The organism is Streptomyces sp. NPDC088785 (assembly GCF_044750685.1).
Lineage (GTDB): Bacteria > Actinomycetota > Actinomycetes > Streptomycetales > Streptomycetaceae > Streptomyces.
This window is the reverse complement of sequence record NZ_JBIVKH010000001.1, coordinates 1,139,219-1,192,930: the sequence shown is the minus strand read 5'-3', so window position 1 is coordinate 1,192,930 and position 53,712 is coordinate 1,139,219. Positions and strand designations below refer to the sequence as shown.

At 72.1% G+C, this 53,712-nt stretch carries 61 protein-coding genes (2 of these 61 only partly in view); 41 read left to right on the top strand and 20 right to left on the bottom strand.

Annotated elements, in window-relative coordinates; translation table 11 throughout:
• The 5 genes from ACIP5K_RS05495 to ACIP5K_RS05475 form a co-directional block, all read right to left on the bottom strand.
• Positions 1-724, bottom strand: partial view of a response regulator transcription factor gene (locus ACIP5K_RS05495; RefSeq protein WP_401405128.1) — the 5' portion only. Its footprint begins 11 nt before the window's first position; 724 of the gene's 735 nt are visible here — the first part of the coding sequence; its start codon is at positions 722-724; its stop codon lies beyond the left edge, outside the window.
• A 45-nt stretch (positions 725-769) separates the two neighbouring features.
• On the bottom strand, positions 770-943 hold the full coding sequence (locus ACIP5K_RS05490; RefSeq protein WP_401405126.1) for a hypothetical protein: 174 nt from the start codon (positions 941-943) through the stop codon (positions 770-772).
• Positions 944-988: 45 nt separating this feature from the next.
• Positions 989-2,041 (bottom strand): S1C family serine protease, encoded by a 1,053-nt coding sequence (locus ACIP5K_RS05485; RefSeq protein ID WP_401405124.1) that lies wholly within the window; start codon positions 2,039-2,041, stop codon positions 989-991.
• 382 nt (positions 2,042-2,423) lie between these two features.
• Entirely contained in the window at positions 2,424-3,446 is a 1,023-nt protein-coding gene (locus ACIP5K_RS05480) for a LacI family DNA-binding transcriptional regulator (RefSeq protein WP_401405122.1), read from the bottom strand.
• Positions 3,447-3,499: 53 nt separating this feature from the next.
• The gene (locus ACIP5K_RS05475) at positions 3,500-4,339 is read right to left on the bottom strand and encodes a response regulator transcription factor (RefSeq protein WP_401405120.1); all 840 of its coding nucleotides are present in this window, start codon (positions 4,337-4,339) and stop codon (positions 3,500-3,502) included.
• A gap of 276 nt (positions 4,340-4,615) precedes the next feature.
• On the opposite strand from ACIP5K_RS05475, the gene ACIP5K_RS05470 reads away from it, so the two are divergent.
• From ACIP5K_RS05470 to ACIP5K_RS05405, 14 genes are all read left to right on the top strand, one after another.
• Positions 4,616-5,440 carry an alpha/beta hydrolase gene (locus ACIP5K_RS05470; protein ID WP_401405118.1) on the top strand — a complete coding sequence of 275 codons (825 nt, stop codon included), beginning with the start codon at positions 4,616-4,618 and terminating at the stop codon, positions 5,438-5,440.
• Between the two features lie 48 nt (positions 5,441-5,488).
• A complete protein-coding gene (locus ACIP5K_RS05465) occupies positions 5,489-5,743 on the top strand; it encodes a MoaD/ThiS family protein (protein ID WP_401405116.1) in 255 nt (84 codons plus the stop codon).
• A gap of 5 nt (positions 5,744-5,748) precedes the next feature.
• On the top strand, positions 5,749-6,993 hold the full coding sequence (locus ACIP5K_RS05460; RefSeq protein WP_401405114.1) for a hypothetical protein: 1,245 nt from the start codon (positions 5,749-5,751) through the stop codon (positions 6,991-6,993).
• Positions 6,994-7,093: 100 nt separating this feature from the next.
• Entirely contained in the window at positions 7,094-7,822 is a 729-nt protein-coding gene (locus tag ACIP5K_RS05455; RefSeq protein WP_401405112.1) for a DUF2993 domain-containing protein, read from the top strand.
• Between the two features lie 216 nt (positions 7,823-8,038).
• A complete protein-coding gene (locus ACIP5K_RS05450) occupies positions 8,039-8,119 on the top strand; it encodes a putative leader peptide (protein WP_351257108.1) in 81 nt (26 codons plus the stop codon).
• 141 nt (positions 8,120-8,260) lie between these two features.
• On the top strand, positions 8,261-9,106 hold the full coding sequence (locus tag ACIP5K_RS05445) for a sulfurtransferase (protein ID WP_401405110.1): 846 nt from the start codon (positions 8,261-8,263) through the stop codon (positions 9,104-9,106).
• Positions 9,107-9,151: 45 nt separating this feature from the next.
• Positions 9,152-9,439: a DUF1416 domain-containing protein gene (locus ACIP5K_RS05440; protein ID WP_401405108.1), complete on the top strand. Its 288-nt coding sequence runs from the start codon at positions 9,152-9,154 to the stop codon at positions 9,437-9,439.
• 113 nt (positions 9,440-9,552) lie between these two features.
• A complete protein-coding gene (locus ACIP5K_RS05435; RefSeq protein WP_401405106.1) occupies positions 9,553-9,849 on the top strand; it encodes a DUF3099 domain-containing protein in 297 nt (98 codons plus the stop codon).
• Positions 9,850-9,982: 133 nt separating this feature from the next.
• Positions 9,983-10,744, top strand: coding sequence for a hypothetical protein (locus ACIP5K_RS05430; protein WP_401405105.1), 762 nt, complete (start codon positions 9,983-9,985; stop codon positions 10,742-10,744).
• The gene (locus ACIP5K_RS05425) at positions 10,741-11,550 is read left to right on the top strand and encodes a hypothetical protein (protein ID WP_401405103.1); all 810 of its coding nucleotides are present in this window, start codon (positions 10,741-10,743) and stop codon (positions 11,548-11,550) included. The genes ACIP5K_RS05430 and ACIP5K_RS05425 overlap by 4 nt, the downstream gene beginning before the upstream one ends.
• Positions 11,547-12,470: a hypothetical protein gene (locus tag ACIP5K_RS05420; protein WP_401405101.1), complete on the top strand. Its 924-nt coding sequence runs from the start codon at positions 11,547-11,549 to the stop codon at positions 12,468-12,470. Before ACIP5K_RS05425 ends, ACIP5K_RS05420 begins: the two co-directional genes overlap by 4 nt.
• A 212-nt stretch (positions 12,471-12,682) precedes the next feature.
• On the top strand, positions 12,683-13,255 hold the full coding sequence (locus tag ACIP5K_RS05415; protein ID WP_401405099.1) for an FABP family protein: 573 nt from the start codon (positions 12,683-12,685) through the stop codon (positions 13,253-13,255).
• A gap of 36 nt (positions 13,256-13,291) precedes the next feature.
• Positions 13,292-13,729, top strand: coding sequence for a Fur family transcriptional regulator (locus tag ACIP5K_RS05410; RefSeq protein WP_401405097.1), 438 nt, complete (start codon positions 13,292-13,294; stop codon positions 13,727-13,729).
• Between the two features lie 34 nt (positions 13,730-13,763).
• Complete coding sequence (locus ACIP5K_RS05405; RefSeq protein WP_401405095.1) at positions 13,764-14,744, top strand: YgfZ/GcvT domain-containing protein; 981 nt, start codon at positions 13,764-13,766, stop codon at positions 14,742-14,744.
• 40 nt (positions 14,745-14,784) lie between these two features.
• On the opposite strand, the gene dtd is transcribed toward ACIP5K_RS05405, so the two are convergent.
• Positions 14,785-15,210 (bottom strand): D-aminoacyl-tRNA deacylase, encoded by a 426-nt coding sequence (gene dtd / locus ACIP5K_RS05400; RefSeq protein WP_401405093.1) that lies wholly within the window; start codon positions 15,208-15,210, stop codon positions 14,785-14,787.
• Between the two features lie 179 nt (positions 15,211-15,389).
• Between dtd and ACIP5K_RS05395 the strand changes: the two genes are divergently transcribed.
• Positions 15,390-15,983 (top strand): ABC transporter substrate-binding protein, encoded by a 594-nt coding sequence (locus tag ACIP5K_RS05395; protein WP_401405091.1) that lies wholly within the window; start codon positions 15,390-15,392, stop codon positions 15,981-15,983.
• Positions 15,984-16,186: 203 nt separating this feature from the next.
• Here ACIP5K_RS05395 and ACIP5K_RS05390 read toward each other — a convergent pair whose 3' ends face one another.
• On the bottom strand, positions 16,187-16,372 hold the full coding sequence (locus ACIP5K_RS05390; RefSeq protein ID WP_401405089.1) for a hypothetical protein: 186 nt from the start codon (positions 16,370-16,372) through the stop codon (positions 16,187-16,189).
• Between the two features lie 213 nt (positions 16,373-16,585).
• On the opposite strand from ACIP5K_RS05390, the gene ACIP5K_RS05385 reads away from it, so the two are divergent.
• Entirely contained in the window at positions 16,586-17,512 is a 927-nt protein-coding gene (locus tag ACIP5K_RS05385; RefSeq protein ID WP_401405087.1) for a winged helix-turn-helix domain-containing protein, read from the top strand.
• A 65-nt stretch (positions 17,513-17,577) separates the two neighbouring features.
• On the opposite strand, the gene ACIP5K_RS05380 is transcribed toward ACIP5K_RS05385, so the two are convergent.
• The gene (locus tag ACIP5K_RS05380) at positions 17,578-17,769 is read right to left on the bottom strand and encodes a hypothetical protein (RefSeq protein ID WP_111665462.1); all 192 of its coding nucleotides are present in this window, start codon (positions 17,767-17,769) and stop codon (positions 17,578-17,580) included.
• A 216-nt stretch (positions 17,770-17,985) separates the two neighbouring features.
• On the opposite strand from ACIP5K_RS05380, the gene ACIP5K_RS05375 reads away from it, so the two are divergent.
• The 7 genes from ACIP5K_RS05375 to ACIP5K_RS05345 all read left to right on the top strand — a co-directional run bounded on the left by ACIP5K_RS05375 (position 17,986) and on the right by ACIP5K_RS05345 (position 26,381).
• The gene (locus ACIP5K_RS05375; protein WP_401405302.1) at positions 17,986-18,870 is read left to right on the top strand and encodes a winged helix-turn-helix domain-containing protein; all 885 of its coding nucleotides are present in this window, start codon (positions 17,986-17,988) and stop codon (positions 18,868-18,870) included.
• Positions 18,819-19,616, top strand: a complete 798-nt coding sequence (locus ACIP5K_RS05370) for an HAD family hydrolase (protein WP_401405085.1) — start codon at positions 18,819-18,821, stop codon at positions 19,614-19,616. Before ACIP5K_RS05375 ends, ACIP5K_RS05370 begins: the two co-directional genes overlap by 52 nt.
• 114 nt (positions 19,617-19,730) lie before the next feature.
• Positions 19,731-20,624 (top strand): FadR/GntR family transcriptional regulator, encoded by an 894-nt coding sequence (locus tag ACIP5K_RS05365; protein WP_401405084.1) that lies wholly within the window; start codon positions 19,731-19,733, stop codon positions 20,622-20,624.
• Between the two features lie 316 nt (positions 20,625-20,940).
• A complete protein-coding gene (locus tag ACIP5K_RS05360) occupies positions 20,941-23,202 on the top strand; it encodes a phosphotransferase (protein ID WP_401405083.1) in 2,262 nt (753 codons plus the stop codon).
• 34 nt (positions 23,203-23,236) lie between these two features.
• Positions 23,237-23,653: a hypothetical protein gene (locus tag ACIP5K_RS05355; protein WP_401405081.1), complete on the top strand. Its 417-nt coding sequence runs from the start codon at positions 23,237-23,239 to the stop codon at positions 23,651-23,653.
• Positions 23,650-24,297 (top strand): TetR/AcrR family transcriptional regulator, encoded by a 648-nt coding sequence (locus ACIP5K_RS05350; RefSeq protein WP_401405079.1) that lies wholly within the window; start codon positions 23,650-23,652, stop codon positions 24,295-24,297. The genes ACIP5K_RS05355 and ACIP5K_RS05350 overlap by 4 nt, the downstream gene beginning before the upstream one ends.
• A 41-nt stretch (positions 24,298-24,338) precedes the next feature.
• Positions 24,339-26,381, top strand: coding sequence for a HelD family protein (locus tag ACIP5K_RS05345; RefSeq protein WP_401405077.1), 2,043 nt, complete (start codon positions 24,339-24,341; stop codon positions 26,379-26,381).
• A 59-nt stretch (positions 26,382-26,440) separates the two neighbouring features.
• On the opposite strand, the gene ACIP5K_RS05340 is transcribed toward ACIP5K_RS05345, so the two are convergent.
• Together ACIP5K_RS05340 and ACIP5K_RS05335 are read right to left on the bottom strand one after the other, a co-directional pair.
• Positions 26,441-28,846 carry an ATP-binding cassette domain-containing protein gene (locus ACIP5K_RS05340; RefSeq protein WP_401405075.1) on the bottom strand — a complete coding sequence of 802 codons (2,406 nt, stop codon included), beginning with the start codon at positions 28,844-28,846 and terminating at the stop codon, positions 26,441-26,443.
• A 43-nt stretch (positions 28,847-28,889) separates the two neighbouring features.
• Positions 28,890-29,237 carry a VOC family protein gene (locus ACIP5K_RS05335; protein ID WP_401405074.1) on the bottom strand — a complete coding sequence of 116 codons (348 nt, stop codon included), beginning with the start codon at positions 29,235-29,237 and terminating at the stop codon, positions 28,890-28,892.
• A 150-nt stretch (positions 29,238-29,387) separates the two neighbouring features.
• Here ACIP5K_RS05335 and ACIP5K_RS05330 point away from each other — a divergent pair, with 150 nt between their 5' ends.
• From ACIP5K_RS05330 to ACIP5K_RS05305, 6 genes are all read left to right on the top strand, one after another.
• Positions 29,388-30,269 (top strand): RNA polymerase sigma-70 factor, encoded by an 882-nt coding sequence (locus ACIP5K_RS05330; RefSeq protein WP_401405072.1) that lies wholly within the window; start codon positions 29,388-29,390, stop codon positions 30,267-30,269.
• 212 nt (positions 30,270-30,481) lie between these two features.
• Positions 30,482-31,474, top strand: a complete 993-nt coding sequence (locus ACIP5K_RS05325; RefSeq protein ID WP_401405300.1) for a VWA domain-containing protein — start codon at positions 30,482-30,484, stop codon at positions 31,472-31,474.
• 443 nt (positions 31,475-31,917) lie between these two features.
• Positions 31,918-32,436: a hypothetical protein gene (locus ACIP5K_RS05320; RefSeq protein ID WP_401405071.1), complete on the top strand. Its 519-nt coding sequence runs from the start codon at positions 31,918-31,920 to the stop codon at positions 32,434-32,436.
• A 140-nt stretch (positions 32,437-32,576) separates the two neighbouring features.
• Positions 32,577-33,005, top strand: a complete 429-nt coding sequence (locus ACIP5K_RS05315) for a helix-turn-helix domain-containing protein (RefSeq protein ID WP_401405069.1) — start codon at positions 32,577-32,579, stop codon at positions 33,003-33,005.
• A gap of 26 nt (positions 33,006-33,031) precedes the next feature.
• Complete coding sequence (locus tag ACIP5K_RS05310; RefSeq protein ID WP_401405067.1) at positions 33,032-33,628, top strand: hypothetical protein; 597 nt, start codon at positions 33,032-33,034, stop codon at positions 33,626-33,628.
• A 112-nt stretch (positions 33,629-33,740) separates the two neighbouring features.
• Positions 33,741-34,085: a DUF2516 family protein gene (locus ACIP5K_RS05305; protein ID WP_401405065.1), complete on the top strand. Its 345-nt coding sequence runs from the start codon at positions 33,741-33,743 to the stop codon at positions 34,083-34,085.
• A 44-nt stretch (positions 34,086-34,129) separates the two neighbouring features.
• Here the strand turns inward: ACIP5K_RS05305 and ACIP5K_RS05300 are convergent, their stop codons facing one another.
• The 3 genes from ACIP5K_RS05300 to ACIP5K_RS05290 all read right to left on the bottom strand — a co-directional run bounded on the left by ACIP5K_RS05300 (position 34,130) and on the right by ACIP5K_RS05290 (position 38,093).
• Entirely contained in the window at positions 34,130-35,617 is a 1,488-nt protein-coding gene (locus ACIP5K_RS05300; protein WP_401405063.1) for a SpoIIE family protein phosphatase, read from the bottom strand.
• A gap of 487 nt (positions 35,618-36,104) precedes the next feature.
• The gene (locus ACIP5K_RS05295; RefSeq protein WP_401405062.1) at positions 36,105-37,193 is read right to left on the bottom strand and encodes an NlpC/P60 family protein; all 1,089 of its coding nucleotides are present in this window, start codon (positions 37,191-37,193) and stop codon (positions 36,105-36,107) included.
• 168 nt (positions 37,194-37,361) lie between these two features.
• Entirely contained in the window at positions 37,362-38,093 is a 732-nt protein-coding gene (locus ACIP5K_RS05290; protein WP_401405299.1) for a class I SAM-dependent methyltransferase, read from the bottom strand.
• Positions 38,094-38,404: 311 nt separating this feature from the next.
• Here ACIP5K_RS05290 and mshA point away from each other — a divergent pair, with 311 nt between their 5' ends.
• The 3 genes from mshA (at position 38,405) to ACIP5K_RS05275 (ending at position 42,078) form a co-directional block, all read left to right on the top strand.
• On the top strand, positions 38,405-39,754 hold the full coding sequence (gene mshA / locus ACIP5K_RS05285; RefSeq protein WP_401405060.1) for a D-inositol-3-phosphate glycosyltransferase: 1,350 nt from the start codon (positions 38,405-38,407) through the stop codon (positions 39,752-39,754).
• Positions 39,747-40,247 carry a YbjN domain-containing protein gene (locus ACIP5K_RS05280; protein ID WP_401405059.1) on the top strand — a complete coding sequence of 167 codons (501 nt, stop codon included), beginning with the start codon at positions 39,747-39,749 and terminating at the stop codon, positions 40,245-40,247. The genes mshA and ACIP5K_RS05280 overlap by 8 nt, the downstream gene beginning before the upstream one ends.
• Positions 40,248-40,407: 160 nt before the next feature.
• Positions 40,408-42,078 (top strand): glycosyl hydrolase family 28-related protein, encoded by a 1,671-nt coding sequence (locus tag ACIP5K_RS05275; RefSeq protein WP_401405057.1) that lies wholly within the window; start codon positions 40,408-40,410, stop codon positions 42,076-42,078.
• Positions 42,079-42,088: 10 nt separating this feature from the next.
• Here ACIP5K_RS05275 and ACIP5K_RS05270 read toward each other — a convergent pair whose 3' ends face one another.
• From ACIP5K_RS05270 to ACIP5K_RS05260, 3 genes are all read right to left on the bottom strand, one after another.
• A complete protein-coding gene (locus ACIP5K_RS05270) occupies positions 42,089-42,280 on the bottom strand; it encodes a hypothetical protein (RefSeq protein ID WP_401405297.1) in 192 nt (63 codons plus the stop codon).
• 68 nt (positions 42,281-42,348) lie between these two features.
• The gene (locus ACIP5K_RS05265; RefSeq protein ID WP_401405055.1) at positions 42,349-42,627 is read right to left on the bottom strand and encodes a hypothetical protein; all 279 of its coding nucleotides are present in this window, start codon (positions 42,625-42,627) and stop codon (positions 42,349-42,351) included.
• Between the two features lie 30 nt (positions 42,628-42,657).
• Positions 42,658-43,950: an MDR family MFS transporter gene (locus ACIP5K_RS05260; RefSeq protein ID WP_401405053.1), complete on the bottom strand. Its 1,293-nt coding sequence runs from the start codon at positions 43,948-43,950 to the stop codon at positions 42,658-42,660.
• 135 nt (positions 43,951-44,085) lie between these two features.
• On the opposite strand from ACIP5K_RS05260, the gene ACIP5K_RS05255 reads away from it, so the two are divergent.
• The 3 genes from ACIP5K_RS05255 to ACIP5K_RS05245 all read left to right on the top strand — a co-directional run bounded on the left by ACIP5K_RS05255 (position 44,086) and on the right by ACIP5K_RS05245 (position 45,970).
• A complete protein-coding gene (locus tag ACIP5K_RS05255; RefSeq protein ID WP_401405051.1) occupies positions 44,086-44,847 on the top strand; it encodes a phosphoglyceromutase in 762 nt (253 codons plus the stop codon).
• 192 nt (positions 44,848-45,039) lie between these two features.
• Entirely contained in the window at positions 45,040-45,345 is a 306-nt protein-coding gene (locus tag ACIP5K_RS05250; RefSeq protein ID WP_401405050.1) for a hypothetical protein, read from the top strand.
• 286 nt (positions 45,346-45,631) lie between these two features.
• Positions 45,632-45,970, top strand: a complete 339-nt coding sequence (locus ACIP5K_RS05245) for a hypothetical protein (RefSeq protein ID WP_401405048.1) — start codon at positions 45,632-45,634, stop codon at positions 45,968-45,970.
• Between the two features lie 118 nt (positions 45,971-46,088).
• On the opposite strand, the gene ACIP5K_RS05240 is transcribed toward ACIP5K_RS05245, so the two are convergent.
• Positions 46,089-46,862, bottom strand: coding sequence for an SDR family NAD(P)-dependent oxidoreductase (locus ACIP5K_RS05240; RefSeq protein WP_401405047.1), 774 nt, complete (start codon positions 46,860-46,862; stop codon positions 46,089-46,091).
• 193 nt (positions 46,863-47,055) lie between these two features.
• On the opposite strand from ACIP5K_RS05240, the gene ACIP5K_RS05235 reads away from it, so the two are divergent.
• Complete coding sequence (locus ACIP5K_RS05235) at positions 47,056-47,652, top strand: TetR/AcrR family transcriptional regulator (RefSeq protein WP_401405045.1); 597 nt, start codon at positions 47,056-47,058, stop codon at positions 47,650-47,652.
• 21 nt (positions 47,653-47,673) lie between these two features.
• On the opposite strand, the gene ACIP5K_RS05230 is transcribed toward ACIP5K_RS05235, so the two are convergent.
• Complete coding sequence (locus tag ACIP5K_RS05230) at positions 47,674-48,093, bottom strand: hypothetical protein (protein WP_401405044.1); 420 nt, start codon at positions 48,091-48,093, stop codon at positions 47,674-47,676.
• Between the two features lie 249 nt (positions 48,094-48,342).
• On the opposite strand from ACIP5K_RS05230, the gene ACIP5K_RS05225 reads away from it, so the two are divergent.
• A complete protein-coding gene (locus ACIP5K_RS05225) occupies positions 48,343-48,507 on the top strand; it encodes a hypothetical protein (RefSeq protein ID WP_401405042.1) in 165 nt (54 codons plus the stop codon).
• A gap of 111 nt (positions 48,508-48,618) precedes the next feature.
• Here the strand turns inward: ACIP5K_RS05225 and phoU are convergent, their stop codons facing one another.
• Positions 48,619-49,299, bottom strand: a complete 681-nt coding sequence (gene phoU / locus ACIP5K_RS05220) for a phosphate signaling complex protein PhoU (RefSeq protein ID WP_401405041.1) — start codon at positions 49,297-49,299, stop codon at positions 48,619-48,621.
• 197 nt (positions 49,300-49,496) lie between these two features.
• On the opposite strand from phoU, the gene ACIP5K_RS05215 reads away from it, so the two are divergent.
• Both ACIP5K_RS05215 and ACIP5K_RS05210 read left to right on the top strand, forming a co-directional pair.
• Complete coding sequence (locus ACIP5K_RS05215) at positions 49,497-50,774, top strand: sensor histidine kinase (protein WP_401405039.1); 1,278 nt, start codon at positions 49,497-49,499, stop codon at positions 50,772-50,774.
• Positions 50,771-51,451, top strand: coding sequence for a response regulator transcription factor (locus ACIP5K_RS05210; protein WP_018527980.1), 681 nt, complete (start codon positions 50,771-50,773; stop codon positions 51,449-51,451). The genes ACIP5K_RS05215 and ACIP5K_RS05210 overlap by 4 nt, the downstream gene beginning before the upstream one ends.
• Before the next feature lie 104 nt (positions 51,452-51,555).
• Here ACIP5K_RS05210 and ACIP5K_RS05205 read toward each other — a convergent pair whose 3' ends face one another.
• On the bottom strand, positions 51,556-52,203 hold the full coding sequence (locus ACIP5K_RS05205) for a DUF461 domain-containing protein (RefSeq protein WP_401405037.1): 648 nt from the start codon (positions 52,201-52,203) through the stop codon (positions 51,556-51,558).
• Positions 52,204-52,826: 623 nt separating this feature from the next.
• On the opposite strand from ACIP5K_RS05205, the gene ACIP5K_RS05200 reads away from it, so the two are divergent.
• Both ACIP5K_RS05200 and ispD read left to right on the top strand, forming a co-directional pair.
• Positions 52,827-53,309, top strand: coding sequence for a CarD family transcriptional regulator (locus ACIP5K_RS05200; RefSeq protein ID WP_003953493.1), 483 nt, complete (start codon positions 52,827-52,829; stop codon positions 53,307-53,309).
• A 265-nt stretch (positions 53,310-53,574) separates the two neighbouring features.
• Positions 53,575-53,712, top strand: the beginning of a protein-coding gene (gene ispD, locus ACIP5K_RS05195; RefSeq protein WP_401405035.1) for a 2-C-methyl-D-erythritol 4-phosphate cytidylyltransferase. It continues 612 nt past the right edge of the window; 138 of the gene's 750 nt are visible here — the first part of the coding sequence; the start codon lies at positions 53,575-53,577; its stop codon lies beyond the right edge, outside the window.

Sequence of the window (53,712 nt, the reverse complement as noted above, 5' to 3'; positions counted from 1 at the left end):
TCCCCGACCGCAGCACGTACCCCACACCCCGCACGGTGTGCACGAGCCGGGGTTCGCCGCCCGCCTCGGTCTTGCGGCGCAGGTACATCACGTACACGTCGAGGGAGTTGGACGACGGCTCGAAGTCGAAGCCCCAGACCGCCTTGAGGATCTGCTCGCGGGTGAGGACCTGGCGCGGGTGGGCCAGGAACATCTCCAGCAGGGTGAACTCGGTACGGGTCAGCTCCACCGTGCGCTCGCCGCGGGTGACCTCCCGGGTCGCCAGGTCCATCCGCAGATCGGCGAAGGACAGCGCGTCGGAGTCGGCGGCCGCGCCCGCCGCCGACGCGTAGGAGCTGCGGCGCAGCAGGGCGCGGACCCGGGCGAACAGCTCGTCGAGCTCGAAGGGCTTGACCAGGTAGTCGTCGGCGCCCGCGTCGAGCCCGGTGACCCGGTCGCCGACCGTGTCGCGGGCGGTGAGCATGAGGATCGGCGTCGTGGACCCGGTGGCGCGCAGCCGGCGGGCGGCGGTCAGGCCGTCCATGCGCGGCATCTGGATGTCGAGGACCACGAGGTCGGGCCGGTGGGCGGCCGCCTTCTCCAGGGCGTCCGCGCCGTCGACGGCGACCTCGGTGCCGTACCCCTCGAAGGCGAGGGAGCGTTGCAGTGCCTCGCGGACGGCGGGCTCGTCGTCCACGATGAGGATGCGGTGCTGGGCTTCGCGGTCGCCTTCGGCGGGGCTCATGGCGTGGGCTTCCTTAGGGGCGTGGGCGGGCACTACGACGGATTATCAGCCTCGCACGGCGGCGCGGCGCCCGCGTGCCGCCCGGCGCGGTGCCGTCGCGGGCGCCACCTCGGGGGCCCGGGCGGCCGGCGCGGAGAGCGTCGGGGCGACGGCGAGGGCGAGTCGCAGGCCGGCGGGGCCCGTGCCGGTCCCCGGGTGGCGGTGCACGGTGATGATCATGAGGTTCTCCCTGGTCGGCGCTGCCCGGCGCGGTGGTGGGCCGGGTCAGTTGTCGGAGCCCCCGGCGCGGAGCGAGTCGAGGTCGGCCTTGACGGTGTTGATCGGGATGGCGAAGCCGAGGCCGACGCTGCCCGCGCTCGACGACGAGGACGACGACTCGGAACTGGCCGAGTACATCGCGGAGTTGATGCCGATGATGTTGCCGTTCATGTCGATCAGGGCGCCGCCGGAGTTGCCGGGGTTGAGGGAGGCGTCGGTCTGGAGGGCCTTGTACGTGGTCGTGGAGGAGCCGGTGTCGCCGTTGAACTCCTGGCCGCCGAACTCGAACGGCCACTGGCCGCTGCCGCCGCCCTGCTGTTGCTGTTGCTGCTGCTGCGAGCCCTCGTCGGTGGAGACGGTGACGTCGCGGTCGAGGGCCGAGACGATGCCGCTGGTCACGGTGCCGGTCAGGCCTTCGGGGGAGCCGATGGCGACGACGTCGTCACCGACCTTGACGCCGGAGGAGTCGCCGAGCGTGGCGGCCTTGAGGCCGGAGGCGTTCTTCAGCTTGATGAGCGCCAGGTCCTTCTTGGCGTCGGTGCCGACGACCTCGGCGGTGTAGGTCTTGCCGTCGCTCGTCCGTACCTTCACGGAGGAGGCGCCGGAGATCACGTGGTTGTTGGTGAGGATCTCGCCGTCGCCGGTGAGGATCACTCCGGAGCCGGTGGAGGAGCCGCCGCTCAGCGTCGCGTTGACCTCGACGATCGAGGGGCTGACCGCCTCCGCGACACCGGAGACGGTGCCCCGCTTGGAGCTGGGCACCACCGTGGTGCTGGTCGAGGAGGACGCCGTGGTGGAGGAGCCGGTCAGCTCCTGGAAGGCGTACGCGGTGCCGCCGCCGACGGCTGCCGCCGCTATGGCCACCGCCGCGAGCAGTCCGAACGGGCCGCGCAGGCGCTTCTTCTTCGCGTGGGGCTGCGGGGGGTACGGGGGGTGGGCGGGCGGGGGCGGCCACGCGCTGTCCACCGGGGTCGTCGGGTTCTGCTGCGGGCTCTCGGAGTACGGGGACTGCTGCGGGCCCTGGGGGTACTCGCCGTCGCGGCGGAAGCTCTCGGTCATGTCTGTAAGCGTGGGCCGCGTTCATGAGAGGCGGCTGAGTGTGCCCTGAGAGTCCCGGCAGAACCCTGTTTGCCCGAAATAAAGCCGCCCGCCCCACCGCGGTGACCGCTCGCGCAGTTCCCCGCGCCCCTGGGTGGCTTTCGGGTGCCCCACCGTGGTGGCTGGTCGCGCAGTTCCCCGCGCCCCTGGGTGGTCTTTCGGGTGCGCCACCGTGGTGGCTTGGCGCGCAGTTCCCCGCGCCCCTGAGGCTCGCGCTTCGCGCGCCTCATCGGGGGCGCGCCTCTTTGATGAGATGGCGCACGAAGTGCGCATCTCAGGGGCGCGGGGAACTGCGCGAGAAGCGGCCACCGGGCCGCGGGTGGGGAACTGTGTGGGCCGGAGGTCAGGCGCAGCCGCAGGACTGGCGGACCACCAGGCGGGACGGGAACTGCTTCAGGCGTTCCCGCCGCGACCCGGCCACCCGCAGCGAATCGTCCAGCACCAGATCGACGGCGGCCCGCGCCATCGCGGGCCGGTCCGAGGCGACCGTGGTGAGCGGCGGATCGGTGAGCCCCGCCTCCTTGACGTCGTCGAACCCGGCCACGGCCAGCTCCCTCGGCACATCGATGCGCAGCTCGCGCGCGGCCCGCAGCACACCGATGGCCTGGTCGTCGGTGGAGCAGAAGATGGCCGGCGGCCGATGCGGCCCGGCGAGCAGCTCCAGCCCCACCTGGTACGCGTCGTAGCGGTTGTACGGCGCCTCGAAGAGCCGCCCCTCCGTGGACCGGCCCGCCTCGTGCATGGCGCGCCGCCAGCCCTCGACGTGGTCCGAGACCGGGTCGCCGACGGACGGGGTGTCGGCGGTGCCGCCCAGACAGGCCACATATGCGTAACCGTGTTCGAGGAGGTGCCGGGTGGCGAGCTGGGCGCCGCCGAGGTCGTCCGTCACGACGGCGACGTCGTCGATGGCCTCGGGCCGCTCGTGCAGCAGCACCACGCGGGCGTCCCACGCCTCGATCTCGGTCGCCGCCAGATCGTTCAGACCGTGGCTGACGAGGATCAGGCCGGACACCCGCATGCCGAGGAACGCGCGCAGATGGTGCACCTCGCGGTCGCCGATGTAGTCGGAGTTGCCGACCAGCACCATCTTTCCGCGCTCGGACGCCGCCTGCTCCACGGCGTGCGCCATCTCCGCGAAGAACGGCTGGCGCGAGTCCGGCACGATCATGCCTATGAGGTCGGTCCGGCGGGAGGCCATCGCCTGGGCCACCCGGTCCGGCCGGTACCCCAGCTCCTTGATGGCGGCGAGCACGCGCTCGCGCGTGGCCGGGGCGACCGGCCGGGGTCCGTTGTTGATCACGTAGGACACGACGGCGGTCGAAGTACCCGCCAGTCGCGCAACGTCGTCCCGAGTCACCTTGGCCACGCGCGGAGTCTACGCGGATGGACCACCCTCTGGGCAGGGCGTAAACCCGCTCGCTAGGAGTCGGCCGAGACCGTCTCGGCGCGCCGGGCGGCCGCCCTGTCCGCTTCGTCACGGTTCGTGGAGGAAGCGGACGTCTCGTTCTTCTCGGCCGCCTTCTCCTTGTCCGCCCGGTCCGCCCGGTCCGCCCGGTCCGCCCGGTCCGCCCGCTCGGCCTTCTCGGGCTTCTCCGGCGTGACGAACCGGTAGCCCACGTTGCGCACGGTCCCGATCAGGGACTCGTGCTCGGGGCCGAGCTTGGCGCGCAACCGGCGTACGTGGACGTCGACGGTCCGGGTGCCGCCGAAGTAGTCGTAGCCCCAGACCTCTTGGAGCAGCTGGGCGCGGGTGAAGACCCGGCCCGGGTGCTGCGCGAGGTACTTCAGGAGCTCGAACTCCTTGAAGGTGAGGTCGAGGACGCGGCCCTTGAGCTTGGCGCTGTACGTCGCCTCGTCCACCGACAGGTCGCCGTTGCGGATCTCCATGGGGGAGTCGTCGGCGACGATCTGCTGCCGGCCCATCGCGAGCCGCAGCCGGGCCTCGACCTCGGCCGGTCCCGCCGTGTCCAGCAGGACGTCGTCGATGCCCCAGTCGGCGGTGACGGCGGCGAGGCCGCCCTCCGTCACGACCAGGACCAGCGGACAGCCGGGCCCGGTGGAGCGGAGCAGCTGACAGAGGCTGCGGACCTGCGGGAGGTCGCGCCGCCCGTCGATCAGGATCACGTCGGCCCCGGGGGTGTCGACGAGGGCGGGGCCCTCCGCCGGCGCCACGCGCACGTTGTGCAGAAGAAGGCCGAGGGCGGGAAGCACCTCCGTCGACGGCTGAAGGGCGTTCGTCAGGAGCAGCAATGAACTCATCGCGCCCCACCTGCCTGGGTCGTCATACGTTCGTGCACGGTTCGCTCGCCCATAACGTCTGGTTCCTCCTCGGTCCCTGCGAGGACGTTTGCGGCACTGCTTCGTGTTGCTCGTACTGCTGTTCTCTGCGTGTGTTCTCTGCGTGCGCGGCCGTGTTCGCGGGCCCGCGCCCCGGGCCCCGCGCCGTCGGGCGCGAGTCGTATACAACGCGCCTGAAAGCACAAAAGGACCCGGGGGCTGCACTGCCCGAGTCCTTCGCCCAGCAGAATAGCCCACATGAGTACGGGTCCGGCAGGTGAAAAACGTGGATCTTCTGTGCGGCCGATCACTGAACGAGCGCGGCGCGTGATGCTGCGGACACAGGACGGGGTCGCGATCGACGCGGCCTACACGCCCGGATCCGGGCCCGCGGACCGGCCCGTGATCGTGCTGGCGCACGGGTTCACCGGCGATCTGGAGCGGCCCCACGTGCGGCGCGCCGCGGAGGTCTTCGCGCAGGGTGCGGCCGTGGTCACGTTCACGTTCCGCGGCCACGGACGCTCGGGCGGGCGCTCCACGGTCGGCGACCGGGAGGTGCTGGATCTCGCGGCGGCCGTCGCCTGGGCGCGGTCCCTCGGGCACGAGCGGGTCGTGACGGTCGGATTTTCGATGGGTGGCTCCGTGGTGCTGCGGCACGCCGCGTCGCACAGAGGGCGCACGGAAGCGCGCACCGACGCGGTCGTCGCCGTGAGTGCCCCGGCCCGCTGGTTCTACCGGGGGACCGCCCCGATGCGGCGGCTGCACTGGGTCGTCACGCGGCGCGCCGGACGGGTGGTGGGCCGTGTCGGCCTGCGCACCCGCATCCACCCCCACGACTGGGACCCGGTCCCGCTCTCCCCGGTCGAGTCGGTGCCGCTGATCGCGCCGACGCCGCTGCTCGTGGTGCACGGCGACCGCGACCCGTACTTCCCCCTCGACCACCCCCGGATGCTCGCCGAGGCCGCCGCGGGCGGCGCCGACCTCTGGCTGGAGGAGGGCATGGGGCACGCCGAGCACGCGGCGAGCGACGCGCTGCTCGCGCGGATCGGGGAGTGGGCCCGCACGGCGGGTACCGCACAATAGGACGCCGGTCGGAGAACCGGACCGTGGAACCGTGGAGAGGAGCGCCCTGTGGCCATCGGCACCCTTCGTTACTGGGCGGCGGCCAAGTCGGCCGCCGGCGTGGCCGAGGAACCGTACGACGCCGACGACCTGGGCGCGGCCCTGGCCGCGGCCCGTGAGCGGCACCCGGGAGAGCTGGTCCGGGTCCTCCAGCGCTGCTCGTTCCTCGTCGACGGCGACCCCGTCGGGACGCGCGTCCATGAGACGGTACGGCTGGCCGAGGGCGGCACGGTCGAGGTGCTCCCGCCGTTCGCAGGAGGGTGACACCGATGAGCAACAACGAGCAGTACCCGTACGACCACCAGCATCAGCAGCACCAGCAGCACCAGCAGTACGAGTACGACCAGCAGCAACAACAACAGCAACAGCAGCAGCAACAACAGCAGTACGGGCACGGTTCGCAGGGACAGTTCGCGCAGCAGTCGTACGAGGGCGAGCCCACCCAGTACTGGCAGGCGCAGACCTGGGACACCCAGGTCCAGCCCGCACCGGTGCAGCACTACCAGCAGCAGCCGTACCAGCAGCAACAGCAGCAGCAACAACAGCAGCAGTCGTATGTGCCGCCGCAGCAGCAGGAGTACGGCTACGGCCACGGTGAGCAGCAGGCCCAGCCGCTGCCCCCGCAGCAGGAGTGGCCGCAGGAGCCGGCGCAGCAGGTCCCCGCTCCGGCGCCCGAGCCCGCGCCCGCACCGGCAGCCGGGCCCGCGGCGGCCGACGGGCCCGGCTACGGCCCGGCCACCGTCACCGGGAACCCCCGGGTCACCGACGCCCAGCGGGCCCGCGCCGAGGGCCGTTCGCCGATCATCGAGCCGGGTATCCAGCCCGCCGGGCTGACCGCGCTGCTCGGGCTGCTCCTCGCGGGCGGCGCCGCCGTCGACGCGTACGCGCTGCTCGTCCCGCTGGTGCTGCTCCAGGCGGTCACGGCCGCCGGCTGGTTCCGGCTCAACGGCATGTGGCCCGCCCGGCAGGGCATCGCCCTCGCCTTCCTGGGCGGCGTCGTCGCGGACGTCGCCCTGCTCGTGGCGGGCCGCGAGCACGGGCCCGCCGCGATCCTCGGCACGCTCGGCGTCTGGGTGCTGCTCACGCTGGTGCTGCAACTGCGCTCGCACGCCTCGCCGGACGAGCGGATGTACGGGCTGATGGCGACCGTCGTCTCGGCGGCGCTCGCGATCGCGGCGGCCGGGCACCTGGCGGCCGACCCCGACGCGGTGACGGTGGGCGCCATCGCCGTGGCCGTCGCCGTCCTGGCCCGCGCGCTGCCGCTGCCGACGCCGGTGTCCGTCGTGGTCGCGCTGCTGGCCGGCGCCGGGGCGGGGATCGCCGCGGGCGGCCTGACCGGCATCGGCTCGGGCGGGGCGCTGCTCGGCGCCGGGGCCGCGGCCGCCGCGCTGATCGGGCACCGCGTCGCCTCGTACGACTACCCGTCGCGGTTCGTCCACATGACGGCGGGCGTCGCCCTGCCGCTCGCCGCCGCCGCGCCGGTCGTGTACGTGCTGGGCCGGGCGATCGGCTGACCGGCGCGCCGCTTTGGGCCGGGAAGGCCGCGGTCGACAACTTCGTGACAACCGGGCCGGCCCGGCCCGCGGCCCCCCGCCCCCGCGTACCCTCCGGACCATGCGCGCACTGCGAATACTGCTGATCCTCGTCGTGATCCTGGGCGGCCTCTTCGTGATCGCCGACCGGGTCGCGGTCCACATCGCCGAGGGCGAGGCCGCCGACCGGATCCGCGAGAGCGAGGGCCTCGCGAGCACGCCGTCCGTGTCGATCGGCGGCTTCCCGTTCCTGACCCAGGTCGCCGACGGCACCCTGGACGACGTCGAGGTCGGCATCGACGACTACGAGGCGAAGAACGCCGACGGCAGCATCCGCATCGCGGACATGGACGCGCACATGCACGGCGTGAAGTTCGCCGGCGACTACAGCTCGGCGACCGCCGCCTCCGCCACCGGCACGGCGACCGTCTCCTACGCCGAACTCCGCAAGGCCGTCCGCAGGGCGGGCCCCGCCCGGGTCGGCCCCGGCATCAGCGCGCAGATCGACGGGCTCGCGTACGCGGGCGACCACAAGATCAGGCTGACGATCGCCTTCCAGACCCCCCTGGGCACCCTGCGCCCCACCGTGACCAGCGCCGTCGGGGTCACCGACGGAAAGCTCACCGCCCGCGCCGACAGCCTGCCGAAGGTCGGCTCGTTCGACCTCGGCGAGTCCACGCTGCGCGGGGTCACCGACTTCCGGCAGGCGATCGACAACCTGCCCGCGGGGATCGAGCTGGACAAGGTCGAGGCGGGCGAGGACGGCGTCGAGATCTCGGTGACGGGTTCGGATCTGCGCCTCGTCGGGTAGGCCACAGCGCGGGGCCGTCCCGCGCCGCCGCCGTCCGAAGGCCGAGACGGCCGCGTCCGTACCGCAGCGGTCCGCGGGCGCCGGCGGGGCACCGGCGCGTCCCGGGACCGGCCGCGGCGGCTCCGTGGGACCATCGATCTCACATTCCGGTCGATCCCGTCTCATTATTCGACACGTCGGTGACACGGCCGCCGGTGCGTCCTTACGATCGGTGTCATGAAGCGACAGGCGGATCTCACGAAGCGGCGGGCAGTAGACCTGTGCCGCGTCGCCGCCATGCTCTGTCGCACCGCCTGAGCGGGGCGGTCGGCCACCGGGCCGCATTCCCGATTCCCGCTTTCCGGGCCCCTTGAGACGCGACACACGACTCGGGGTCACCGTGCGCATCCGCACCCATTCGTTCCGCATGCCTGCCGAAACTGCCCCGGAGGAAACAGCATGAGCCGCAGCGACGTCCTGGTCGACGCCGACTGGGTCGAGGCCAACCTCGACAACGACAGCGTGGCGATCGTCGAGGTGGACGAAGACACGTCCGCGTACGACAAGAACCACATCAAGAACGCCATCCGCATCGACTGGACCAAGGACCTCCAGGACCCGGTCCGCCGTGACTTCATCGACCAGGCCGGTTTCGAGGAGCTGCTGTCGAAGAAGGGCATCGGCAACGACACGACCGTCGTGCTCTACGGCGGCAACAACAACTGGTTCGCCTCGTACGCGTACTGGTACTTCAAGCTCTACGGCCACCAGGACGTCAAGCTCCTCGACGGCGGCCGCAAGAAGTGGGAGCTGGACTCCCGCGACCTGGTCGACGGCTCGCAGGTCCCCAACCGGCCGGCCACGCAGTACAAGGCCAAGCCGCAGGACACCTCGATCCGCGCCTTCCGCGACGACGTCGTGAACGCGATCGGCAGCCAGAACCTGGTCGACGTGCGCTCGCCCGACGAGTTCTCCGGCAAGCTGCTCGCCCCGGCGCACCTCCCGCAGGAGCAGTCGCAGCGTCCGGGCCACGTCCCGTCCGCCCGCAACATCCCGTGGTCGAAGAACGCCAACGACGACGGCACCTTCAAGTCGGACGACGACCTGAAGGCGCTGTACGCCGAGGAGCAGGTCGACCTGGCCAAGGACTCCATCGCCTACTGCCGCATCGGTGAGCGCTCCGCGCTCACCTGGTTCGTGCTGCACGAGCTGCTCGGCGTCGAGAACGTCAAGAACTACGACGGTTCGTGGACCGAGTACGGCTCCCTCGTCGGCGTGCCGATCGAGCTCGGCGCCAACAAGTAACCACCAGCAATCCGACAACCGACCTCTCGTATCTAGGAGTTCAGCATGTGTGGAGCGAAGGCCGGCGGCCCCGACGCCTCGACGATCAAGCCCGGTGAGACCACCATCCAGGGTCAGGTCACCCGCGACGGCGAGCCGGTGACGGGCTACGTCCGTCTGCTCGACTCGACCGGTGAGTTCACCGCCGAGGTCCCGACCTCGGCCACGGGCCAGTTCCGCTTCTACGCGGCCGAGGGCACCTGGACCGTGCGCGCGCTGGTCCCGGGCGGCACGGCGGACCGCACGGTCGTCGCCAGCACGGGCGGGCTCGCGGAGGTCGCGATCGCGGTCTGAGCGAGGCGGCGAGCGACGGCCGGAGGGCCGCATCCCAGGGGGTTGGACGCCACTGGACGGGATGCGGCCCTCCGGCTTGCCCGGAGTCGTCGGTCCGGGCTTACGCTGAAGACATGTACGCGCGGCGGAAGCACGCCTACTTCGCCATGATGGGCGTCTGCATCGCTCTCTTCGTCCTGGCGTGGGGCGTCGTGCGCCTCTGGTCCGTCCCCGCCGCCGTGATCATGTGCGTCGTCGCCATGGTCATCCCGCCCTTCGCCGCCATCGTCGCCAACCGGCGCGGGCCCGACGACCGGTGGTGGGACGACCCCGGCGGCGCACCGCCCGCCGACACCTCCCGCCGTCCCTCCGGCGATCCGACGTCCGACGAGTGGTGGGACGAGCTGGACGGGAAGAAACGCCCGCGCTGACGGCCTTCGCCCGGACCGTCCCGCCCCGGTGATCGTTTCGTGATCAACCGCCGGGCAACCCTCCCCCGCCGCTGTGGGTCTCCTGTGCGCGCGGTGAACGGAATCCGCGCTTCGAGTTCCGTGGGGGGACCCGTTGAGTGACGAACGAACATCAGAACCGGGGAGCACACCGCGGCCACCCGAAGAGGCGCCCCGGCGCGGCCGCGGCCGCACCCCGGCCCTGATCGGCGCGGCCGCCCTGCTCGGCGCCGTCGCCGGGCTGTGCACCGGGTACGTCGTGCAGGCGGGCCGGGCCCCCGACCCGCTGCCGCCGCTCGCCCAGCAGAAGATCGCCCAGGACAGGGACGGCAAGGCCCCCGAGGCCCTGCCGGCGGCCCGGGACCGGCGGGTCAGGACCGACGGCGACCTGCGCGCGCTGCTGGTGGCGCGCCCCTCGGGCACCCAGAAGGCGCCCCGCTCCCCGCAGGGCTGGGTCGACCAGTACGGCGTCGCGACGGACTTCGAGGATCCGGCCACCGCGTTCCGCAGCCTGTCCTCCGACGGCTTCCGGCGGGCCGTGTCCGTCTCCTGGCAGCGCGGCGCGTCCACGACCATGGTCGGCCTCGTCCAGTACCGCGAGACCGAACAGATCGCCACCCAGGACTACGTCGTCGTGCAGAACGGCTACGCCACCGACGCCGCCGGCAACGACGGCGAGCCGATTCCCGGCAGCGCCGAGGGCCGCGTCTACGTCTACGACCGGCCCGAGACCGAGGCCGGCTACCTGCCGCTGTACAAGGCCCACTCGCTGGCGTCCCGCGGCGACGTGGTGATGGAGATCTGGATGTTCGACACCAGACCGATCCCGAAGAAGTCCGCGATGGATCTCGCCGAGCGGCAGTTGGAGCGCCTGTGAGCGACCACTCTCCGCGGCCCGAGGCCCCTGCGGCGGAGCCGCAGCCGGAGCCGCAGCCGCAATCCGAGCAGCAGCCGGAGCAGCCGCAGCCGCGCCGCCGGTCCGCCCTCGCCGTCACCGTCGCCGCTGTCGTCGTGCTCGCCGTGGCGGGCGGCGCCGGATTCACCGTGCTGAAGGTGAACGACGCCGACCGCACTGTCCGCGCCCAGGTGTGGGGCGAGCCCGAGCAGGGCAAGCAGCGCGCGGGCGCCTCCTCCGGCGCGGACCTGATGACGCGGCTGCTGCCGGTGCCCGAGGGCTACACCCCCGGGCCGGACATCGACGAGTTCGGCAACGAGAAGGTGATCACCGGCAGGGAGGCCACGGCCCGCTTCAAGAAGAGCGCCGACAACCTGCCCTCCAGCCAGCGCGAGGCCCAGCACCGGGCCATCGACAAGCTGAAGGTGAAGGGCCTGGCGGTGCGCAGCTACGCCGCGGACTCCGGCGACCTCGTCGTCGAGACGCAGCTCGCCGAGATCCAGAACCGGCAGGCGGGGCGGGGCATCAAGGAGTTCCGGTCCGGGTTCCTGCGGGCCCTCGGCGTCTTCGGCAAGGGCCCGAAGATCAAGGGGCACCGCAACGCGGACTGCTTCCGCGCGCCCCGCGACAAGAAGACCGGGCTCGACCTGCTGACGTGCAGCGCCTACCAGGACGACCTCCTGGTCGCCTTCACCGCGTACGGCCCGGCCGCCATCGACGGCAAGGCCGTCGCCGAGCTCCTGGCCCAGCAGCTCGACCACATCGCGTCACGGGGTGAGCTCATATGACGTCCCAGTCCACGGACCGGCCGATCGACGGCGGGCAGGAGCGGCCCGGGGCCCGGTTCCCGGCCCCGCCGTCGCACCCGCCGACCGTCCCGCCCGCACCCGCACCCGCACCCGAGAACGCGCCCGCGCCCGTACCCGCGCCCGAATCCGTGCCCGCCGCCGTCAAAAAGGACCGGCGCGTGCTGCGGGCCGCCCTGCGCTGGACCGCCGCCGTCGCCGTGTTCGCGGCCGTCGGCGCCGCGGTCGCGTACGGGGTCACCGAGCGGGACCGCGGCGACCTGCCGGGCCTCGCGACGAAGGGCGACGGGCGCTGGGACTACCCGGAGATCGTCCGGCCGCCGCTGCCGAAGGGCGCTCCGGCCGCGTTCGCCGAGGGCAACGCGCGCGAGGAGCACTTCGCCGACCTGCGCGCCCTGCTCCTGCCCGCGCCCGAGGGGGCCCGGGCGGACCGGGCGCTGGCCGGCGAGGACGGCTGGCTGCCCACGGCCACGTACCTGAAGACGTACCGCCGGGACGCGCGGGGCGACCTCGCGCAGGCGCTGAAGGACGGCGGGCTGCGGCACATCGCGGCGCGCGGCTGGAGCATGCCCGACGGCACGCACACCAGCATCTACCTGCTGCGCTTCAACACCAGCGCGTTCGCCCGCGAGTACCGCCGGCAGGTGAACGACAACCTGGCGACCGTGGTCGGGGCCCCGAAGACCGACCAGGACTACTCGCTCGGCGGCAGCGCCTACGCGGTGTCCCACACCCACCTGTACGTCTACGGCGAGCAGAAGCCGTACGGGAAGGAGCGGGTCCGGTACGGCTACGTCGAGGCCGGTGACGTGCTGGCCCTGGTGGTCCAGTCGGACGACGGGCACGGCACCGCCGTCCCCTTCCGGCAGACCCTCGCGCTCCAGAACCAGCTGCTCGGCTGACCTCACCGAGTGCGCCGGGCCCCACCCGACTACAGTGGGGCCCGGCTCTGTTTCCGCATACGTTCCGTTCACCGAGGAGCACCCCGTGCTTGAGGCTTTCTTCTCCGCTCTGCTCGTTCTGGTCTGCGTCGGCGTCCTCGCCTTCGCCGGTCTGACCGTGAAGAAGCTGTACCAGGGCCAGCGCTGACCTACCCGACCTGATTGAGCACTCCATGATCCAGATCCCGTCGGACCTGCACCCCGACCTCGTCCCCCTCGCGTTCCTCCTGGGCAACTGGGCGGGCGCGGGCGTCACCGACTTCCCGGGCGCCGAGAAGGCCAACTTCGGCCAGGAGGTCTCCTTCACCCACGACGGGCGGGACTTCCTGGAGTACCACTCGCACACCTGGATCCTCGACGCCGAGGGCGCCAAGGTGAAGCCGCTGGAGTCGGAGTCCGGCTTCTGGCGCGTCGGCAGGGACCGCAAGGTCGAGGTCGTCATGGTCCGCGACGACGGCGTCGTCGAGGTCTGGTACGGCGAGCTGGCGGACAAGAAGCCGCAGATCGACCTCGCGACGGACGCGGTCGCCCGCACCGCGGCCTCCGGCCCCTACAGCGGCGGCAAGCGGCTGTACGGCTACGTGAAGAGCGACCTGATGTGGGTCGGCGAGAAGCAGACCCCCGAGGTTCCGCTGCGGCCCTACATGTCGGCCCAGCTGAAGAAGGTCGTCTCCCCGGAAGAGGTCGCCGAGATGGCCCGCAACCTCCCGGACATGCCGGACGACGGCATCGCCTTCTTCAAGTAGTCGGCGCTTTTTTCAACTGGTCCTAGACTCGTGGGTGTGGTGAGCACCGACTGGAAGAGCGACCTGAGGCAGCGCGGCTACCGACTGACGCCGCAGCGCCAGCTTGTCCTGGAAGCCGTGGACACCCTGGAGCACGCGACCCCCGACGACATCCTGGGCGAAGTGCGCAGGACGGCGTCGGGGATCAACATCTCGACGGTCTACCGGACCCTGGAGCTCCTGGAGGAGCTCGGGCTCGTCAGCCACGCGCATCTGGGGCACGGCGCACCCACGTACCACCTCGCCGACCGGCACCACCACCTCCATCTGGTGTGCCGGGACTGCACGGACGTGATCGAGGCGGACGTCGACGTGGCCCGCGAGTTCACCGACAAGCTGCGCGCCGAGTTCGGCTTCGACACCGACCTGAAGCACTTCGCGATCTTCGGCCGGTGCGAGAGCTGCACCAAGGACAGGGCGCAGGCGCAGGAATAAGCGCGTCCGTCCACTCGTCGTAGTGTGTGTGACCATGCAGCGACATTCTTCGACCAGCCCCCTGCTGACCCTGCCCGGCGCCGTCCCCGCCGAGGGCGTGGACGAAGGCGTCGCCGCGCACTACGGCGACCTGTTCCGCGAGCAGCGCTCCCTCGCCGACGGATCCGGCGTCGTCGACCTCTCGCACCGCGGGGTCGTCGCCGTCACCGGGGACGACCGGCTGAGCTGGCTGCACCTGCTGCTCACCCAGCACGTCAGCGACCTGCCCGCCGGCCGGGCCACGGAAGCGCTGGTCCTCTCCGCCAACGGACACATCGAGCACGCCCTGTACCTGGTGGACGACGGCGCGACGACCTGGGTGCACGTGGAGCCCGGCACGCAGGAGGCGCTGCTCGCGTACCTGGAGTCCATGAAGTTCTTCTACCGGGTCGAAGTCGCCGACCGGACCGCCGAGTTCGCGGTCGTGCACCTGCCGGCCGGGTCCATCGCCCCGGTGCCCGACGGGGTCGCCGTGCGCGAGACGGCGCACGGCCGCGACCTGTTCCTGCCGCGCGCCGACCTGGAGTCCTACGCGGCCGCGCACGGGCCCGCCGTCGGCCTGCTGGCGTACGAGGCGCTGCGCGTCGAGCAGCACCGCCCGCGCCTCGGCTTCGAGACCGACCACCGCACCATCCCGCACGAGCTGGGCTGGATCGGCAGCGCGGTGCACCTCCAGAAGGGCTGCTACCGCGGGCAGGAGACCGTCGCCCGGGTGCAGAACCTCGGCAAGCCGCCGCGCCGGCTCGTCTTCCTGCACCTCGACGGCAGCGAGGTGCACCTGCCCGGGCACGGCGCCGAGGTGCGGCTGGCCGCCGACGGCCCCGAGGGCCGCAAGATCGGCTTCGTCACCACGTCCGTACGCCACCACGAGCTGGGCCCCATCGCGCTCGCGCTGGTGAAGCGGAACGTGCCGGCCGACGCCGCGCTGCTCGCCGAGACCACGGCGGCGGCCCAGGAAGTCGTCGTCGAACCCTGACGGCCGGGCCCGCTCGCCCGGGCCGGTGCCGCGCCGCGTCCTAGATCTCGACCAGGACCGTGAAGGGGCCGTCGTTCGTCAGCGACACCCGCATCTGCGCCCCGAACCGGCCCGTCGCCACCGTCGCGCCGAGCGCCCGCAGCTGGGCCACCACCTCGTCGACCAGCGGTTCGGCGACGTCGCCGGGCGCCGCCGCGTTCCAGGTGGGGCGGCGCCCCTTGCGGGCGTCGCCGTAGAGCGTGAACTGGCTGATCACCAGCAGCGGGGCGTCGATGTCGCTGCACGACCGCTCCTCGGCCAGCATCCGCACCGACCAGAGCTTGCGGGCCATCCGGGCCGCGTCCTGCGGGGTGTCGTCGTGGGTCACCCCGACCAGGACGCACAACCCCTCGCCCTCGATCGCGCCCACGGTCTCGCCGTCCACGACGACGCTCGCGCCGTCCACCCGCTGTACCACTGCTCGCATACGGCCATCATGCCGTGCCCGCCACCGAGGGCATCCGAACCCCCCATCCGGGGCCGATATGGGGCACTCGTACCCTAAGTGGCCACAGGGAGTGGCACGATGCTCACACGTGGTGCGCCGGAGGCGCGCGGCGGCAGTCCGGTCGAGGGGACGGTAAGCACACCATGGATTCCCATGCCATGAGTCACACAACGAGTACGGGCCCGCCCGGGGAGCCCGACACCGTGTCGCTGACCCATGTGGCGCGGCCGCCGGTGCAGCGCACGGGCAGCCCCGAACTGCCACCCGTTCCCGAGGCCGACCTGACCACGCTGCGGCTGCCCGAACTGCGCGCGCTGCGCCGGGACGCGCAGCAGAACGAGGCGGACCTGAGCTACGTGCGGCGGCTGCTCCAGGGCCGCATCGACATCCTGCGGGCCGAGCTGGGCCGCCGTCGCGACCCGGAGGGGCCGGTCGTGGACCGGCTCTCCGAGATCCTGCGCGACCAGCCCACGCGGTACCGCTCGTCGGCCCGCCACGTCACGCTCGGCACCCCGCGCAGCGAGGAGTTCCGGCGGCTCGCCGCCGACATGCTCTCCGAGGTGGCGCTGTCGGACCTGGGCGCCCGGACCGACGGCGAGCTGCACGCCGGGATGGGGCGGCTGGTCCGCTACGAACAGCAGGTGTCCCGCAGGCGGCAGCAGTTGCAGCGCACCGCCGACGATTGCAGCGCCGAGATCGCCCGCCGGTACCGGGAGGGCGAGGCGCAGGTCGACGACCTGCTCGGGGGATGACCGCGTCGGCGGATGCCGGGTCACCGCCCGTGGCGGCGTGAGGGCGGCGGCGGCGGAGCGGGCGGGCGCCGCGACGCTGGTCGCGGCCCTGTCTCCGTGCGGCGCGACGCCCTTGGTGCTCCGCGGTGGTCCGAGGCCGGGGCCCGCGGTGTCCAGCCGGAAGACCGACCGGGCTCCCGGCTCCCCTCCGGAAGGGAGCCCGGTCAGCCGCTCTGGGCCAGCAGCATGACGAGGGCGACCGCCCCGATGCCGCTGATCATGGTGTTCTTGGCCTTGAGGCCGACGGACAGCAGGATGAAGGCGATGATGCCCACGGGCCCGTACTTCCACTGGATGAGCTGCTCGAATCCGATGGCCAGCGCGGCGACGACGATGGCGAAGACCGGCATGTCCCTACCCCCTTAGGTGGGAGTGGTGACCAACTCTGCTGCCAAAGCGGTGGCGTAGACCAACCTCTGTGGTCGACGCCAACCCCCGTGGTTGTCCGACCATGTCGTCCAAGTTGGTCACCAACTCAATGGTAGTTATCTCCGCTCCACCGCGACTTATAACCATCCTTCCTTCAACTCCCTTGAGATGGCGTGAAGTTGTACCGTTGAACCGTGAGCTTGGAGCATGCCGCCGTCAATGGACGGCCCGTGCCGCCGCGGGCGCAGTGGACGTACCGCGAGGTGGCGGACGAGCTGCGGGCCAGAATCCGCTCGGGGTCGCTGCGCCCGGGCCAACGGATGCCGACGCAGGCGCAGTTGGCCGACGACTTCGGCGTGGAGCGCACGGCGGTGCGCCAGGCGCTGCGCATTCTCCAGTCCGAGCACCTGCTGGCCAATGTCTCGAAGGGCAGCCCGGCCACCGTCGCGGAGGACACCCGGTCCGCGTTCCGCGGGCCCGGCGCACCCCCGCAGCCGACGATGGCCGGGCTCGGCCCGCGGGTCGCCGCCGCCTTCCGGCAGCAGGACGTGGAGATCGACGCCCTGTGCCTGACGTCGGTGTCCCTCACCCTCGCGGTGAACGAGTCGCTGCGGCAGATCCACGCGGGCAGCATGAAACCGGCCAAGGTCCGGGTCCGGGTGCTGATGCCCAGCCGGGACATCGACCTGGCGTTCCCGGCCCCGGCCGCCGACCTGGAGGCCGAGCAGGAGGCGGCCCTGGGCGGGCGGCTGCAACGGCACTGGCTGGCGCACCGCAACGCCCAGGGCCAGGTGCTCAGGCACAACCTGATGGCCCTGCGCGCGACGCACGGCACGGAGGTGCGCGTCGAGTTCCGCGCCCTGCCGTTCACGCCACCGGTCAAGCTCTACCTGCTCAACGGCAACGAGGCGCTCTTCGCCTACTACACACTGAGCAGGCGGGGTGAACAGCTCGACCGCGAGCGGGTCGACGTGTACGACGCGACGGGCGTCCAGCAGATGCTCTTCGCGTTCGAGCAGGGGGCGGGGCCGCGCGACACCACCTTCGTCGAGCAGTCCCACCTGTGGTTCAACAGCATCTGGAACACGATCAGCACGGACCTCACACTGATCGATCCGTGATCCGTGATCCGTGATCCCCGATTGCTGATCCCCGGCCCGGGACCGGGGGCCGGGGGAGCGCGGGGCTAGTGGAGTGCGGGGCCGGCCACCATGATCGCGAGCAGGACGCCACCGATGGAGCTACAGGTGGCGTTCCTCGCCTTGACGCCCACGGCCAGCAGGAGCAGACCGGCGATGCCGGCGGGGCCGTAGTGCCACTGGACGAGCTGCTCGAAGGTGATCACGAAGACGGCGGAGAGGAGGCTCAGGAACGGCATGACGGTTCCTCCTGCATCGGCTTCGGCACGTGCTGGGGCGGGTTGGCCGAGTGCGCGCCATCTGTAACCATCCGGTGCCAAGTTGGCCACCAACCCAAAATTGTTGTCCCCAACTTGCGATGCTGAAAAACAGGTCATCGACAACTCCCGCCAAGTGGAGGGGAGTTGTACCATTTGGTTGTGACCCGGGAGAGCGGGACGGACATGGCGGACACGATGGGCGTCACTCTGAACGGAAACAGGAAGCGCGGAGCCCAGGAGATCGCCGACGATCTGCGCCGCCGCATCAAGGCCGGCGAGCTGCGGGCGGGGGACCGGCTGCCCACGCAGGCGGTGCTGGCCGAGGAGTTCGACGTGGAGCGCGGCACGGTCCGCCAGGCCCTCCAGCTCCTGGAGGTCGACGGCCTGTTGAGCAGCCGGAGCAAGGGCAGCCCGCCGCGCATCGCCTCCGCCGCGACCGCCCCCGACGGGCCGCAGCCCACGATGGTCGCCCTCGCCCCGCGCCTGGTCGAGGCGTTCCAGGCGCCCGAGGTGCGCATCGACGCCGTGTGCATGACCTCCGAGACCCTGATGCTGGCCCTCGGGGAACCGCTGCGGCTGATCCACGAGGGCCGGATGCGCCCGAGCTCCGTCGACGTCCGCATCCTGCTGCCCGGGCGCGACATCGACCTCGCCTTCCCGGTGCCGGTCCCGGACCCCGGCGACGGCACCGACCGCGCCGACGACGTGGCGGTCCACCAGCGCTGGCTGGCCCAGCGCAACGCCCAGGGCCAGGTGCTGCGCCACAACCTCCGCTCGCTGCGCACCTCGCACGGCATCGACGTCCGGGTGACCTTCCGCGCCCTGCCGTTCACGCCCCCCGTCAAGCTCTACCTCCTCAACCACGAGGAGGCCCTGCTGTCCTACTACATGGTCACCAGGCGGGAGGAGGAGATCGACAGCGGCACCAAGCTGGAGATGTACGCGGCGACCGGCACCCAGGCCCTGCTGTTCTCCTTCGAGAAGCGCGCGGGCCACCGGGACCTGGCCTTCGTGGAGGAGTCGCAGAAATGGTTCGACGCGCTCTGGGCAACCATCACGTCGGACCTGACACTCTCCTAGTGACTTCTGATCTGGGGAAGACCGAGCCGGTGGCCGACGCGACAGAATCCCGCGCGGAACTGATCGCCCTGGTGCGGGGAGCGCGGCACGTGCTCTTCGACTTCGACGGGCCGATCTGCCGGCTGTTCGCGGGCCGGCCGGCCCGGAACATCGCGCGCCAGCAGGTGAGCTGGCTGGAGAGGCAGGGGCTCGGCCACGCGCTGACGGACGCGGAGCGCCGGGACCCGGACCCGCACAACGCCCTGCGCAGCCTGGGACAGCAGCGGCCCGCCAGCGACCTGGTCGCGGAGATGGAGAAACGTCTCACGGAGGAGGAGCTGCGCGCCGTCGCCACCGCCTGGCCCACCCCGTTCGCGGACCCGCTGATCCGCACCTGGTCCGCGATGGGCGTCCGGCTGGCCATCGCCACCAACAACTCGCCCGAGGTGGCCCGGCTCTACCTGGAGGGGCGCGGCATCTCCGCCTGCTTCGAACCGCACCTCTACGGGCGCACGCAGGACCTGACCCTCCTCAAGCCCGACCCGTACTGCCTGAACCGCGCGCTGAACGCCCTGGGCGCCTCCCCCGCCACCGCCCTGATGATCGGGGACACCGCCTCGGACCTGCTCGCGGCCCGGGCCGCCGGCGTCGCGTTCCTCGGCTACGCGCGCAACGAAACGAAGCGGGGGGAGCTGGAGGGGGCCGGCGCCGCTCACGTGGTCGGCTCACTCGGAGAGGTGCTGACCATTCTGCTGGAGCGGTGCTGAGCTGCGCGTCCGTCGCACCGGCCGACAAGTCGGTGGAGTTGGCTGCCAACTGGCGTAGAGTTGAAAGGACTTGGTGCAGCGGGGGGTCGGTACTGCGGAGGTGATCGTGTCGTGGTGAACGGCCAGAGGGGACCGTCCCCGCGGACCACTTCCGAGGACATCGCCGACGTACTGCGCGGGCGCATCAGGACCGGCGCGCTCGGGGCCGGCGACCGGCTGCCCACGCAGGCGGCGCTCGCCGAGGAGTTCGGTGTGGAGCGGGGCGCGGTGCGCGGCGCGCTGCAACTGCTGCGGGCGGACGGCCTGCTGACCAATGTGAGCAAGGGCAGTCCGCCGCAGGTGGCCGAGCGGGCCACGACGGTCCTGCCCAGCGGCTCCCGGTCGGCGCGCAGCATCCTCGGCCCGCGGCTGGTCGCCGCCTTCCAGGAGCCGGACGTGCGGCTCGACGCGGTGTGTCTGACGGCGGAGACCCTGATGGTGTCGCTGGGCGAGCCGCTGCGGCAGGTCTTCGAGGGGGTGAGCCGGCCCCGCTCGGTCCATGTGCGCGTCCTGCTCCCGGCGAGCGACCAGCGCCTGGACTATCCCGCGCCGGAGAAGGGGTGGGGCCATGACGACGAGCTCGACGCGGCCCTCCAGCGGCGCAACCGCAATCAGCTCGACGCGCAGCAGCGGGTCCTGGAGCAGAACTTCACGCTGCTGCGCCGGGTGGGCGGGATCGACGTCCGGGCGGAGTTCCGCCGGCTGATGGGCACGCCCATCCGGAAGGTCTACCTGCTCAATCGGCAGGAGGCCCTCATCGGGCACTACATCCCGCAGCGGATCATGCGGGAGGTCGACGACTACGACAACGGCGTTCCGGTGCCGCTGTGCGACGTGCAGGGGTTCGAGACCCCGATGTTCGTCTTCGGCCGGGGCGGCGGCGCCGCGGAGGCGGCCTTCGCGGAGGCCGAGCAGCAGATGTTCGACGGGCTCTGGGAGAACGTGGCGCGGGACTCCGCTCAGGCGTGAGCGCACGCCAGGAGCGCCAGGACCGCGGCGAGGCCCTCCCAGGAGACGGACCGGCCCGCTCCCGGACGCCGGAAGGACACGCGGCAGGCCGGCAGCAGCACGCCCGGGAGGCCGTTCCGGAGCACCTGGCGCACTGAGGGCGCGGAGCCGGGCACGGGACCGGAACCGTTCGGCCGTCGAACGCGGATCTCGGAAGAGTGGCTTTCCCCCGTCGGCGCCGGTCGTTTGCGGCGTACGCCGTGTGCGGCCCTCCGCGGATCGATAGCGTGAGGCGCTTTCCGTCCGCCTTTCCCCGTGGCCATCGCAGGAGACGCCGGTGCCCGCCTCTTCCCCCGCGCATCCGGCCAAGGGTGCGTCGCTGGACGACACCCAATGGGCTGCGCTCATGGACTACGCGCGGAACAAGGGGGCGGTGATGGAGGGCCATCACAACACCAATCGCGTGGTGGACCTGCCGTCCGCCATGGCCGGCTGGTTCGGCGGCGGCCTCGGGGCGCCCGCGCTGGTGACCGTGCGGACCAGGAAGCCGGACGCGCTGCCCGTGGTGATCCGGATGTGGCAGGACGAGGGGCCGGTGCTGGACGCGGTCGGACCGGTGCTGGAGAACGTGCCGCGCTGCCTCGCCCGCCGGGGCGGCGTCGCGGTCCACGACTACGTGCAGGGGGTGCCGCTGTCGCTGACCTGCCCGACCGGCGAGTACCTGGAGCAGGGAATGGTGCGGGCCCTGGCCGGCGAGCTCGCGCGCATGACGCGGGTCCGGGTGGAGGAGCTCCCGCCGCTGCCGCCGCAGTGGGCCGGGCTGAGCCGCGGGCCCGGGCGGAGCGAAGTGTTCCTCAAGTCGCTCGCGCGGGCCGCGGACCGGCAGGTGCGACAGCCCAACTGGGCCGTGTTCAGTGGACTGTTCGCCTCCCTCGGCGTCACCGACCGGGCCCTGGTCCGGTTCGCGGAGCGGGTGCCCGACCTCCACCGCCGCCCCTTCAGCCTGCTCCACGGCGATCTGCACCGCGACAACGTGATCGTCGCGTTCGACCAGCCGAAACGTCCCTTGATCTGTGTGGACTGGGAACTGGCGATGTACGGCGACCCGCTGCACGACCTCGCGACGCATCTGGTGCGGATGCGCTATCCGGCCAAGCAGTGGGACGAGGTCGTCGAGGCGTGGTGCCGGGCGATGGAGGAGGAGGGGCAGGAGGCCGCGACGGAGGGGGTCGGCGACGACCTCGGCCGCTACGTCGACTTCGAGCGCGCGCAGTCCGTGTATCCGGACGTGATGCGGGCGGTGTCCGCGCTCAGCTCCTCGTTCAGCCCCGGCGACCTGGAGCTGGCCGCGCTGGAGGTGCACCGCGCCCTGGAGGCGGCCGAGAAGCCGCTGGGACTGCGCGGCCTGCCCAAGGCGGGCACGATCGAGCAGATGATCCTGCGCTGGTGCAAGGGCCGCGGAGCGCGGTTCCTGTCGAAGGAGCCGGGCGTGCGCTGGGCCTGGGAGCGGGACGCGCGGGTTGCGCTCCGGCCCGACTTCGGCGAGGAGGAGGTGGAGGAGGCGCTGTGGGCGGAGGCGCTGGCCTCCGCACGGCAGGTGTTCAAGGGGGCGACGCACCTGAGCACCGTGGTGAACGTGGCCGGCAGGGACGTCGTCGTGCGCCGCAAGCTGGGGACCGTGACCCTGCGGGAGCCCCGCTTCCTCAAGGAGCACGAGGTGCTGGGGGCGATCGAGGCGGCCGGTGTGGCGGTGCGGGCGCCGCGCGTGCTGGCGCTGGGCAGGAGCGAGCGGGGCGACACCTTCACCCTGCACACCTTCGAGGGCCGCATCGACCCCGGCCACCGGGCCGACCATCCCGAGCAGGGGCTGCTGCCGGGCGAGGCGGACGACCTCGTGGACCAGCTGGACGCCCTGTCGCGGGTCGACACCCGCCCCCTCGACCAGCACCGGGGCAGCGGGAGCTTCTACCGCTGGCTCTGCCAGACGCTCGTCATGATGGTGCGGGACCTGCCGGCCGACTCCGCGCGGGTGGCGAGCAAGCTGGGGCTGCCGGGGGCGCGGTGGCTGAAGATGGCGCTGGCGCCGTACGACGTGACACCACGGGGAAAGGTCCTGCTGCACGGCGATCTCAACCCGTGGAACCTGGTGCGCCTGGGGGAGCGGGGCGAGGGGCATCGGCTGGCGCTGATCGACTGGGAGATGGCCCTGGTCGGCGATCCGCTCTACGACCTGGTCCGGCACATGCACCTGTCCCCTACCAGGCGGGAGATCCGGGACCGCATGCTCCGGCGCTGGTCCCGGCGGCTGCCGCCCCTCCACACCAAGGGCTGGGAGCGGGACCAGGAGACGTACCGGCGGCTCGAGGTGGTCCGTTCGGCCTACGTCGACCTGGACCGGCTGGTCACGGGCGAGGGCCTGGACGCGCCCAACGTCCGCCGGGCCGTCGGCTCGTACGCCAACACCCTGCGCCACGCCCTCCACTACCTGGGATTGGAGAAGGCCGCGCAGGCGTCCCTCGCCAATCCCTACCTTGTGCTCGCCCTGCCGCGCGCCGACCACGAGGACGGGGGCTCGGCCAGGCCGCTGGCGGGGATCTGAGCACCGACGCGGCCCCCGCCAGGGGGAGACGCGGATGCGGAACGACACGGACGGGGCGCGACAGGGCGGGTTCGGGGCCGTGCTGCGCCGGTTCAAGGACCGCTTCGAGCCGGCGATCGTGCGCACGCTGCCCGCCGTCGTCCACGTCACGGGCCTGCTCGCCCAGTTCGTCAGGCCGCTCGGCGACGCCCTGGAGGGCAGCGCCTGCCTGGGCGGCGCCCTGCTCGGCCTGGTCGGGTACGTGCTGGCGGACACCTCGGGCCCCACCCGCCGTGTCGTCCTCCGCGTCATGGTGCCGGACTTCTCCCGGCTCGGGCGGATGGACGTGAGCTGCGCGTACCGCGTCCATCACGGGCCCCCGCTGCACAGGCCGGCCGGGAACCACGGCACCCGGGACGAGGCCGCCGCCGCCTGGGGGAGGGCGGCGGGGCCCGTACCCTCCTCCCCATGACCACCCCACCCCCGCCCGCCTCCCTGCGCGAGCTGAAGAAGCTGCGCACGCGCCAGACGCTGTCCGAGACCGCCATCCGGCTCTTTCTGGAGCGGGGGTACGACCAGGTGTCCGTGGCGGAGGTGGCCGCCGCCGCCGAGGTGTCGAAGCCGACGCTGTTCCGGTACTTCGCGGCCAAGGAGGACCTGGTCCTGCACCGGTTCGCCGACCACGAGGACGAGGCGGCCCGGGTCGTGGCCGGGCGGCCGGCGGGGGAGAGCGCGCTGGCGGCGCTGCGGCGGAACTTCCTGGCCGGGCTGGAGCGGCGGGACCCCGTGACCGGGCTCTGCGACCACCCGGCGGTCCTCGCCTACCAGCGGCTGCTGTACGGGACGCCGGCACTCGTCGCACGGCTGTACGGGTATCAGGAGCGCTCCGAGAAGGCGCTGGCGCGGGCGCTGGGCGGGCCGGAGTTCGAGGCGCGGCTCGCGGCCGGGCAGATCGTCGCGGTGCAGCGCGTGCTCGCCGAGGAGAACGGGCGGCGGATCGCGGCGGGGGAGCGGGCCGACGCGGTCGAGGCGGACGCGGTGCGCGCGGCCGAGCTGGGGTTCGGGCAGCTGGCGCGGGGGCTGCGGTCGGCGGCCACCGCACATGAGCCTCGGTAAAATAATTAACCCGGTAACATTTCTCGGGTATCCTGGGCGGCATGCGCGATGACCCCCTCGACCGCGTGCTCGCCGCCGAGCGCCGCTTCCACGACACCTGCCGGGCCGCCCTCACCGCCATGGTCGAGGGCGCCGACGAGCAGGTCGTCATCGGGGAGAACGCGTCCGCGTCCGGCGCCGACGCCGAAGTGCTCGGCTATCAACTGCGCAGCCGTGCCAAGGAGATGAAGGAGCTGCCGCCGGCGCCGCTGTTCTTCGGGCGGCTCGACTTCGGGGAGCGGGGGGAGCACGCGCGGCAGAGCTATCACGTGGGCCGGCTGCGGGTCAGCGAGGATCTCGCCGCGCCGCCGCTCGTCGTCGACTGGCGGGCACCGGTGTCCCGGGCCTTCTACCAGGCCGGCGTCGGCGATCCACAGGGTGTGGAGGTGCGGCGCCGGTTCGGCTGGGCGCCGGGGAGCGTCGGGGACTCGGCCGATCTGACGAGCCTGGAGGACGAGCGGATCGGGGCCGGGGAGGAGGGCTCCGGGAGCCGCATCCTCGCCGGGGAGATCGAGCGGCCGCGCGTCGGCCCGATGCGGGACATCGCCGCGACCATCCAGCCCGAGCAGGACGACCTGGTGCGGGAGGCGCTGACCGCGTCCGTGTGCGTGCAGGGCGCCCCCGGCACCGGCAAGACCGCCGTGGGGCTGCACCGGGCCGCGTACCTCCTCTACACGTTCCCGCAGCGCGTCCAGCGCGGCGGACTGCTGGTCGTGGGGCCCAACCGGACCTTCCTCTCCTACATCTCCGCCGTGCTGCCCGCCCTCGGCGAGAGCGGGGTGCGGCAGTCGACCGTGGAGGACCTGGTGGGCTCGCCTGCGCTGACCGTGCGGGGCGCGGACGACGAGGCCGCCGCCGTCGTCAAGCACGACGTCCGCATGGCCGGGGTGCTGCGGCGGGCGCTGTACGCGCGGGTGTCGGCGGCCGGGATCGCCGACGGCCTCGCCGTCCCCGATCCGCGCGTCTCCCACCGCTGGCGGGTGCCCGCCGAGGTGCTGGTGCGCATCGTGGAGGACGTGCGCGCCGAGGCGCCGCCGTACGCGGTCGGGCGCGAGCGGGTGCGCAGCCGGGTCGTGCGGTACGTCCGGGAGCGCGCCGAGCGCCGGGCCGTCGAGGTCGACCGCGCCTGGACGCAGCGGATCGAACGCGCGCGGCCGGTGGGCGCCTTCGTGGACGCCGTCTGGCCCCGGGTGCGGGCCGAGGAGGTCGTGCACGGACTGCTCTCGGACGCCGAGGCGCTGGCGCGGGCCGCGGACGGGGTGCTCGACGCGGAGGAGCAGCGGGCCGTGCTGTGGGCGCGGGCGCCGCGCTCGTACAGGTCGGCCCGCTGGTCCGCCGCCGATCTCGTGCTCGTCGACGAGGTCGCCGGGCTGCTCGCGCACCCCGAGGGGTTCGGGCACATCGTCGTCGACGAGGCGCAGGACCTGTCCCCGATGCAGGCCCGGGTCATCGCGCGGCGGGCCGCCTTCGGTTCGCTCACCGTGCTGGGGGACCTGGCGCAGGGCACCGCGCCCTGGGCCGCCCGCAGCTGGGACGGGCTGCTGGCGCATCTCGGGCGGCCGGAGGCGCCGGTGGTGCCGCTGACCGTCGGGTTCCGGGTGCCCGCGGCCGTCGTCGCGCTGGCCAACCGGGTGCTGGAGCGGATCGACGTGGAGGTGCCCGCGGCGCGGTCGCTGCGCGGGGACGGCGAGTTGCGGGTGCGTCGGGTGGACGACGTGGTGGGCGGGGTGGTCGCCGCCGTGCGCCGGGCGCTCGGGTTCGCGGGATCGATCGGGGTGATCGCCGCCGAGGGGGACGCGGGGCGGGTGCGGGACGGGCTCGTCGCCGCCGGGGTGGTGGTCGCCGGGGCCGGGGAGCTGGGGGCGCGGGTCGCCGTGCTGGGGGCGGGGGAGGCCAAGGGGCTCGAGTACGACCACGTCGTCGCCGTCGAGCCCGCCGCCATCGTGGAGGCCGAGGCGCGCGGGCTGGAACGGCTGTACGTGGTGCTGACCCGGGCGGTGTCCCGCCTGGACGTGGTGCACGAGCGGGCGCTGCCGTTCGACTGACGGCCCCGCCCGGCCGATCCCCGTACGCACGGCAGCCGGGCGACCGGCCCTGCGGTCGCCTACGCCCCCACGTACCGCGCCAGATGCTCCGCGGTCAGCGTCGCGCGTTGCGCCACCAGATCGCGCGGCGTCCCCTCGAAGACGACGCGCCCGCCGTCGTGGCCGGCGCCGGGGCCCAGGTCGATGATCCAGTCCGCGTGGGCCATCACCGCGGGGTGGTGCTCGACCACGATCACCGTTCTGCCTGAATCGACCAATCGGTCGAGAAGGCCGAGGAGTTGCTCCACATCGGCCAGGTGGAGACCGGTCGTCGGCTCGTCGATGACGTAGACGGTGCCGGCCCCGGCGCGGCTGCCCGTGCCCGGCTTCTCCGTCATCTGCGTGGCCAGCTTCAGCCGCTGCCGCTCGCCGCCCGAGAGCGTGGTGAGCGGCTGGCCGAGGGTGAGGTAGCCGAGGCCGACGTCGGCGAGGCGGGTGAGGATCCTGTGGGCGGCCGGGGTGCGGGCCGGGCCGTCGGCGAAGAAGGCCCCGGCCTCGGCGACCGGCATGGCCAGCACCTCGCTGATGTCCCGCCCGCCGAGCGTGTACTCCAGGACCGAGGAGTCGAACCGGCGCCCCTCGCAGTCCTCACAGGTCGACGAGACGCCCGCCATCATCGCCAGGTCGGTGAAGACGACCCCCGCGCCGTTGCACGTGGGGCAGGCGCCCTCGGAGTTGGCGGAGAACAGCGCGGGCTTCACCCCGTTCTCCTTCGCGAACGCCTTCCGGATGGGCTCCAGGAGGCCCGTGTAGGTCGCCGGGTTGCTGCGGCGCGAACCGCGGATCGGGGTCTGGTCGACCGTGACGACGCCCTCGGCGCCCTCCTGGAGGGGGATGGCGCCGTGCACGAGCGAGCTCTTCCCGGACCCCGCCACCCCCGTGACGACGGTCAGGACGCCCAGCGGGATGTCGACGCTCACGTCCCGCAGATTGTGGGTGCGGGCGTCCCGGACGGCCAGCTTGCCGGTCGCCTCGCGCGGCGCGTCCTTGAGCGACCTGCGGTCGTCCAGGTGCCGTCCGGTCGTGGTGGCGGCGGCCCGCAGCCCCTCCACGTCACCCTCGAAGCAGACCGTGCCGCCCGCCGCCCCCGCGCCGGGGCCGAGGTCCACCACGTGGTCGGCGATCGCGATGACCTGCGGCTTGTGCTCGACGACCAGGACCGTGTTGCCCTTGTCGCGCAGGCGAAGGAGCAAATTGTTCATGTTGCTGATGTCGTGCGGGTGCAGCCCGGTCGTCGGCTCGTCGAAGACGTACGTGACGTCGGTCAGGGACGAGCCGAGATGGCGGATCATCTTCACCCGCTGCGCCTCGCCGCCGGAGAGCGTGCCCGCCGGACGGTCCAGGGAGAGGTAGCCGAGGCCGATCTCCACGAACGAGTCCAGGCTCTGCCGGAGCGCTTCGAGGAGCGGGGCGACGGACGGCTCGTCCAGGGTGCGCACCCACTGCGCGAGATCCCTGATCTCCCTGCGGCAGGCGTCCGCGATCGAGACCTTCCCGATCTTCGAGGCACGGGCCCCCTCGGCCAGCCGCGTCCCGTCGCACTCCGGGCAGACGGAGAAGGCCGTGGCCCGCTCGACGAAGGCGCGGACGTGCGGCTGGAGCGAGTCGATGTCCTTCGACAGCATCGACTTCTGGATCTTCGTGATCAGCCCCTCGTACGTGAGGTTGACGCCCTCGACCTTGATCCTGGTCGGCTCCTTGTGGAGCAGGTCGTCCAGCTCGCGCGCGGTGAACGAGCGGATCGGCTTGTCGGGGTCGAAGAAGCCGCAGCCGCGGAAGATACGGCCGTACCAGCCGTCCATCGTGTAGCCGGGGACGGTGAGCGCGCCCTCGTTGAGCGACTTGGAGGCGTCGTAGAGCTGCGTGAGGTCGATGTCGGAGACCGAGCCGCGGCCCTCGCACCGCGGACACATGCCGCCGACCCGCTCGTACGTCGCCTTGACCGTCTTCTTGTTGCCGACGGTGATCGCGCCCGCGCCCCTGACCGACGCGGTGTTGAAGGAGAACGCGCTCGGCGGCCCGATGTGCGGCTTCCCCAGCCGGCTGAACAGGATCCGCAGCATCGCGTGCGCGTCCGTCGCCGTGCCGACCGTGGACCGCGGGTCCGCGCCCATCCGCTGCTGGTCCACGATGATCGCCGTCGTCAGCCCGTCGAGGACGTCCACCTCGGGGCGGGCCAGCGACGGCATGAAGCCCTGCACGAACGAGCTGTACGTCTCGTTGATCAGCCGCTGCGACTCGGCGGCGATCGTGTCGAAGACGAGCGAACTCTTGCCGGAACCGGAGACGCCCGTGAACACCGTGAGGCGCCGCTTGGGGATCTCGATGCTGACGTCCCGGAGGTTGTTCTCGCGGGCGCCGTGCACACGGATCAGGTCGTGGCGGTCGGCGTCGTGCGGGCCCGACGCTCTCTCGGCGGTGCTCATGGGCGGGGTCTCTCCCTGGGTCCGGTCGGGTGCAGCCGGGGTGTCAGCTGTCCTGGAGCACGCCCAGCACGTTGCCGTCGGGGTCCGTGAAGGTGGCCACCAGGCGGCCGCCGCCGACGTCGTGCGCGGGCTCCTTCACCATGCCACCCGCGGCGGTCACCTCGGCGAGCTTCGCCTCGATGTCCGACACGTGCCAGTAGGTGACGGGCGACGTCATGTCCGCTTGCGCGCCGTTCGGCACGAGCCCGATGTGCTGCCCCGCCACGTCGAAGCCCACGTAGTACGCCTCGTCCACCTGCGGCGCGGTGCCGAGCAGGGCCGCGTAGACCTCTTTGGCCTTCGCGACGTCGGACACCGGGTGGAGGACGGTCTTGATGCCACTGTTCGTCATGACTGCTCCCGTTTCTGAGTCGGTACGGACGACGCTAACCGCGGCCGGGCCGCGCCGCTTCTCGATTCCTGACCGCTTGCGTCGCCGCAGGTCACAGCGTTTCCCTGGCGCCCTTGTCACAGATGCGCCGCCACCGGTGTCCTTGAGGGCATGACGATCGCATCGGGGTCGCGGGACCCGTTCCTCGTACACCGGAACCTGCTGTTCACCGTCGCCTACGAGATGCTCGGCTCGGCGGCCGACGCGGAGGACGTGGTGCAGGAGTCCTGGCTGCGCTGGTCGGGCGTCGAGCGGGCGCGGGTGGCCGACCCGCGCGCGTACCTCGTACGGATCGTCACCCGGCAGTCCCTCAACCGGCTGCGCACCCTGTCCCGCCGCCGCGAGGACTACGTCGGTGAATGGCTGCCCGAACCGCTGCTGACCAGCCCCGACGTCGCCGAGGACGTCGAGCTGGCGGAGAGCGTGTCGATCGCCGTGCTCACCGTCCTCGAAACGCTCGCGCCCACCGAACGCGCGGTGTTCGTGCTCCGCGAGGTCTTCGCGGTGCCGTACGAGGAGATCGCCGCGGCGCTCGGGAAGTCCGCGGCGGCGGTGCGGCAGACCGCGCGCCGGGCCCGCGCGCACGTGGCGGCGCGCACACCCCGGACGCGGGTGGGGCGGGCGGAGCAGCGCGAGGTCGTGACGCGCTTCCTGGCCGCGCTGCGCACCGGGCGGCTCCAGGAGTTGATGGAGGTCATGGCGCCGGACGTGGTCATGATCACCGACGGGGGCGGGGTGGTGGCCGCGGCGCTGACGCCGCTGCACGGCGCCGGCCTGGTCGCGCGGATCCTCGCGGGCGCGCACGCGCGGGTGAGCGCACTCGGCGTCAGAGGGGTCCTCCTCAACGGCGGGCCCGCCGGCCTGATCGACTTCGACGGCGAGCCGTCGACGGTCAGCCTCGCGGTGGAGGGCGGCCGGATCACCCGGATCTACGTGGTGCGCGACCCCGGGAAACTGACCCGCGTCGACACCCCGGCGGACCTCACCAGATGACGCTCTGACCTGCGCGGACGGGCATTGTCAGTGCCTCCTCCTAGAGTGGGAACGTCACTTGGGGACCACCGGAGGGGGACGCGGTCGTGTCGGTGAACGCAGCGGTGAGTACGCGACGGAGCGGGTCGGGGAACACGCGGGGGAGCGGGTCGGGGACCAGGATCAGGCACAAGGTCAACCATGTCGCGCTGGTGGTCGACTGCTCGGGTTCCATGCGGCCGCACGAGGGCCAACTGGTGCGGGTGGTGGACGAGTTCGTGGCGGGCCTGAAGGCCGAGTCGGACAGCCTCGGCCACGAGACGCGGATCAGTCTCTACTCCTTCGACCACCGGGTGGAGAACCTGGTGTGGGACATGGACGTGAAGCACCTGCCGTCCATGCGCGGCCTGTACGGCGTGAACAACGGCGCGACGGCGCTGATCGAGGCCTCCCTGAAGTCGCTGGACGACCTGGGGCACATCTGGGAGGAGTACGGCGAGCACAGCTTCCTCCAGATCGTGGTGACGGACGGCGAGGAGAACGCGTCGGGCGGGGACCGCCGGCACGACGGCGACATGAGCATCCTCGGCCCCTGGCTGGACCGGATCACGGCGACGATGGGCGCGCTGCCGGACCACTGGACCTCGGCGATCCTCGTGCCGAACTCGCTGGCCAAGCGGACCGCGCAGAACTACGGCTTCCCCGCGGGGAACATCGCGATCTGGGACGCCGATTCGCAGCAGGGCGTCGAGGAGGCGATCGGCACCGTGCGGGCCGCCGCCACCAGCTTCCTGCGCGGCCGGGAGCAGGGCGTGCGCGGCACGAAGAACCTGTTCGCCGTCGGGCAGGACCTGTCGGTGGCCGATGTGCGGGCGAGCCTGGAGCCGATCGCGGCGGACCGGTACCGCCTGCTGAAGGTCGACCGGGAGTGCGCGATACGCGACTTCGTGAACTCGCACCCGGGCGTGAGCTACGAGCGCGGCGCCTGCTACTACCAGCTCGGCACCCGGGTCCAGGTCCAGCCGGACAAGGAGGTCATCGTCGTCGAGAAGGCCACGGACCGCGCCTACACGGGCGACGCGGCCCGCACCCTGCTCTTCGGCACGGGTGTGCGGGGCACGGTCTCGGTGAAGGCGGGCACCAACCCCGAGCTGGAGGTGTACGTCCAGAGCCGCTCGGTGAACAGGAAACTGAAAGCGGGTACGCGGCTGCTCGTCATGATGTGAGGCGGGGTGTCGTGTGACGGGGCACGGAGGTGGTCGCCGGGCCGGGGCCGATGCGTCTTCTTGGCGGCTCCCGAGCCGGGGCGGCCGGTACTCGGGACAGTTCACCGGCGCGAACCGGCTCGGCAGCTCTCGAATCAGGCCGGCGGGAAGTCCGCAGGCGTTGCAGAGCCGTCCTTCGCCGCCCAGCAGCGTCTCGCTGAGTACCAGCTCGACACGGGCCAGGGAACGGGCGGCCACCAGGTGTCCCGTGTGGGCCGGGGGGTCGGCGCGAGGTGCTTGGGGTGAGTCCGACATGTGGGCCGGTGTCCGGATGCGTCCGTCCTGGCTCATGCTTGTTGGCACGTTGGGTCCTTGTCACCGGTAGCAGGGTGGCGCACTCTTGCCGGTCCGAGTACCAGATGAGCGGGGCGTCTGTGACGGGGGCTCCGGATGGGGAGGGGTATATGGACAGGCGTGATCTGGTGGCCTTAGTGGGCCGTCGGACGGCCCTGCGGTACCTGCTGGCCGGGATCGCCGCTTCCGCCGTGTCAGGGTGCGGGAGTCCGGTGGAAAAGGCCATCACGGCGTACGCCAAGGGTTCCTGGAGGTTCACGACCAACGCGGGCTTCGACGGGACACTGACCATCACCGGCGACGGAAAGTGGTCGGAGACCCGCTTGGGCCTCTCAGGCCGTTGGGAGTACGACTCCTCTCGCCTCACGATCATCATGGACGGCGTCGACAGTGAGGGCGCGGATCCCTACCTCATCCCGTCGGTTCCCAAGCCCGCCGAGGAGGCCCTTTCCCGGGAGTACTCCATGAACGGCGGCTGGGCGGACAGCCTCGGCCAGAAGGTGAAGGTACGCAGGGACAAAGAGGACGTGGTCCTGGAGTTCGGCGACTTCTCCGACGGAAACGCGGGTTCCCCCGAACACATCGAGTCCCTGATCTTCACTCTCACCCGTCTGAAAGAAGCGCCCTGAGCTCGGCCGACGCCTCGTCTCGCTGAAGCTGATCGGTGTCACTCGGGCACCCGATGAACCCGGAGCAGCCCACCGTGACGCAGCGCACTATTGCAAGCGCCTGCTTGCAATAGTTAGCGCCGGTGCGGCAGTATCGGGGTATGGCATCGCTCAACGTCGGAAATCTCGGCGAGTACCTGCGCGAGCAGCGTCGCACCGCGCAGTTGTCGCTCCGTCAGCTCGCGGATGCCGCAGGGGTGTCCAACCCGTACCTCAGCCAGATCGAGCGCGGGCTGCGCAAGCCCAGCGCGGAGGTGCTGCAACAGGTCGCCAAGGCCCTGCGGATCTCCGCCGAGACGCTGTACGTGCGCGCCGGCATCCTCGACGCGGAGCGCGACCGGGACGAGATCGAGACGCGTGCGGTGATTCTCGCCGACCCCTCGCTCGACGAGCGCCAGAAGCAAGTCCTGTTGCAGATCTACGAATCCTTCAGGAAAGAGAACGGGAACCACGACGGGAACCACAGCGGTGGACCCGACGACCGCCCGTCCGACGACAGCGGCGATGCCGAGCCCTCAGTTACGCAGTAGTTGATGTGATCCGGGAGGACCACGCCATGGCCATCAAGGACGACCTGCGCAAGACCTTCTCCGACCCGACCCCGCTCTACTTCGCCGCCGGTGCCGCCGAGTTGACGTTCCAGCAGGCGAAGAAGGTGCCGGGGCTCGTCGAGCAGCTGCGGGCCGAGGCGCCCGCGCGCTTCGAGGCCGTGCGCAACACCGACCCCAAGGACGTGCAGGAGAAGGCGACCAGCCGCGCCAAGGAGGCGCAGGCCACGCTCACCGCGAAGGTGAACGAGTTCGTCGCCGGCCTCGACACCGACCTCAAGAAGATCGGTGAGTCGGCGCAGGAGTTCGCGCTGCGCGGTGTCGGCATCGCCGCCGAGGCGGCCGTCCGGGCGCGCGAGACGTACGAGAAGGTCGCCGAGCACGGCGAGGAGACCGTGAAGGGCTGGCGCGGTGAGGCGGCCGACGAGATCGTCGAGATCGCCGGTGCCGTCGAGCCCGACCCCACCCCGGCGCCCGCGGCCCCGGCCGCCGCCGACAAGCCCGCGACGGCGAAGCGGACCGCCGCCGCCCCCAAGAAGACGACGGCGAAGAAGACCCCCGTCACCAAGAAGGCCGACGAGGGCACCACGCCGTCGGACAAGTAGCGCCCTCGTCGACGGGCCGGGCACGGATCGCGTGCCCGGCCCGTTGTACGGGTACGGTGACCGCAATGACGGGGCGCCGCGGCGCAGGCAGGTCGATTCAGGTGGTGGCGTTGTGCTGATGCAGGGTTTCAACAGTTTCTTGTCGCTGCTGAACCTGGCGCTGATCCTGTTCAGCGGCTTCGCGCTGGTCGACGCGGCGATCCGGCGCGAGGACGCGTTCCGGGCGGCGGACAAGAAGACCAAGCCGTTCTGGCTGATCGTTCTCGCGCTCGCCTTCGTCGTGAACTGGATCTTCGGGATCCTGTCGTTCCTGCCGATCATCGGGCTCATCGCGACGATCGTGTACATGGTCGACGTGCGGCCCGCCGTCCGGCAGATCAGCGGGGGCGGTGGCGGCCGCAAGGGCCGCGGCTCCAGCAGCGACGGCCCGTACGGCCCGTACAACGGCGGGCGCTGAGCCTCCCCGCCACGCCCAGCCCCGCCCCGGGGCCGGTCGGCCGGTCAGCGGTCCAGCAGCAGGACGGCCACGTCGTCGGTCAGCTCGCCGCCGTTGAGGTCGCGGACCTCGTTCATCGCGGCCTCCAGCAGCTCCTCGCCGCTCAGGCCCTCGGCCTGCTGGCGGCGGATCATCGCCACCATGCCCTCCTGGCCGAGGCGCTGGTTCCCGACGCCGATCCGACCCTCGATCAGGCCGTCCGTGTAGAGCATCAGGTTCCAGGACGGGCCCAGCTCCACCTGCATACGCGGCCAGCGGGCCTTCGGCAGCAGTCCGAGGGCCGGTCCGCTGTTCTCGTACGGGAGCAGGGTCGCCGGCCGTCCCGGGCTCGCGATCAGCGGCGAGGGGTGGCCCGCCAGGCACAGCCCGGCGCGGCGGCCGTCCGGCGCGATGTCCACCGTGCACAGCGTCGCGAAGATCTCGTCGTCGGACCGCTCGTGCTCCAGGACCCGCTGGAGGGTGGAGAGCAGTTCGTCGCCGCACAGGCCCGCGAAGGTCAGCGCCCGCCAGGCGATGCGCAGCTGGACGCCGAGCGCCGCCGCGTCCGGGCCGTGCCCGCAGACGTCGCCGATCATCGCGTGGACCGTGCCGTCGGGCGTGCGGACCGTGTCGTAGAAGTCGCCGCCGAGCAGCGCGCGGGAGCGGCCGGGCCGGTAGCCGGACGCGAACCGCAGGGTCGATCCGTCGAGCAGCGGCGTCGGCAGCAGACCGCGCTCCAGGCGGACGTTCTCCTGGGCGCGCAGCCGGGACTCGGTGAGCTTGCGCTGGGCCACGTCGCCGCGCTTGCGCTCGACGGCGTAGCGGATGGCGCGGCCGAGGAGCCGGCCGTCCAGCTCGTCGCGGAACAGGTAGTCCTGGGCGCCGACCCGGACCGCCTCGGCGCCGCGCTCGGCGTCGCCGGACGCGGTCAGCGCCAGGACGGCGTGCCGGGGCGCGAGGCGCAGCACGTGCCGCAGCGTCTCCAGCTCGTCGGCGTCGCTCTTGGCGCCGGGCAGCGCGAGGTCCAGCAGGATGCAGTTCACGTCGTGCGTGAGCAGCCGCTCGGCCTCGGTGAGGTTGCGGGCGGTGCGTACGCGGATCGGCTTGCCCGCGGCGTCCGGCATCTCCGGCACGGTGAGGGACCCGGTCGGATCATCCTCGATGACCAGGAGCGTGAGGCCGGTGGCCGGGCCGCCGCCCTGTCCGGTGCTCGGTCCGGTGTTCCGGCCGCTGGTGGGGCCGCTGATGGGGCCGCTGATGTCCTCTGTGGCCATGGCGCCTGTGGTGGTCTCCGTGACGTCCGTGGTGCCGAGGGCTCGGGTCGTGGTGATGCTGGTGCCGGTGCCTTTCGCGGGCGTGGGGCCGGCCGGATCGGGGCCGGTGGTGGGGTGCGCGGCGGTGTGCGGCGCGGAGGTCCGGCCGGCCGGTCCGGCGGACGGTGTCGTGGACGCAGCAGGAGCCGGACCGCTTTCCGCGGCCGGGATCGCTCTCTGCCGCGGTACGGGTACGGGCATCGCTAGGTTTCCTTCCCTCCCCCCGAGGGCGCGGTGGGACGAAGGTCCTCGAACCACCGACGGGGACCATAGCGTCAGCCGCCGCCCCAACGGAATGGTGAGCGGCGGCCGGCCTCCGTCATATGCCGTGCCCGGGAGCAGAATTGGGCAGGTTCCGGCCCTTGGGGGCCGGATGGGGGATGACGAAGATCACGTCGGTCCGGTGGAACTGGGGTGAAGGAAGTGTGATGCGTCACGTGGGGTGCGCCACGCGGCGCCGCGCGGTGTCGCGGAGGGGTCCCCGGGGGCGCCGGGGGGTGTCACGGAGGGGTGCCGGGGGGTGTTGCGGCGGGGTGTCCACCCAGCCCCAGAGCCACCCAGACCCAGAGCCACTCAGACCCAGAGCTACCCAGAGCCACCCCGGGCCGCTCAAGGCCACCCTAGGCAGCCCCGGCCCGACAAGCCCCGGCAAACCCCGACAAGCCCCGACAGGCCCGCCCCGCCCCTGTCACGCGTCCGGCCGGACGACCCCCAGGATCGCCATGGAACCGGCTCCGGCCACCGTCACCGTGCGTCCGGGGCGCGGGGCGTGGATGATCGCGCCGTCGCCTATGTACATCCCGACGTGGCTGGCGTCGCCGTGGTAGATGATCAGGTCGCCGGGCCGCATGTCCTTGATGTCGACGCGCTCCAGCTGCTTCCACTGCTCCTGCGAGGTGCGGGGGATGCCGTGCCCGGCCGCGGCCCAGGCCTGGGAGGTGAGGCCCGAGCAGTCGTACGACTTCGGTCCCTCGGCGCCCCACACGTACGGCTTGCCGAGCTGGGCGGTGGCGAACTGGACCGCCTTCTTGCCCGCGGGCGTGGCCCGGCCGTCGATCTCCTTCAGGACGCCCGAGGAGAGCCAGGCCGTCTGCGCCTGCTGCTCGGCCTGCTCCTCCAGCTTGCGCAGCCGCTCGCGCTCCTTCTTCTCCAGTCGGCTCTCGAGCGTCTGAGCCTCCTGGATCTGCTTCTCGATCCGCTTCTTGGCCGCGGCCTTGTCCTTGGCGCCCTCGTCCAGCTCTTTCCACTTGGCGGAGGCGTCGTCGGCGTAGCGCGCCAGCTCGTCCTGGGCGTCGGCCAGTTGGGACATCAGGTTCTTCGTGGCCTGCTGGCCCTGGTACATCCGGCCCGCGTTGTCCAGGAACTGCTGGGGGTTGCCGGACAGCAGGAACTGCGTCTCGCGCGGGATCCCGCCCGTGCGGTACTGCTCGCGGGCCACCGCGCCCGCGCTGCTCTTGAGGTGGTCGAGGCGGCGCTGCCCGGCGGCGATCTTCTGGGCCAGCTCCACGATCGCGTCGGACTGCTTGTCGGCCTTCTCCTCCGCCGCGTTGTACTCGTCCGTCGCCACCGCCGCGTCGTGGTACAGCTTGTCGATCCGCGCGCGGACGGCCTCAAGGTCCTTGGTCTTCAGGTCCTTGCTCTTCAGGGCCGCCGCGGGCGTGGTCGTGGGTGACGGGGCGGGCGGAGGCGCCGCGTACGCCGCGCCGGGCGCCGCCAGGACGGTCACGGCGCACACCAGCGCCAGGGCCGCCATCGTCGTCGTGCTCCGCTTGCTCATCCGCTCCGCCCCCACAGCCGAGACCGTCTCAGGATCACCCCGCGGTGAAACCTGATTTACCGTCAGTAACTTGTGCACGTTCGGTGGATGGTGCCACGTGTGCGCCGATTCCGACAGACCCCGGACGATCTGACGAACGGCGCGCCGGGATCGTTCCCGCCGCCCCCGTCAGCCCCGGAAGGCCCCGCCGGGCGCCAAGGCCCCCCAGGCCACGGTGACTTCGCCCTGTCGCCAGCGCGCGGGGGAGTCCACCACCGGCCAGTCGGCCGACAGGGCCCGCGCGGTGCGGATCCAGCGCTGCCGGGCGCCGTACGAGGCGTAGGGGGCCGCCGCCGCCCAGGCCCGGTCGAAGTCGCGCAGGAAGGCGTGCACCGGCTCGCCGGGGACGTTGCGGTGGATCAGCGCCTTGGGGAGGCGTTCGGCGAGGTCGGAGGGGGTGTGCAGGGAGCCGAGCCGGGTCGCGAAGGTCACCGTGCGCGGGCCCTCGGGGCCGAGCGCCACCCACGCGTGCCGCCGCCCGATCTCGTCGCAGGTGCCCTCCACGAGGAGCCCGCCGGGCGCGAGCCGCCCGCACAGCCGCCGCCAGACGTCGGCGACCCGGTCCTCGTCGTACTGGCGCAGGACGTTCGCCGCGCGGATCAGGACCGGCGGCGACTCCAGCGGCACCTCGAACCCGCCGTGCCGGAACTCCAGGCCCGCGCGTTCGTACGGCTTCGCGGCGGCGACCCGGGCCGGCTCGATCTCGATGCCGACCACGCGCGCGTGGGGCGCCGTCTGCCGCAGCCGGGCCAGCAGCTCGACCGCGGTCCAGGGGGCGGCCCCGTACCCGAGGTCGACGGCCACCGGGTCGGCGGCCCGGCGCAGGGCGGGGCCGTGCACGGCCGCGATCCAGCGGTCCATGCGGCGCAGCCGGTTGGGGTTGGTGGTGCCTCGCGTCACCGTGCCTACGGGTCGGGACGGGGTACGCGGGCTCACAGGTACGAGAGTACGCGGCGCGGCCACGCCGAGCCGCCGCGCGGTCTCTTACGGTAATGATTCGGCAAAGTGGAAATGGAGGGCCGCGATCCGATGTTGCCGCTCTTGGAAGAGGGTCTGTGCCCTCTTTCCGCCGTGCCCGCAGCAGAGGCCCGGCGCGGCCGCCGCCGGGCGGGGGCCGAGCCGCAGCAGAGCCGTAGAAGAGCCCGCCAGGGCCGCCAGCAGGAGGACCGCACGTGAGCCAGTACGTGTCCAGGTTCCGCCGTACCGGAGCGGGTGCGGGCCCCGCCCGTCTGCGCTTCCCGGGCGCGCAGCGCCGCCCCCGCCGCGTCGCCATGCTCAGCGTCCACACCTCGCCCCTGCACCAGCCGGGCACGGGCGACGCCGGCGGCATGAACGTGTACATCGTGGAGCTGGCCAAGCGCCTGGCCGCGATCAACATAGAGGTGGAGATCTTCACCCGGGCCACCACCGGCGGGCTGCCGCCGGTGGTCGAGCTGGCGCCGGGCGTGCTCGTGCGGCACGTCGACGCGGGCCCGTACGAGGGTCTGGCCAAGGAGGACCTGCCCGCCCAGCTGTGCGCCTTCACGCACGGGGTCATGCAGGCCTGGGCGGGTCACCGGCCCGGCCACTACGACCTGGTCCACTCGCACTACTGGCTCTCCGGCCACGTCGGCTGGCTGGCCGCCGAGCGGTGGGGCGCCCCGCTCGTGCACGCCATGCACACCATGGCCAAGGTCAAGAACGCCGCGCTGGCCGAGGGCGACACCCCCGAGCCGGCCGCGCGCGTGATCGGCGAGACCCAGATCGTGCGCGCCGCCGACCGGCTGATCGCGAACACGGCGGGCGAGGCCGACGAGCTGATCCACCACTACGAGGCCGATCCCGGCAAGGTCGCGATCGTGCACCCCGGGGTGAACCTGGAGCGCTTCCGCGTCGCCGACGGCCGGGCCGCCGCCCGGGCCCGCCTCGGCCTGCCCCAGGACGCCCTGGTCCCGCTCTTCGCGGGCCGCATCCAGCCGCTGAAGGCGCCGGACATCCTGCTCAAGGCGGTCGCGGTGCTGCTCGACGAGCGCCCCGAGCTGCGCCGGCGGATGGTCGTGCCGGTCGTGGGCGGCCCCAGCGGCTCCGGGCTCGCCAAGCCCGCCGCGCTCCAGAAGCTCGCCGCGCAGCTCGGCATCTCGGACGTCGTGCGGTTCCACCCGCCGGTCGGCCAGGAGCAGCTCGCGGACTGGTTCCGGGCCGCTTCCCTGCTCGTCATGCCCTCCTACAGCGAGTCGTTCGGGCTCGTCGCCATCGAGGCGCAGGCGACCGGGACGCCGGTGCTCGCCGCGTCGGTGGGCGGACTGCCGGTGGCGGTGCGGGACGAGACGACCGGCTTCCTGGTCGACGGCCACGAACCGGCTGCCTACGCGCGCGTGCTGCGCGAATTCGCCGACCACCCCCACCTCGTGGACGACATGGGCGCCGCGGCGGCCCGGCACGCGCAGTTCTTCGGCTGGGACACGGCCGCCGCCACGACGGCCGACGTCTACACCGCCGCGATGCAGGAGCACCGCCGTCACGTACTCTCGCACCATGGCTGACCAGCACCCGGCACACGAGGTCATCGCGGCGTTCCTCAAGGACGCCGAGCTGGAGTGGGAGAGCCCGGAGCCGGGCGCGTACGTCATCACGCTGCCCGGCACGCGCAAGCTGTCCACGACGCTCTCGCTGCGGCTCGGCCGGCACAGCCTGTCCCTGAACGCCTTCGTGATCCGCCACCCGGACGAGAACGAGGCGGGGGTGCACCGCTGGCTCCTGGAGCGCAATCTGCGCCTGTACGGGGTCGGTTACGCCGTCGACCGGCTCGGCGACATCTATCTCACCGGCAAGCTCCCGCTCGCCGCCGTCACCCCCGACGAGCTGGACCGGCTCCTCGGTGCCGTCCTGGAAGCCTCCGACGGCGCGTTCAACACGCTCCTGGAGCTCGGTTTCGCGAGCGCGATCCGCCGCGAGTACGCGTGGCGGGTGGCGCGCGGCGAATCGACCCGCAATCTGGACGCGTTCACCCACCTGATCCAGCGTCCGTCCGCGTAACGCCTCGCTAGGAGCGGCTTTCCGCCGTCAGCCCACTCGCCAGTTCACTGCTGCACGCCTCTGTTCGGTGGCGGGGTCCTCGTGGCATGCTCACGCCCGGCACCTACATGAACACTGTTCATATATCTGTACTCCCGTACGGCGACGAAGGGTGGCAGGGATGCGGGACCTCAGCAGACGGGGCGTTCTGGGCGGGGCGATCGCCGTGGCGGGCGCCGCGGTGACCGGAGCCGGGGCGGGCGCCGCGCAGGCCGCCGGGCGGGCCGCCCCCGCGGGTGAAGTGCCCGGCATCTGGCGGGAGTTCACCAGGACCCCGTACACCCACCCGCAGATCCCCTACGTCGGCCGCGCCGGCCACCGGGCCGGGCGGCGCCGCTTCGAGCGCCCCCGGCGGGTGTTCCGCGCCGAGTCCTACGGCGCGGTCGCCGACGGCGTCACCGACTGCGCCCCCGCGATCAACCGGGCCCTCGTCGCCGCCGGACGGGCCGGCGGGGGCACCGTGCTGCTCGGCGACGGCACGTACCGGATCGACGGCCTCCTCCACATCGGCCACGACCACGTCGTCCTCAAGGGCGCGGGCAGCGCCGCCACCCGCCTCCACGCCACCAGGAGCCTCACCGAACTCGTCGGCGTGTACGGCTCCCGCTACGGCGGCGACAAGTCGTCCTGGTCCTGGGCGGGCGGCCTGATCTGGCTCTGCCCGGAGGACCGGTTCCGTACGCTCACCGACGCGATCCGGGCGAAGGCCTGGCCGTTCGAGGGCTGGACCGGCAACAGGCGCGACGAGTGGCGGACCCTGACGACCGTCGCACCGGCCCGCCAGGGGTCCTGGTCGGTGACCGTCGCCGACCCCGCCCGGCTGCGCGCGGGCGACCTGGTGCTGCTCCGGCTCGCCGACGACGCCGGCCACACCCTGCTGGAGCACATGGCGGGCGGCGGCCCCGGCCCGGAGGGCTACGTCTGGGACGACAAGACCAAGCTGACCTCCTACGTGCCCTACGAGTGGCCCGTGCGGATCGCCTCGGTGCGCGGTCGCCGCGTCACCTTCGAGCGCCCGCTGCCGCTGGACGTGCGCCCCGAATGGGACCCCCGGCTCACCACCCACGTGCGGGCCCTCACCGGCGCCGGGGTCGAGGGCCTGACCCTGGAGGCGGTGCAGACCCCGCAGTCCCCGCACCTGCTCGACAAGGGCTACAACGGCGTCGCGCTGCAATGCACGTACGACTGCTGGGTCGACGACGTCACCGTCCTGAACGTCGACAACGGCTTCGGGCTCGTCGCGGCCTCGGCCTCCACCCTGCGCCGCACCACCGTCGGCGGGCGCGGCGGGCACCACCCGTACTTCTGCCGCGAGGGCTCCCACGACAACCTGATCGAGGACTTCACCGTCGCCGAACGCACGGTCCCCGCCCCGCCCGGCACCCAGCTGCACGGCATCAACGTGGAGGGCCTGTCCTCGTACAACGTCTGGTCGCGCGGGCGCATGGAGATGGGCACCTTCGACTCGCACCGCGGGCTGCCGTTCGCGAACGTGCGCACCGACATCACCGTCGACAACACCGGCCAGCACGGCGGCGACGCCTCGGCCGGTCCGCTGTTCGGGGCGCGCTTCACCCACTGGAACATCAGGGTCACCAATGAGCGCGCCGGTCTCATGAAGATCGACGGACTCGCGCCGTGGAGCGCCACGGTGGGCCTCGACACGGTCCGCGAGTTCGGGCAGATCGACGTCCCCGACTTCCCGGGCGACCTGCACTCCCGCCTGGAGCTGTACGGCACCAGGGACGTCGTCCGGCCGCGCAACCTGTACGACGCGCAACGGCGGTGGTAGCGGGTCCGGGTCAGCCGAGGGCGACCATGCGGACGACGGTGACCGTGAGGACGGTCCCGGAGACGTAGTAGAGGACTATCGCGCCGCCGACGGTCGCCTCGCGGCGGTCGCGCTCGCCCGACACCGAGCAGGAGCCGTGCCCGTACGGGTCGTGGGCGAGGGTGCGGAGCATCTCGGCGCGGAACGCGTCGGGGTTCGCCATCTTGACCAGGGTGTCGTCGGCGGGCGGTGCGTACGCGATGCGGCAGGGGCTGCGCCTGCGGCGGCGGCTCAAGCCGGGCCCCGCCTCTCCGCCTCGTCGTGGGCGAGCCGGGCCAGGATCGCGTCAGCCTCCGGGTCGGGGACCGCCTCCAGCATCCAGTGCCGCATGACGGCGTGGATCTCGTGGACCCCCGCGGCGTTGATGTCCTTGTCGAACTCCGTGCGGCGCTCGGGCGCGAGCGCCGCACGGATCGCCGGAATGCTGTTCGGGACGTCGACCTCGATGCCGCCCACGAGCGTCCTGGGCGGGTCGTCCGTTCTCGGCGAGGTCCTCGGGGCGTCGGGCATGTTCGGGTACGTACCCGACCAAGTGCCGCTTCACGCAGGGGCGTTCTCCGGGGTGCTCTGTGGGGTGCTCTCCGGGGTCCGCTCCGAGGTCCGCTCCGGGACGGACTTCTGCGGGGCGGGCCCCTCCGTGTGGAGGCCGCGCATCAGCGCCCAGTACCCGCCCGCGGTGACCGTGCCGAGCGCGGCGCACCCCGCCCACAGCCACCCCGCGCCGGCCGAGTCGAGCACCCAGCCGCCGGCCAGCGGCGCGACGAGAGCGGCGGCGGACCAGGACATCGTGTACACGCCCTGGTAGCGGCCGCGGCCCTCGGCGGGCGCGAGCCGGGCCACGAGCCCCGACTGGGTCGGGGCGTTGACCATCTCGCCGAGCGTCCACACCACCACGGTCAGCGCGTACGCGGTCAGCGACCCGGCGAAGGCGGTCAGCGCGAAGCCGTAGCCGATGAGGAGCGAGGACACCGCGAGCAGCCGGCCCGGGTCGCGGCGCTGGATGAAGCGGGTCAGCGGGATCTGGAGGGCGACGATCACCAGGCCGTTCACGGCGGCGACGAGACCGACGTCGGAGCTGCTCAGCCCGTTCTCGCCCATCACGATCGGCAGGCCCACCGAGCTCTGCGTGAAGACGACCGCGACCAGGAACGACAGCCCGACCATGAGCATGAACCGGCCGTCGCGCAGCACCGTGCCCATGGTGACGGCGGGCGCCGCCGAGATCCGCGGGCCCGGTTCGGGACGCGACTCCTTCACCTTCACGAAGACGACGCAGGCGCAGGCCAGTGTCATGCCGGCCTCGACGAGGAAGCCGAACGTGTAGCTCTGGGCGACCAGGAACCCGGCGTAGACCGACGAGATCGCGAAGCCCAGGTTGATCGCCCAGTAGTTGAGGGAGAAGGCGCGGACGCGGTCGTGCGGCGGCACGATGTCGGCCATCATCGCCTGGATCGCGGGCCGCGAGGCGTTCGAGGCGAGGCCGAGGGCGAAGCCGGTGACCGCGATGGCGACCGGGTCGCGCACGAAGGCGAGGACGGCGACCGTGGCGGCGGTCGCGAGCTGCGCGCCGAGCAGGGTGGGCCGCCGCCCGAGCCGGTCGGCGAGCACGCCGCCGAGCATGGACGCGATGACACCGCCCGCCCCGATGAGCGAGGCGACCAGACCGGCGTACGCGGCCGAGAACCCGCGCGCGGCGGTCAGGTAGAGGGCGAGGAAGGTGAGGACGAAGCCGCCGAGCCGGTTCACCAGGGTGCTGGTCCACAGCCACCAGAATGCGCGGGGGAGCCCGGCGACCGCCTCCGTGGAGGCACGTCTGAGCGCGACGACTGACATGGGTGCATCCCCCGGGGCCGAAGTAAGCGGTGATGAAGGTTTACACAACTTACGTGCCGGGTAGCGGCAGGGGCCACCCAATTGACGGGGACCGTCAATCGGCGCGGGCCGGAACCGTCGATTAGGCTCGGCTCCATGGCCGACGCACCGTACAAGCTGATCCTCCTCCGCCACGGCGAGAGCGAGTGGAACGCGAAGAACCTGTTCACCGGATGGGTGGACGTCAACCTGAACGAGAAGGGCGAGAAGGAGGCGGTCCGCGGCGGTGAGCTGCTCAAGGACGCCGGCCTGCTCCCCGACGTGGTGCACACCTCGCTCCAGAAGCGCGCGATCCGCACGGCTCAGCTCGCGCTGGAGTCCGCGGACCGCCACTGGATCCCCGTCCACCGTTCGTGGCGCCTGAACGAGCGCCACTACGGCGCCCTCCAGGGCAAGGACAAGGCGCAGACGCTCGCCGAGTTCGGCGAGGAGCAGTTCATGCTGTGGCGCCGCTCGTACGACACCCCGCCGCCGGCGCTCGACAACGACGCCGAGTACTCCCAGTTCGACGACCCGCGCTACGCGACGCTCCCGCCCGAGCTGCGCCCGCGCACCGAGTGCCTCAAGGACGTCGTCGTCCGCATGCTCCCGTACTGGTTCGACGGCATCGTCCCCGACCTGCTGACGGGCCGGACGGTCCTGGTGGCCGCCCACGGCAACTCGCTGCGCGCCCTGGTCAAGCACCTGGACGGCATCTCGGACGCCGACATCGCGGGCCTGAACATCCCGACGGGCATCCCGCTGTCCTACGAACTGGACGCCGACTTCAAGCCCTTGAAGCAGGGCGGCACGTACCTGGACCCGGACGCGGCAGCGGCGGCGATCGAGGCTGTGAAGAACCAGGGCAAGAAGAAGTAGGCCCGACGCTCTGAGCCCCCTGCCTGCGGGTTGCCTGCTGGTAGGGGGCTTCTCGCTGCCTACGGGCCGTTCTCTGGGCCGTCAGGTGCGTCGGGTCCATCGGCGGACGCGGATACGGCCCCGCTCGGCAGCAACAGACGTGGAGAGCGTGCGGCTAAATCGTGGGTTGAAGCGGCTGGCACGATGCACTCCATGACGGAGTACGCGTGGCCGAACGGCGTGGGAGATCCGACGCCCGGGGACGTACGACGAGCCTGGCCGGCGACCGTGACCGCGCTGCCAGTCGGTGCCGTCGTGACCGGCAAGGTCATCGGCCGACAGCCCTTCGGGGTGTTCGTGGAGATCGACGGGGTGCCGGACGCTGTGGGGCCGGCAGAAATCGTGAGGGCACCGCCCGGAACCGTCCCTCCCCCTCTGGGGTCTGCGATCACGGGCGGCGTGGTCGCTCACGCGGAGCACAACTGCCAGGTCAGACTCAGGCTGGATGACTCTGGATGACTCTGGATGACTGGGGAGATGAGCGCGCGCTCCTCCCGCTGGAGCCCAACGGGTGCCTCACCGACCGTGTCGGTTCTGCGAGTGACCCCGAATCGCGGGCGGTCCGTCCACCTCCGTGCCAGAGCCGTGGCGGGTTGGGCGGGGAGCCACGGGAACACGGGGCGACGGACCGTCCCCGCTGAGGGCCGTCAGGCCGCTCTCCCGCAGGTCAGACGCCCAAATCCCGCTACGGCACACGACGAAGCGCCTCAGCTTGGGAACGGGGTGGGGTGGACATCATGAAGGTGTGGGACTCGATGTGGAGGTGCACGCGGCGCGGCCGGCGCGTGGTTGGGGCGCGTCCCGGGGGACGCTGCTGCGGGGTTCGTCCGGGCACGGGGACGCGCTGGCCGATGTGATCGACTCGCTGCGGCTGCTCGGAGCCGGTGGGCGGCTGGCCGCCGTGGATCCGTACGGGGATGCCCTGATGAACGAGCAGGAGGCCGCCGTCGCCCTCGATGAGATCCCCGGGCTGCGCGGACTCTGCGCCGACGAACACCAGCGCGCCGCCGTGGACGATCTCGCGGCAGCGCTGGCGGCGTGCGCCGGTACCCCGGGCAGCTGCCTGTGGTTCCAGGGCGACTGACCGCCGATCCTGATGCCCCGGACCGTGAGGTCCTCTCGTTCGGGGTGCGGGTGGCGCAGGAACTCCACCCGGTGTACGCGGCTGTGGAGAGCCGCCCCCCGGAGGGGCCGGGTGTTCGTTACGCCGTGATCACCGCCACCCCGGTCCGGCCGCCGTCCACGTCCACCACCGTGCCGTGCACGAAGGACGCCTCGTCGCTCGCCAGCCAGAGAGCCGCGTGCGCGATCGCCTCCGGCGAGCCGACCGTGCCCGCCGGGGTGCCGTGCATCATCGCCTCGCCGGGGTGCGGCTCGGTGCCCTCGGGGGAGGGCGGGAGGACGACGCCGGGGGAGACGGCGTTGACGCGGACGCCCTGCGGGCCGAACTCGGCGGACCAGGCGCGCGTCAGGGTCTCCATGGCGCCCTTCGTCGAGCTGTAGAGGGCGCCGAGCGGAACGGCGAGGCGCGTGATCCACGAGCCGAGGTTGATGATCGTGCCGCCGCCCGCGGCCGCCATGGCCGGGGCCACCGTGGCGGTCAGGAAGAAGGGGGCCTTCACATTCACCCCGTAGACCCGGTCGAAGGTCTCCTCGGTGGTGTCGGGCGTGCCGGGCGCCGGGTAGACGCCGGCGTTGTTGACCAGGATGTCGATGCGGCCGCCCAGGGCCGCGGTGGCCCGGTCGGCCAGGTCGCGGGAGGCGCGCGGGGAGCCGTCCAGGTCCGCCGCCACGAAGTCCGCCCGGCCGCCCGCCGCCCGGATGCCGTCGACGACGGCGGCGCCCCGGCCGGCGTCCCGCCCGGAGACGACGACATGGGCGCCCTCCGCGGCGAACACCTCGGCGATGGCCCGGCCGATGTTGCTCGTCGAGCCCGTGACCAGCGCCGTCCTGCCGTTCAGTCGTCCCACACTCATGGCTAGCTCTCCCTGGAGTCGCGATCCGTCGTCATGCGTCGTCATGTGTCGTCATTCGGCGTCGCGCCGTGCTTCGTGCGCCGACGGCCTGCGCCGACGGCCTGCACCGACGTGATGACGATGACCAGCGTGCTCCGGGTAAAATGGACCGGCAAGTCCAAAGCGTGGGAGTGCGAAGAAGGAGGCGACGAGCGTGGCCGAGACGTTGACCGCCAAGGGGCGTGCCACCCGGGCGCGGATCGTCGAGGGCGCCGCGGAGGTGCTGCGCGAGCAGGGAGTCTCCGTGACGACGCTCGACGACATCCGCGCCCGCACCGGCACCAGCAAGAGCCAGCTCTTCCACTACTTCCCGGACGGGAAGGACGAACTGCTGCTCGCCGTCGCCCGGTTCGAGGCCGGGCGGGTCATCGAGGACCAGCAGCCGCACCTGGGCCGCCTCGACTCCTGGGAGTCCTGGCGGGCATGGCGGGACGTGGTCGTGGAGAGGTACGAACTCCAGGGCGACCACTGCCCGTTGGGTGCGCTGTTCCTCCAGGTCGGGCGGTCGGGGCCGGGCGCGCGGGCGATCGTCACGGAGCTGATGCGGCAGTGGCAGGCCGAACTGGCCCGCGGCGTCCGCGCCGTCCAGGAGCGGGGCCTGGTGCGGGCCTCCCTCGACGCGGACCGCACGGCCGGCGCGCTGCTCGCCGGGATCCAGGGCGGCGTGACGATCATGATGTCCACCGGGGACTCCACGCACCTCAGGGCCGCGCTGGACACCGGCATCGCGTACCTGCGCGGCCAGGACTGAGCCGCGGCGCCGACGAACGGCCTACCGAGCGGCTCCCGGGGCGGTGGCGAGGCGGTCGAGCACGCGGCCGCGCAGCAGCTCGTACTCCTCACGGAGTCTGCGCAGCTCGGAGGTGGGCGGGCGCGGGATCACCGTCCCGGGCGTGACGATCTCGTGCGGGGCGAACTGCTCCCGGGTCAGGTCCACTTCGAGGCCGTCGCCCAGTCTGTTCCACCAGTGGAAGTCGACCCGCGCGCCCTCGACGAGGACCTCGCCGCGCAGCAGGTCGCCGCCCAGCAGGTCGTTGAGCACCAGCGCGGTCACCCCGCACTGGTCCCGCGCGGGATTCTCGCCCGTCCAGCGCGCGCGGTACTCGGGCGTGCACGTGTCGGCGTCCCAACTCGCCCGCACGGCACGCTCGATGTCGGTCAGCAGCAGCGGTCTCGTGGCAGTCTCGGTCATGTCCGCCACTGTGGCACCCGGCACTGACAACCGGCCCGGGACCGCCCGCGCGACCCGGCACCCCCGTACCGCGCCCCGTACCGCGCCCCCGGAGGGCCCGCGCCGCCCTCCCTCGCAGGGGTACGGGTGCGCGCACATGTGCGCCGTTGATGCGCCCGCCCGGGTGGGCATGCAATGGGGGAGGCCGTCCGTACGGAGGCCCGCGCAGGTCCCATGCAGGTCCCATGCAGGTCCATCGAGGAGGGAACCATGGCCGCTGAGTCCCCGAGGCCCGACCAGACCCCCGAGGCACACGTCGAAGTGCGCCGTCCCGTTCCGCAGCCGGTGCTGCTCGGCGCGTGCGGCTGCGGGTCCGGCTGCGGCTGCGGCTGCCAGTCCGGCGCGCCGTGCCAGTGCGGCGGCTGCTCCGGCTGACCGCCGCACGCCGCCGCACGCGAAACGCCGCCCGCCGACCACTGACGGGCGAGGGCCCCGCGTCCCGGGCGGGACGCGGGGCCCTCGTGCGGGGAGCCGGAGCGGAGCCGGTCAGGCGCTCTCGCCCGCCGCGGCCGCCGCCTGCACGTCGTCGGCGTGCTCACCCGTCACCAGGTAGACGACGCGCTTGGCGACCGCCACGGCGTGGTCGGCGTACCGCTCGTAGTACCGGCCGAGCAGCGTCACGTCGACGGCCGTCTCGATGCCGTGCTGCCACTTCTCGTCCAGCAGGTGCTGGAAGAGCGTGCGGTGCAGCAGGTCCATCTCGTCGTCGTCCTGCTCCAGCTGCATCGCCAGATCGACGTCCTTGGTGATGATCACCTCGGCCGCCTTCGCCATCAGGCGCTGCGCGAGCTGGCCCATCTCCAGGATGGTCGCGTGCAGGTCGTGCGGGACCGCCCGCTCGGGGAAGCGCAGCCGGGCCAGCTTGGCCACGTGCTGGGCCAGGTCCCCGCTGCGCTCCAGGTCGGCACTCATCCGCAGCGAGGTGACCACGATCCGCAGATCGGTGGCCACCGGCTGCTGCCGCGCCAGCAGGGCTATGGCCCGCGCCTCCAGCTCGTGCTGTAGATCGTCCACCCTCTGGTCGGCGGCGATCACGGTCTCGGCGAGCTTCAGATCGGCGTCGAGCATGGCCGTGGTGGCGCGCCCGATCGCCGACCCGACAAGGCGGGCCATCTCGACCAGGCCCTCGCCGATCGAGTCAAGTTCCTCGTGGTACGCGTCACGCATACGACGTGCCCTCTCTCAAGGATGGTGTCCGTGGGGACCGGGTCGGCCCCACGCTCCCACGTTCCGTGCCGTACGCGTCCGGATCCGGCATCTGAAATGAATCACCTCCGTACTGAAGGTGAACTCTGGGCGACGAGTGTTCGAGCGTCCACCCGGACGGCTGTGGAGGACCGGCTCCGCCCGCATAACCTGGAGACATGGACGTGAACGCGGCGGTCGCCGCAGCCTCAGCGATCGCCGGAGTGTGCACCGGGGCGATCGCGACGCTGGCGTTCCGCTGGAGCGAACGCGACCAGAAGCGCCCCACCCGCACCTCACTGCACACCGACCCCGCCCTGCCACCCGGCGTGGACACGGTCCTGTCCGTGCTGCGCTCCTCCGCCGTCGTCCTCGACGAGGCGGACAGCGTGGTCAAGGCCAGCTCGGCGGCGTACGCGCTCGGTCTCGTACGCGGCGGGAAGCTCGCCGTGGAGCCGATGCTCCTAATGGCCAGGGACACCCGGCGCGACGGCGAGATACGCCAGGTCGAGCTGGACCTGCCGCGCCGGGGCACCGGCCGCGGCGAAGCCCTCGCCGTCTCCGCGCGGGTGGCCCCGCTCGGCTCCCGCCTGGTGCTCCTGCTCGTCGAGGACCTGACCGAGGCCCGCCGCATCGAGGCGGTCCGCCGCGACTTCGTCGCCAACGTCAGCCACGAGCTCAAGACGCCCGTCGGCGCCCTCTCCCTGCTCTCCGAGGCCGTCATGGACGCCTCCGACGACCCCGAGGCCGTCGAGCGCTTCGCCGGCCGCATGCAGATCGAGGCGACCCGGCTGACCAACCTCGTGCAGGAGCTGATCGACCTCTCCCGGGTGCAGAACGACGACCCGCTGGAGGACGCCGAGCCGGTCCGCGTGGACGAGCTGGTCGCCGAGGCCATCGACCGCTGCCGCCAGCCCGCCGCCACCAAGCAGATCACCATGGCCGCCGGCGGCACCGCCGACGTCCGCATCTGGGGCAACCGCGGGCAGCTCGCGGCCGCCCTGGGCAATCTCGTGGAGAACGCGGTCAACTACTCGCCCGCCCGCACCCGCGTCGGCATAGCCGCCCGCCGGGTGACCGCGCCCGGCGGCGACCTGATCGAGATAGCCGTCACCGACCAGGGCATCGGCATCTCCGACAAGGACAAGGAGCGCATCTTCGAGCGCTTCTACCGGGTCGACCCGGCCCGCTCGCGCGCGACGGGCGGCACGGGCCTCGGCCTCGCCATCGTCAAGCACGTGGCCGCCTCCCACGGCGGCGAGGTCACCGTGTGGAGCTCCGAGGGACAGGGCTCCACCTTCACGCTGCGGCTGCCCGAGGCGGCCACGGTCCGCAGTCCCCACCCCGACACCGCTGCCCCCGGCCCCGGAGACGTACGCGACGAAGACGACGCACACGGGCCCGACCGCACCACCGCATACGAATCCATCCCTGCCGCCCCGGAGGTCCTTCCGTGACCCGAGTGCTCGTCGTAGAGGACGAGGAGTCCTTCTCCGACGCCCTGTCCTACATGCTCCGCAAGGAGGGTTTCGAGGTCGCCATCGCGGCCACCGGGCCCGACGGACTCGACGAGTTCGAGCGCAACGGCGCCGACCTCGTCCTGCTCGACCTGATGCTGCCGGGCCTGCCCGGCACGGAGGTCTGCCGTCAGCTGCGCGGCCGCTCCAACGTCCCGGTGATCATGGTGACCGCCAAGGACAGCGAGATCGACAAGGTCGTCGGGCTCGAAATAGGAGCGGACGACTACGTCACCAAGCCGTTCTCCTCGCGCGAGCTGGTCGCCCGCATCCGGGCCGTGCTGCGCCGCCGCGGCGAGCCCGAGGAGGTCGCTCCGCAGGCCCTGGAGGCCGGCCCGGTGCGGATGGACGTCGACCGGCACGTGGTCACCGTCTCCGGCTCCAAGGTCGACCTCCCGCTGAAGGAGTTCGACCTGCTCGAGATGCTGCTGCGCAACGCGGGCCGGGTGCTGACCCGCATGCAGCTCATCGACCGGGTCTGGGGCGCCGACTACGTGGGCGACACCAAGACCCTCGACGTCCACGTGAAGCGGCTGCGCGCCAAGATCGAGCCGGACCCGGGCGCCCCGCGCTACCTGGTCACGGTCCGCGGCCTCGGCTACAAGTTCGAGCCGTAGGCCCGCCGGGGGCCGGTCACGGCACGCGAAGCGCGCGACGCCCCGGGGGCGGATCCCAGCTGTGGGATCCGCCCCCGGGGCGTCGCGCGTCGGGTCCTCGCGGCTCAGCGGCCCGCGGGGGACTCGGAGGTCGACGCCGAGGCGCCGGTGGAGGAGGACGGCGACGACGATTCCGAGGCCGACGCCGAGGAGGACGGCGACGAGGACTCCGAGGCCGACGGCGACGGCGACTGCGGCGCCTCGCTCGGGCCCCACTTCTCGAAGTAGCTCTCGGCCGGCACCACGAACGCCCGCAGCTTCACGTCACCGGTCCTGCTGAAGGAGAAGGTGATCGGCTGGGCGTTGCCGTCCAGGACCGCGGTGCGGCTGTTGGGCAGCTCGGCGGTGGCATTGCCCTTGCCGCCGAGGACGACGGAGCCGCCGGCCGGGACCGTGATGGCCGAGCCGCCGTCGGGGCCGCTCAGGGTCGCGGACTTGCCGACCTGGTCGACGGTGATGGCCGTGAGCTTCTGGTCGGTCGTGCCGTTGTTGAAGAGGGTGGCGGTGACGACGGCCGGGCCCTTGGAGGTGCGGTCGGGCTGGGTGATCACGGTGGCGTTCTGCACCTTGATGTCACCCACCGAGGTCGCGGCGTTGTCCGGCTTCACCTCGAGCGTCTGCGCGTTGTGGCCGGCACCGCACGCGGCGAGCGAGGCGATCGAGAACGCGATGGCGGCGGCGGCGAGGGCGCCGCGTCGAAGGCTGCTGCTCACGGCGGCGGCTACTCCTTGAACGTGGGCGGAGCAGACGGCTCCACGGGTGTGTAAAGCCGTCCTAAGGGTCTGTCAGCGGCCTTAGATTACCGAGCCGTTCTCACGCCATCGCACCCGACCCGCCCCTAGCGGCCGACGGCTCGTCGCCGGGGGCGCGTACGCACCGGTCATCCCGTGTTCCCCACCGTCACCAATGGCCCCGTGTTCATCATTCGTATAGGGCGCGGACCCGCCGCGGGTACGGATTTCCGGTAAGGAATGCGGGGGCCCGGAAAAACGATCACCCGGGCCCGGGAAACGCGGTGATCAATTCTGGAATCTGCTCGAACGGGGAGCGGTGCGTCCGAACGGAGTAGCGGAACTGCCCCGTCCCGAACCTCACAAAACGGGACGTTCGACCCTTTGGGTGCCCGTTCGGATGCCTGTGGCGTTCGGGATTCTCCTCCGCCGGAGAGCTGCTCCGACCTGCGAATACCCCGCTCCCCTTCCGCCCGCGGACCCCTCCGCAGCACGTTCCTGTTGTTGTTGTCAAGCCCCGAGATATGCCCTGACCTGCGAAAACGCCATTCAGAACCCGCCGTTTCCGTGTTACCCTGGATAGCCACGGAAGGGGTACCTGTCACATGACGTTCAAGGTTGGCGACACCGTGGTCTATCCCCATCACGGGGCCGCGCTGATCGAGGCTATCGAAACTCGCCAGATCAAAGGCGTGGACAAGACCTACTTGGTGCTGAAGGTCGCCCAGGGCGACTTGACGGTACGTGTGCCAGCGGACAATGCGGAGTTCGTCGGCGTGCGTGATGTGGTCGGTCAGGACGGGCTGGACCGGGTCTTCGAGGTACTGCGCGCGCCGTACGCCGAGGAGCCCACGAACTGGTCGCGCCGCTACAAGGCAAACCTGGAGAAGCTCGCCTCCGGTGATGTCATCAAGGTCGCCGAGGTCGTACGTGACCTCTGGCGTCGTGAGCGTGAGCGCGGACTCTCCGCAGGTGAGAAGCGCATGCTCGCCAAGGCTCGCCAGATCCTGGTGAGCGAGCTCGCTCTCGCGGAGAACACGAACGAGGACAAGGCCGAGGCCCTGCTCGACGAGGTTCTCGCGTCCTGACGCGCAGCAGCGCCGGATAAGCGCGTCGGAAACAATGCCGTGGTGCCCGCTGACCCTGATGGTGTCGCCGGGCGCTGCGGCATGCTTGTATCCGCCCGCCCCGCCCGAGATGCCGGCCGATCGGTCGTGAGGTGTCCTGCCGTCCCCGACGTGCCAGGTCAGCCGACTCGATCCGGTGTCACGGAAGGGGTCCGGTCAAGGCGTCGCGCCCGGCACGATGTGGCCATACCCACCACCCCCGAGCGTACAAACCTGAACGGAACCGATGTCTGACGAAACGCGTCCCGTTGTCGCCCGCGCACGCACCGCGGCCGTGATTCCGGCCGCCGGCCGGGGTGTACGCCTCGGCCCGGGCACCCCCAAGGCGCTGCGCGCACTGAGCGGCACCCCGATGCTGGTGCAC

Excerpts from the sequence above, each read along its gene's own strand:
- ACIP5K_RS05300 (WP_401405063.1), bottom strand. The coding sequence starts at position 35,617 with ATGCCCGTACCCGTACCGCGGCAGAGAGCGATCCCGGCCGCGGAAAGC.
- ACIP5K_RS05260 (WP_401405053.1), bottom strand. The coding sequence starts at position 43,950 with ATGTCAGTCGTCGCGCTCAGACGTGCCTCCACGGAGGCGGTCGCCGGG.
- ACIP5K_RS05315 (WP_401405069.1), top strand. The coding sequence starts at position 32,577 with ATGGCATCGCTCAACGTCGGAAATCTCGGCGAGTACCTGCGCGAGCAG.
- ACIP5K_RS05475 (WP_401405120.1), bottom strand. The coding sequence starts at position 4,339 with ATGAGTTCATTGCTGCTCCTGACGAACGCCCTTCAGCCGTCGACGGAG.
- ACIP5K_RS05440 (WP_401405108.1), top strand. The coding sequence starts at position 9,152 with ATGTGTGGAGCGAAGGCCGGCGGCCCCGACGCCTCGACGATCAAGCCC.
- ACIP5K_RS05375 (WP_401405302.1), top strand. The coding sequence starts at position 17,986 with ATGGGCGTCACTCTGAACGGAAACAGGAAGCGCGGAGCCCAGGAGATC.
- ACIP5K_RS05325 (WP_401405300.1), top strand. The coding sequence starts at position 30,482 with ATGCGGCCGCACGAGGGCCAACTGGTGCGGGTGGTGGACGAGTTCGTG.
- ACIP5K_RS05455 (WP_401405112.1), top strand. The coding sequence starts at position 7,094 with ATGCGCGCACTGCGAATACTGCTGATCCTCGTCGTGATCCTGGGCGGC.
- ACIP5K_RS05320 (WP_401405071.1), top strand. The coding sequence starts at position 31,918 with ATGGACAGGCGTGATCTGGTGGCCTTAGTGGGCCGTCGGACGGCCCTG.
- ACIP5K_RS05295 (WP_401405062.1), bottom strand. The coding sequence starts at position 37,193 with ATGAGCAAGCGGAGCACGACGACGATGGCGGCCCTGGCGCTGGTGTGC.
- ACIP5K_RS05265 (WP_401405055.1), bottom strand. The coding sequence starts at position 42,627 with ATGCCCGACGCCCCGAGGACCTCGCCGAGAACGGACGACCCGCCCAGG.
- ACIP5K_RS05230 (WP_401405044.1), bottom strand. The coding sequence starts at position 48,093 with ATGACCGAGACTGCCACGAGACCGCTGCTGCTGACCGACATCGAGCGT.
- ACIP5K_RS05405 (WP_401405095.1), top strand. The coding sequence starts at position 13,764 with ATGCAGCGACATTCTTCGACCAGCCCCCTGCTGACCCTGCCCGGCGCC.
- ACIP5K_RS05270 (WP_401405297.1), bottom strand. The coding sequence starts at position 42,280 with ATGGCGAACCCCGACGCGTTCCGCGCCGAGATGCTCCGCACCCTCGCC.
- ACIP5K_RS05355 (WP_401405081.1), top strand. The coding sequence starts at position 23,237 with ATGCGGAACGACACGGACGGGGCGCGACAGGGCGGGTTCGGGGCCGTG.
- ACIP5K_RS05445 (WP_401405110.1), top strand. The coding sequence starts at position 8,261 with ATGAGCCGCAGCGACGTCCTGGTCGACGCCGACTGGGTCGAGGCCAAC.
- ACIP5K_RS05420 (WP_401405101.1), top strand. The coding sequence starts at position 11,547 with ATGACGTCCCAGTCCACGGACCGGCCGATCGACGGCGGGCAGGAGCGG.
- ACIP5K_RS05290 (WP_401405299.1), bottom strand. The coding sequence starts at position 38,093 with ATGGACCGCTGGATCGCGGCCGTGCACGGCCCCGCCCTGCGCCGGGCC.
- ACIP5K_RS05240 (WP_401405047.1), bottom strand. The coding sequence starts at position 46,862 with ATGAGTGTGGGACGACTGAACGGCAGGACGGCGCTGGTCACGGGCTCG.
- ACIP5K_RS05345 (WP_401405077.1), top strand. The coding sequence starts at position 24,339 with ATGCGCGATGACCCCCTCGACCGCGTGCTCGCCGCCGAGCGCCGCTTC.
- ACIP5K_RS05415 (WP_401405099.1), top strand. The coding sequence starts at position 12,683 with ATGATCCAGATCCCGTCGGACCTGCACCCCGACCTCGTCCCCCTCGCG.
- ACIP5K_RS05390 (WP_401405089.1), bottom strand. The coding sequence starts at position 16,372 with ATGCCGGTCTTCGCCATCGTCGTCGCCGCGCTGGCCATCGGATTCGAG.
- ACIP5K_RS05350 (WP_401405079.1), top strand. The coding sequence starts at position 23,650 with ATGACCACCCCACCCCCGCCCGCCTCCCTGCGCGAGCTGAAGAAGCTG.
- ACIP5K_RS05450 (WP_351257108.1), top strand. The coding sequence starts at position 8,039 with ATGAAGCGACAGGCGGATCTCACGAAGCGGCGGGCAGTAGACCTGTGC.
- ACIP5K_RS05490 (WP_401405126.1), bottom strand. The coding sequence starts at position 943 with ATGATCATCACCGTGCACCGCCACCCGGGGACCGGCACGGGCCCCGCC.
- ACIP5K_RS05380 (WP_111665462.1), bottom strand. The coding sequence starts at position 17,769 with ATGCCGTTCCTGAGCCTCCTCTCCGCCGTCTTCGTGATCACCTTCGAG.
- ACIP5K_RS05485 (WP_401405124.1), bottom strand. The coding sequence starts at position 2,041 with ATGACCGAGAGCTTCCGCCGCGACGGCGAGTACCCCCAGGGCCCGCAG.
- dtd (WP_401405093.1), bottom strand. The coding sequence starts at position 15,210 with ATGCGAGCAGTGGTACAGCGGGTGGACGGCGCGAGCGTCGTCGTGGAC.
- ACIP5K_RS05225 (WP_401405042.1), top strand. The coding sequence starts at position 48,343 with ATGGCCGCTGAGTCCCCGAGGCCCGACCAGACCCCCGAGGCACACGTC.
- ACIP5K_RS05310 (WP_401405067.1), top strand. The coding sequence starts at position 33,032 with ATGGCCATCAAGGACGACCTGCGCAAGACCTTCTCCGACCCGACCCCG.
- ACIP5K_RS05335 (WP_401405074.1), bottom strand. The coding sequence starts at position 29,237 with ATGACGAACAGTGGCATCAAGACCGTCCTCCACCCGGTGTCCGACGTC.
- ACIP5K_RS05340 (WP_401405075.1), bottom strand. The coding sequence starts at position 28,846 with ATGAGCACCGCCGAGAGAGCGTCGGGCCCGCACGACGCCGACCGCCAC.
- ACIP5K_RS05435 (WP_401405106.1), top strand. The coding sequence starts at position 9,553 with ATGTACGCGCGGCGGAAGCACGCCTACTTCGCCATGATGGGCGTCTGC.
- ACIP5K_RS05470 (WP_401405118.1), top strand. The coding sequence starts at position 4,616 with ATGAGTACGGGTCCGGCAGGTGAAAAACGTGGATCTTCTGTGCGGCCG.
- ACIP5K_RS05215 (WP_401405039.1), top strand. The coding sequence starts at position 49,497 with ATGGACGTGAACGCGGCGGTCGCCGCAGCCTCAGCGATCGCCGGAGTG.
- ACIP5K_RS05395 (WP_401405091.1), top strand. The coding sequence starts at position 15,390 with ATGAGTCACACAACGAGTACGGGCCCGCCCGGGGAGCCCGACACCGTG.
- ACIP5K_RS05250 (WP_401405050.1), top strand. The coding sequence starts at position 45,040 with ATGACGGAGTACGCGTGGCCGAACGGCGTGGGAGATCCGACGCCCGGG.
- ACIP5K_RS05280 (WP_401405059.1), top strand. The coding sequence starts at position 39,747 with ATGGCTGACCAGCACCCGGCACACGAGGTCATCGCGGCGTTCCTCAAG.
- ACIP5K_RS05255 (WP_401405051.1), top strand. The coding sequence starts at position 44,086 with ATGGCCGACGCACCGTACAAGCTGATCCTCCTCCGCCACGGCGAGAGC.
- ACIP5K_RS05275 (WP_401405057.1), top strand. The coding sequence starts at position 40,408 with ATGCGGGACCTCAGCAGACGGGGCGTTCTGGGCGGGGCGATCGCCGTG.
- ACIP5K_RS05460 (WP_401405114.1), top strand. The coding sequence starts at position 5,749 with ATGAGCAACAACGAGCAGTACCCGTACGACCACCAGCATCAGCAGCAC.
- ACIP5K_RS05200 (WP_003953493.1), top strand. The coding sequence starts at position 52,827 with ATGACGTTCAAGGTTGGCGACACCGTGGTCTATCCCCATCACGGGGCC.
- phoU (WP_401405041.1), bottom strand. The coding sequence starts at position 49,299 with ATGCGTGACGCGTACCACGAGGAACTTGACTCGATCGGCGAGGGCCTG.
- ACIP5K_RS05330 (WP_401405072.1), top strand. The coding sequence starts at position 29,388 with ATGACGATCGCATCGGGGTCGCGGGACCCGTTCCTCGTACACCGGAAC.
- ACIP5K_RS05370 (WP_401405085.1), top strand. The coding sequence starts at position 18,819 with ATGGTTCGACGCGCTCTGGGCAACCATCACGTCGGACCTGACACTCTC.